Origin of the sequence: Bradyrhizobium sp. ERR14 (assembly GCF_014198235.1) — a bacterium.
GTDB lineage: Bacteria > Pseudomonadota > Alphaproteobacteria > Rhizobiales > Xanthobacteraceae > Bradyrhizobium.
The window spans coordinates 345,230-402,900 of record NZ_JACIHD010000002.1 but is presented as its reverse complement, the minus strand read 5'-3'; the positions used below and the strand labels follow the sequence as shown (position 1 = coordinate 402,900).

Genomic DNA, 57,671 nt, shown 5'->3' with positions numbered 1-57,671 from the left:
ATCAGGAATCGGTGAAGAACTCGCTGAAGAATTTGGAGACCTTCACCAACTCGCTCGCGCGCAATTCCGAGAAGATCGACGGCGTGATGGCCAAGGTCGACGGCGTCATGCTCAAGGCCGACAACCTCATGCTCGGACTCAACACGCTCGCCGGCGGCAAGGACGGCGGCGAGCTGTTCCAGGCGGTGAAGTCGATCCGCGAGCTCGCCGACGATTTCGACAAGCGCTCCGGCGCGTTGATGAGCGACGGCCGTCGTACCCTCGGTGACATCAGCCGCGCCGTGAACAATTTCGACCGCAACCCGACCCGCGTGCTGTTCGGCGCCAGCAACTCATCGCAGCCCGCTCCGCCGCCCGAGCCGCCGAGGCCGGCCCCCACCGCGAGCGGCAGGCGCTAGGCGAGCGCAAGTTCGCGCACTTCGTCATCGTAGGTCTCGTGTCCCGGACGCGCTGCAGCGTGCGCTTCGTTCCTCGCAATGACGGCTTGCGGAGACCATCGCCGCGTTCTTCACCCCGCGCGATACGAAAGTATGGGGGGCCAGCCGAGCCAAGGTAGGGGGAGGGGTAGGCCGGTATTGTCCGCTATATCGCGCTCAAGGCGTGCCCACGACAAGGCGCGTCGACTTCACTCACAGGGGAGGAGAGAGCGCGTGGTACGTCTGCTGCTGTTGTTGCCGTTCATCGGCCTGATGATCGTGCCGTTCTACAATATCGGGGAGCCGCATCTGTTCGGCTTCCCGTTCTTCTACTGGTATCAGCTCGCCTGGGTGCCGCTGACCTCGCTGCTCACCTACATCGTCTACAGGAGCGTGCGCCGTGCTGACTAATGTCGATAGCGCGGCGTTCGCCGTATTCCTCGCACTGTTCATTCTCGTCACCGGCATGGGCTTCGTCGCCTCGCGCTGGCGCAAGCCGGAGACGCTCGCCCATCTCGACGAGTGGGGCCTTGGCGGCCGCAAGTTCGGGACCTGGATCACCTGGTTCCTGGTCGGCGGCGACTTCTACACCGCCTACACCGTGATCGCCGTTCCTGCGCTGGTCTACGCGGTCGGCGCCTACGGCTTCTTCGCGCTGCCCTACACCATCATCGTCTATCCGTTCGTGTTCGCGGTGATGCCGGTCCTGTGGAAGGTCGCCAAGGAGCGGGGCTACGTCACCGCGGGCGACGTGGTGCGCGGCGCCTACGGATCGCGCGGGCTCGAGCTTGCGGTCGCGGCCACCGGCGTGCTGGCGACGATGCCTTACATCGCGCTCCAGCTGATCGGCATGGAGGTGGCGATCAAGGCGCTCGGCCTGCACGGCGAGGTGCCACTCGTTCTCGCCTTCCTGGTGCTGGCGCTCTACACATATTCGTCGGGCCTGCGCGCGCCGGCGCTGATCGCCTTCGTCAAGGACATCATGATCTACATCGTGGTGATCGCCGCGATTGCGATCGTGCCCTCGAAGCTTGGCGGCTACGGAGCGATCTTCACCGCGGCGGATGCGGCATTCGCAGCGAAAGGCGCAGGCGGCATCCTGCTGTCCCCGGCGCAGATCGTGCCCTATGCCTCGCTGGCGCTGGGCTCGGCGCTCGCCGCATTCATGTATCCGCACACGCTGACCGGCATCTTCGCGTCCTCGGGCGGCAACACCATCCGCAAGAATGCGATGATGCTGCCGGCCTACACGCTGCTGCTCGGCCTGCTTGCGCTGCTCGGTTACATGGGCCATGCGGCGGGCCTCAAGCTCGCCAGCAACAACGACGTCGTGCCCGAGCTGTTCAAGACGCTGTTCCCGAGCTGGTTCGCAGGCTTTGCCTTCGCCGCGATTGCGATCGGAGCGCTGGTGCCGGCCGCCGTCATGAGCATCGGCGCCGCCAATCTGTTCACCCGCAACTTCTGGAAGGTGTGGGTCGATCCGAAGGTGACGCCGGCAGGTGAGGCGAAGGTCGCCAAGATCACCTCCATGCTGGTGAAGGTCGGCGCGCTGCTCGCCATCCTCCTGATGCCGACGCAGTTCGCGCTCGACCTGCAACTGCTCGGGGGCCTCTGGATCCTGCAGACGCTGCCGGCGCTGGTGTTCGGTCTCTATCTGAACTGGTTCTCGAGCCCGGCGCTGCTGGCTGGCTGGGCCGTCGGCCTAGCCGGCGGATCGTGGCTCGCCTGGTCGGACGGATTGAAGCCGCTGCACAGCATCGACTTCGGCGCCGGGAAGGTCGCGATCTACACCGGTCTGTTGGCGCTCGCGCTCAACATCGTGGTGGCCGTCGTGGTCAACCTGGCGCTCAAGCGCATGCCGCAGCAACGGCTGTCCCGCGAGGCGGCCTGAGCGATTGCGGGCGGCGGCCGGAGAATCCCTTCGGCCGCCGCTTGTCTGCGGACTGAAACGGCCTTCCATGCGATTGAAAACGCTCTAGTATCCGCCCGCGCCCGGCCGCTCGTCGCGAGCGCATCAGACTGTTTCGGGTGAGGATGTCTTGCAGGCGTGGTTCGTTCTTGCGGTCGCTGCCGGCTATGTGACCACGCTGTTCCTGGTGGCCTGGTGGGGCGACCGGCGAAGTGCCGGCGGGCCGCTGGTGTCGCCAAGCTCCTGGGCGGCCGCGATCAGCTATTGCCTGACGCTTGCGGTCTACAACACCTCGTGGAGCTTCTACGGCTCGGTCGGACGGGCCGCCACCAGCGGGCTGGACTTCGCCACGATCTATATCGGCCCGACCCTGGTGCTGCTGTTCGGCCAGCGGCTCCTGTCCAAGGTGATTGCGATCGCCAAGGCACAGAACGTCACCTCCATCGCGGACTTCATCGCCGCGCGCTACGGCAAGAGCCAGGTGCTTGCGGCCTTCGTGACGCTCGCATCGCTGCTCGGCGTGCTTCCCTATATCGCGCTACAGCTCAAGGCCGTCGGCAAGAGTTTTGATTATCTGATCCTCCAGCCCGAGCGGGCCGGCGGCGAGGCGCTGCGGTTCTGGCAAGACTCGGCGTTTGGCGTCGCTGCATCGATGGCGCTGTTCGCGATCGTGTTCGGTGTCCGGCACGTCCATGCCAGCGAGCATCATCGCGGCCTGATGCTCGCGATCGCCTTCGAGAGCGTCGTCAAGCTGCTCGCATTCCTGATCGTCGCGCTGTTCGTGCTGTTCGGACCCTCCGGCGGGCCGGCCGCTCTGCTGTCGCAGTTTCAATCGGATCCGCAATTGGGCGGCATCCTGAGCTTCGACCCGGCGCAGCCGGTGTGGCCTGCAACGATCATCATCTCGGCAATTGCTTTCCTCTGCCTGCCGCAGGCCTTCCATGTCGCCGTCGTCGAGAATGAGAGCCCAAGCCATACGCGCACCGCGGCTTGGCTCTATCCGGCTTATCTTGCGCTGTTCAGCCTCTTGATCCTCCCGATCGCTGCGGCCGGGCTCACCCGCTTCGGCGGGATGATGGACCCCGACACCTACGTCATCTCGCTGCCGATCGCAGCCGATGCGGGCACCATCAGCCTGATCGCGTTTCTGGGCGGGCTGTCGGCCGCCACCGGCATGGTTATCATGACATCCGTTGCGCTCAGCACCATGCTCTGCAACGACGTCATCATGCCGCTGCTGCTGCGCTCGCGCGTCTTCGGCCTGCACGCACAGAGCCGGCCGATGACGTCGGTGCTGGTGACGGTGCGCCGGCTCTCGATCCTCAGCATCCTGCTGCTCGCCTATCTGATGCACCGCCTCGTCAACCAGTCCTATCCGCTCACCGTGATCGGCCTGTTGTCGTTCGTCGCGGTCGCACAATTCGGTCCGGCGTTCGTCGGCGGGCTGTTCTGGCCGCGGGCCAACAAGGCCGGCGCCTCGCTCGGGATCGCGGTCGGCTTCTTCGTCTGGGCCTACACGCTGCTGCTGCCCTCGGCCGCGCCGCTCTGGCCGGGGATCGAGGAAATCGTTCGTCAAGGTCCCTGGCAACTCGCCTGGCTCAAGCCGAATGCGCTGCTGGGCCTCGAAGGGATCGATCCGATCTCGCACGCCACGCTGTGGAGCCTTGGCGCCAATCTCGTCTGCTTCCTGATGGTCTCGGCGCTGGGCCGGCAATCGACAGTCGAGCGTAATCAGGCGGCCGCGTTCGCCGACGGCGTCGTCCGCGAATCTATCCCCAAGCTGTCGTCGCGCGTGGTGGTGCGGCTCGATGATCTCCGCGCGCTGGCGCTGCGTTTCGTCGGCGCCGAGCGCGGCGCGGCGGCCTTCGACGCTTATCTGGCGGCCCGCATCGCAGGGACGGGGCCGCGTCTCGATCCGTCGGGACTGGTCGATCTCGACTCGATTCGGTTTACCGAGAATTTGCTGGCCGGCGCGATCGGCGCGGCATCGGCGCGCGTCGTGATCGCGGCGTCGCTGGAAGGCCACTCGCTGTCGCGGCGGGAGGCGATGGCGATGCTCGACGAGGCCTCGGAAGCGCTGCGCTTCAACCGCAGCCTGTTGCAGTCTACGCTCGAAAGCGTACCGCAGGGCATTTGCGCCTTCGACGCCGATTTCAACATCACAGCCTGGAACGGTCGGTTCATCGCGCTGCTCGATCTGCCGCCGGACTTCGTGCGCGTGGGGCTTCCGCTGGCGGATCTCATCGCCTTCAATGTCGAGCGCGGCGAATATGCCGCATCCGAATTCGCCGCGCTCCTGGTCAACCGTGACGTCGCCACGCAGCGCTGGCCTTATCTCTACGAGCGCAAGCGGCCGGACGGCACGGTGCTGGAGATCGTCTACGACCGCGTCGCCGAGGGTGGCTACGTCTCGACCTATACCGACGTCACCGAGCGTCACCGTGCCGCCGAGGCCTTGCGACGCGCCAATGAAGGGCTCGAGCTGCGCGTCCGCGAGCGCACCGAGGCGCTCGAGCAGGCGAAGGCCGAAGCCGAGCAGGCCAATCTCGGCAAGACGCGCTTTTTGGCCGCGGCCAGCCACGATTTGCTGCAGCCGCTGAATGCGGCCCGTCTGTTTCTGTCCGCGCTCGACGAGAGCCTGAGCGCTCCGTCGCGCGCTGGCGACGCCGACAAGGAGCGCACCCTCGCGAGCAGCGCGGTTACGGCGCTACGATCGACCGAGCACGTGCTCGACCGGCTGCTCGACATCTCCTCCTATGATGCCGGCGCCGTGCGCGCCGAGATATCCGACTTTCCGATCGCCGATCTCTTCGTGCAGTTGAACGTCGAATTCTCGGCGATGGCGCGCGAGCGCGGGATCGCCTTCCGCGTCGTCGATTGCGGCCTTGCGGTGCGCAGCGATCCGCATCTGCTGCGCCGGATCCTGCAGAACCTGCTGTCGAATGCGCTTCGCTACACGCCCAAGGGACGCATCCTGCTCGGCTGCCGGCGGCGCGGAGAGGCGCTGCGCATCGAGGTCTGGGACACCGGCGTCGGAATCGCGGCGGCAGACCAGAAGCGCATCTTCGAGGAGTTCCAGCGCCTCGCGCCGGGGGCGGAGAAGGGATTGGGCCTCGGGCTCGCCATCGTCGAGCGCGTGTCCCGGCTGCTGGACCATGCCGTCGACCTGCGTTCGCGCCCCGGACAAGGTTCGTGCTTTGCCGTCACGGTGCCGCTCGCGCGCGGACCAGGCCGGCCGCTTCGGCGCACCCCTGCGGTGGCCGTGCCGGCACCGGCGGAGCGCGCGCTGACCATCCTGTGCCTGGACAATGACGCGACCATCCTCGATGGGCTCTCTGCGCTGCTCGGCGGCTGGGGGCATCACGTGCTGGTCGCAGCCGACGCCACCGCGGCGATGGACGCGGCCGCGACCGTCCTGCCAGACGTCGTGCTGCTCGATTACCATCTCGACGGCGGCTGCAACGGCTTGGACTTTCTCGACAATCTCAGGCAGAAGGCGGGACGCGAGGTCCGCGCGCTGGTCGTCACCGGCGATCGCAGCGAGGCGGTGCGCCAGGCGGCGAGGGCGCGCGGCTGCGAGATCCTGTCGAAGCCGGTCAAGCCGGCGGCCCTGCGGCGCTTTCTCGGCGGCGAAGCCCTGAGCCGGCAGTTCGGCACGAAACCGGAGACTCCCTGACGATGCGCATCCTGATCGGCGACGACCACCCGCTGGTGCAGGCCGCGCTCCGTAGCGCGTTGTCGACCGTGCTGCCCGATCTCGACATCGTCGCCTGCCAGTCGCTGGACGAGGCGCTCAGCGTGCTGGCGGTCCAGTCGGACGAGATCGACCTGATCCTCTGGGATCTGACGATGCCGGGCATTCAGGGCTTTGCCGCGCTGTTCATCCTGTCGGCGCAATTCCCGACGGTGCCGGTCGCGATCATCTCGGCCCGGCAGGACGCCGCCACCATCCGTCGCGCCATCGCCTATGGCGCATCCGGTTACATCCCGAAATCGCTCAGCCTGCCCGAGATGGCTGATGCGATCACAAGGATCCTCGCCGGCGAGATCTGGATGCCGCCAAATGTCGGTGGCCGCGGCTCGATCCAGAGCGCCGACATCGAGCTCGCCGCGCGCATGGCCACGCTCTCGGCGCAGCAGCTGCGAATTCTCGCGATGATCGTGGAAGGCAAGCTCAACAAGCAGATCGCGGGCGAGCTCGATATCGCCGAGCAGACGGTGAAGGGCCACGTCTCGACGATCTTGCGCAAGCTGGGCGTCGGCTCGCGCACGCAGGCGGCCGTCCTCGCTGAACGGCTGTCGTTCGGCCAGCCCGGCAGCAATTGAGCTTCAGAACATCCAAACAAAAACGGAGGCCGTGAGGCCTCCGTTTTCATTCGCTGTTCGTGTCGCTGCGAGCCGCTTACCCCAGCCGTCCCGCCGCATGTGCCAGCAGCGTGTACACCAGGCCCGTCTCCGAGGTCAGGTGGCTGCGCAGCTCCTGCGGGCCGCGGCCGTCGCGGGCGACCTCGTCGAGCAGGCGCTCGAACTCGGCGACATAACGGTCGACCGTGCCCTTGAAGTTGCGGTCGGCGCGGTACTTGCGGGCGACCTCGTCGAAGGCCTTCTGGCCGGCGGGCGTGTAGAGGCGCTTGGTGAAGGCCTTGTTCTCGCCGCGCTGGTAGCGGTCCCACATCTCGGCAGCGAGGTTGCGGTCCATCAGCCGGCCGATGTCGAGCGACAGCGATTCCAGCGGATTGCTGCTTGCCTGCGGCACCTGCGGCTGCGGCGCGGGTGCGGCGCGGCCACGCGGAGCCTCACGGCCGGTCGGGGCGCCCTGATTGGCGTCCGTGCGGTTGAGGAGGTCCGACAGCCAGCCGTCACGGCCCTGGTCGTTACCGGCGGGCGCGACCGGCGGTGCGTCGGTGCGGCGCGCGGCCGGCATGCCGAGGTCCGGCGGCGGCAGCGTGGAAGCGCTGCCGGTGTCGCGCATGCGGGTCTCGGCGCTACGTCCGCCCGCAGCCGCCATGATCGGCTCCTCCTGGCGCTGGACGGCGACGGAGGCGCGGCCCGTCGTGGTGACGTCGAGGCCGCGGCCATGCTGGGCCACGATGCGGTTGAGCTCGGCGAGGGCCTCGATCTGGTCGACGATCACCTTGCGCATCTGCGCTGTGCTCTCGGCGGCCTCCTGCGGCATCTCGAGCACGCCGCGGCGCAGCTCGTTGCGGGTGGCTTCGAGCTCGTTGTGCATCTCGAAGGCCATCTGCTTCATGCTGGAGACGAGGTTGGTGAACTTCTCGGTCGACTGCTTGAACATCGTATCCGCCTCGTCCGTGGTCTGGCGGTAGATGTCGTGCATGGCCTCGATGGTCTGGCGGTGCTCTTCTTCGGAGGCCGCACGCACCGCCTCGAACTGGCGGGTGATCGCGGCCGAGCCTGCGCCGGCGGTCTCGGCGACGACGCGGGCGATGTCGCGGGCACGCTCTTCGGCGGCTGCCAGCGATTCATCGAGCAGGCCGGTGAAGCGCGACAGGCGCTGGTCGAGATCGGCGGTGCGCAGGTCGATCGTGGTGACGAGCGATTCCAGCGCCTGCTTGCGCTCGGCGAGCGAGGCGGTGGTGTTCTTGTTGCTCTGCTCGACGACCTGCGCGGCGTCGACCAAAGCCTTGCCGTGCGCGTCGAACTGGGTCGACAGCTCGCCGAGATCCTGGAGCGCCTTCGTGGTCTTGCTGTTGAAGACGTTGAGCTGCTCTTCCAGGTTCTGCGTCGCCGCGCCGTTGCGCGAGGTGACGTCGTTCATCGCCGAGACGAAGTCGGCGACGCGCGTCACCAGCGCCCGCTCGAGCGAGTTGAGGTTGTCGTGCGCACCGGTCAGCACCTCCTGAAGCAGGATGTTGCCTTCGCGCAGGCGCTCGAACAGCGCCACCGTGTCGGTACGCAGGATCTTGCTGGTCTCCTGCATCTCGGTGACGGCCGCGATCGAGACCTGGCGCGACTGGTCGATCGCCGCGCGCGAGGCCTGCTCGAGGTCCTTCAGCGACTTGCCAACCGCGCCGGTGGCGATCTCGCTCGCCGCGTTGATGGTGCGGGCGACTTCCGAGCCGTTGCCCATCATGGTCTGCGAGAAGGCCTGGCCGCGCGTCTCGATCGACTTCAGGGCGTCCGAGGTGACGCGGTCGATGTCGAGCGTGAGCTGGCTGGTCTTGGAGCCGATCGCGTCGACCAGGGCGCCGCGCTTGGCGTCGATCATGTTCGACAGGCGGTCGGCCTGCTGCTGCACGTAGGTGACGATCTCGTCGGTCTTGCCGGTCATGGCCTGGCCGAAGCTCGAGCTGGCGGCGAGCACCGAACGCTCGACGTCGGACGAGCTCGACTTGACCCGCGAGCTCGCCTCGTTGGAGGCCGATATCAGCGCGTTCTGGGCGTTGAGCGCGCTGGTCTGGATGTCGTTGGTCGCGTTCGCGGTGGCCGCGCTCAGCGTCCGCTCGATCTCGGTCGAGATCGTGCGGATCTGGCTCGCGGCGTCCGCCGAGGTCGACGTCAGCGAGGTCTGGGCCTCACGCGCGCTGTTGAGGATGGTCGAGGCGGTGTCGGCGCCGACCGCGGTCAGCGTGCGCTCGATGTCCGTGGTCAGCGACTTGATCTGGCTGGCTGCGTCGGTCGAAGCGGAGATCAGCGAGCCCTGGGCCTCGCGCACGCCGCTGGTGAGCGCCTCGATGGTGGCGCCGCCGGCGGTCGCCAGCGCGCGCTGCATCTCGGCCGCGAGCGAACGGACCTGGCTGGTCTGCTCGGCCGAGACGGAGAGCAGGGTGCTCTGGGCGTCGCGGGCGCTGGTGGTGATCGTCTCGGCGGTCGACTGGCCGACCTGCGAGAGCGAACGATGCACTTCGGCCGCGAGCGACTTGACCTGGCTCGCCGCATCCGAGGAGGCCGTAACCAGCGTGCTCTGGGCTTCGCGGGCGCCGCTCATGATGGTCTCGGCGGTCGAGGTGCCGGCCATCGTCAGGGAGCGCTGCACGTCCGAGGACAGCGCCTTGATCTGGTTGGCGGTCTCGGCCGAGGCCGCGATCAGCGCGCTCTGCGCATCGCGGGCGCCGGCGGTGATCGATTCCGCCGTGGTGGAGCCTGCCAGCGACAGCGAACGCTGCACGTCGGCGGTGAGCGTCTTGACGTGGTTGGCTGCGTCCGAGGACGCCGTGACGAGGGTGGTCTGCACCTCGCGGGCGCCGGCCAGGATCGAGGCTGCGGTGGCGGAGCCTGCCGCCGACAGCGTACGCTCGACGTCGGCCGCGAGCCCCTTGATCTGGTTGGAGGCTTCGCCCGAGGCTGCGACCAGCGTCGACTGCGCCTCGCGGGCGCTGCTGAGGATCGAGTTCGCCGAACCGGTGCCGACCGCGGTCAGCGCGCGCTCGACCTCGGCAGAGGTCATCTTGAGCTGGGCGTTGACGTCGGAGGAGACCGTCATCAGCGATTGCTGGGCGGTGCGCGCACCGGTCTGGATCGTCTCGCTGGTGTTGACGACGAGGTTGGTGAGCGAGCGCTCGGCGTCCTCGACATGCGAGCGGATCGCGGTCGAGATCATCTCGGCGCGGGACATCATGTCCTCGCTGGCCTGGCGGCCGCTGCTTTCGATGCGGCCTGCGACGGCCTCGACACGCGAGCCGAGCAGGTCCTCGAACTGTGCCACGCGCACGTCGATGTCGCTGGCGACCGAGCCGACCCGGGTCTCGATGACCTGGTGGATTTCCTGGAAGCGCGCCGTGACCGTGTCGGTCAGGTGCGTGCTGCGGCCGTCGATGATCTCGGTGACGCCGGTGATGCGGCGGTCGACCGCCTCGATCGCCTGCGCGGTGCCGTCCGTGAGGGTGGAGGTCAAGAGGGTCAGGCGCGTGTCGATCGACTGCACGGCCTGCGAGGCGCCGTTCGTGACCGCGGTGGTCAGGTAGGTGAGGCGGGAGTCGATCGACTCGAGCGCCTGCGTCGCATTGCCGGTCAGCGTCGTCGTGAGGTGCGTCAGGCGGGTATCGATCGACTGGATGGTCTGCGAGGCGCCATCGGTCAGCGTGGCGGTGAGGTTGTTGAGGCGCGCATCGATGGTCTCGATGGCCTGCGAGGCGCCGCCGGTCAGCGAGCTCGTGAGATGGTTGAGGCGCGCATCGATGGTTTCGATGGCCTGCGAAGCACCGCCGGTCAGCGACGTCGTGAGGTGGGTGAGCCGGGAGTCGATCGACTGGATCGCCTGCGCGGCGCCGTCGGTCAGCGAGGTCGCCAGCGTGTTGATGCGCCCGTCGATGGTCTCGGTCATGGATTGCGCGCGGGTGTCGAACGACTGTTCGAGCGCGGCGACGCGGCCGACGAGCTGCTCGTCGAAGGTCTTGAGGTGACCATCGATCGTGCCGTCGAGGCTGGCGATCTTGCTGTTCAGCGAGGCGTCGAGGTGGTTGACGCGTTCGCCGACCGTGGTCTCGAACTGCACCAGGCGCTGGTCGAGCACGGCCGTGATCTCGCCGCCATTGGCGGTGAAGCGGGTGTCGAAATTCTCGACATAGGTCTTCAGCGACTCGTGGATGTCCTGCGTGCGCTGGCCCATGCGCTCGACGATCTCGCCGCCGAAGGTCTTCACGGTGCGGTCGAACTCGGAGATGTGGCGCGTGATCAGCGCGCCCAGCGTCCCGCTGTCGCGGGCGAATTTCTCGACCAGCTCGGTGCCCTGGTTCCTGACCAGCTCGTCGAACGCGCTCATCTGCAGCGACAGCGAGTCGTGCGCGGTCTCGGTCTGGCTGACGACCTTGGCGACGAGGGTGTTGACGGTGGCGTCGAGCGCCTCGCTCGCCTTGTCGCCGCTCGTCAGGATCTGGCCGGCGAGGCGGTTGCCGGCGTCGTCGATCTTGGCGGAGAGGTCGTTGGAGCGCAGCTCGAGCTCGAGCAGCAGCGAATCCGAGGAATTCTTCAGGCTGTCGTGCACCTGCTCGGTGCGCTCGGAGATGCCGTCGACGATCGCGGCGGAGCGTTGCTCGAACTCGCCGGTGATGCGGTCGATGCGCTCGTTGAGCATCTCGTGGACGCGGTCGGCGAGGTCGACGAACTCGTCGTGGACGTGGCCGGTCTTGAAGTTGAGGCTGGTGGTCAGCCGCTCGCTGGCATCGAGCACGGCGCGCGTGGTCTCGTTGCTGGCTTCCTCGAGGCGGTCGAGCAGGTCGCCGCCGCGCTCGCCGAGCGCCAGGATCATGTTGTCGCCGGCATTGCTCAGCGCGCTGGTGATGTGGGCGCCGCGCTCTTCCAGCGCGCCGGTGATGGACTTGGCGACCTCGTCGACGCGCGAGGCGATGGCATCAGAGATCAGCGCGATGTCGTGGCGCAAATCGATCTGCACGCCGGAGATGGCGCTGCGGACCTGCTCGGCCTGGCCGACCAGATTGTCGCGCTGATGCGCGATGTCCTGCAGCAGGGCGCGGATGCGGACTTCGTTGTCGGAATAGGCGCGTTCGAGCGCGGCGACCTCGTTGGCAACCAGCGTCTCGAGCTCGCCGGCGCGCGCGATGGCGCGCTCGATGCCGTCGCCCATCGCCGCGACCTCGCGGCGGATGGCCTGGCCGACGGTGACCATGGAATCGGAGGCCGAGCCCTCGGGCTCGGAGAAGCGGATCGCAACCTGCGCCATCGCCTGCGCGATCATGCGCATTTCCTGGCCGCGCCAGACCAGGCTCGCAAGGAAGTAGAACAGCATGATCGGCGCGAAGAACATCGCAACCAGGCCGGCGATCACGAGCACGCCGCCGCTCTGGCCCATGGCGGCCTGGATCGAGGGCAGGAAGCCGAAGGTCAGCGCGGCGCAGGCCGCGAGCCAGACGCCGGCGAAGATGGTGGCGAAGGTGTAGACGTTGCGGGCAGGGCGGCCCTTCTGCAGGGCCTGGAGCAGCTGGCCAATGGTCTCGCGGTCGTCATTGGCGGCGCGGCGCGAAGAGCGCGGCTCCTCGACCGGGTCGAACACGGTCGAACGTTCGTTGGCGGCGGGGCGCGGCTCGAAGCTCGGCTCGTCGAAGATCGGGGGCGGCGGCGCCACCGAAGGCGCGGTTTCGTTGCGCATCGCGGCGTTGCGGCTGGTGTCGGCAGCCGTGTCGCTGATGTTCAGGGCTTCCTGGATCGCAGAAAGCGCAACTTCTGTGGGGTCTTTGACCTTTTTCGGAGTGTTCGCCATGTTCAGTCCGAGCCCTCGTTACTTGTACGCGTCCCCCCGCGAGCCCTGCGCGCTGCGTGCGCAAGCCCACAGACCGGATCATGCCGCTTGCGCGGATCTCCGAGCCGTCCCCACCCGGACGGCTTGTCCGCCAATTTCCGCAACATCCTATTGGCAGAGCGTCGCGAATGAAATGCCCGCGATTAAGACATTCTTAATCATCGTTAACAGGATCGGGCCGTAACGCCTTAGCAATAAATGCAATTCTCCACTGGACTCGGCCGATTGCGGCAACTTTTCGTCAATAAACCGGCGGAACTGCGTCGCTGACCCCGAACATTTCGTTAACCATTTCCATGCTTGGGTGAGGTCAATTCACCGCCGGACCGGCGGAACCGTCGCGCGATGCCGGGGCCTGCGCCATGACGCCTGAACTGCAACGGATGGACTGGATGCCCTCGCCCCCGCTTGCACCCATCGACAGCCCGCTCGACCTCGATCACCTCTCCCGGATGACGCTCGGCGACGCCGAGCTGGAACGGGAAGTGTTGGCCATGTTCGCCGAGCAGGCGGTCCGCCTGATCGCGGCGATGGCGACGCTGCCGGCCGAGGCGGGCGCTCTGGCCCACAAGCTCAAGGGCTCGGCGCGCGGCATCGGCGCTTTTGCGGTGGCGGATGCGGCCGCAAGCCTGGAGATCGCGGTCCAGACCGGCCATGACCAGCGCCACGCTTTCGCCGCGCTGAAAGAGGCGGTGACCGAGGCCCGCGCCGCCATCGAGGCGATGCTGAAGCCTTGAGGCCACGCGGCCGAGCCGGACTCTAGTCTCTTGTTTTGACGCATTTTCTTCCCGCAAAGCGGGATTCACTTCGGCTGAAAACCCTATGGCGCCCGGCTGATCGACCCGTTATAGGACAGCCCGGACCCTCCTTCATTCCCAGCACCGCGGCAGCACGAGCACACATGGCCAAGATTCACTTTGTCGACCACAAGGGCGAAACCCGCACGGTGGAAATCGAGAACGGCGCAACCGTGATGGAAGCCGCGATCCGCAACAGCATTCCCGGCGTCGAGGCCGAATGCGGCGGCGCCTGCGCCTGCGCGACCTGCCATGTCTATGTCGACGAAGCCTGGCGCGAGAAGGTCGGCAGCCCGACGCCGATGGAAGAGGACATGCTTGACTTCGGCTTCGACGTGCGCCCGAATTCGCGCCTGTCCTGCCAGATCAAGGTCTCCGACGATCTCGACGGTCTCGTCGTGACGACGCCGGAACGCCAGGCCTGATCCTGACAAGCCTGATCCTTACAGGCCTGCCTCTTCTGAACTGAACTATATGTTCGGCGTCGCGACCTCGATGCCGCGCTTGTGCCAGGGTCTGAGCTTCTCGACGATCTCCGCGCTGAGCGGCGCTGGCCGCCGCGTCGCCTCGTCGAGCATGACCCCGACCGACATCGCCGAGGCGATGCACTTTCCTTGCGAGAACACGACCTGCTCGAAGGTCACTGACGTCCGTCCGAGCTTCACTACGCCTAGGCCGAGCTCGATCGTGTTTGGCCAGTGCAGCTCGGCGCGGAAATGGATGTCGAGCCGCACCATGATCCAGGCGAGCCCTGGCGGCGTCAGTCCGTACTCCGGCAGCTTCATCAGCGTGACGCGGCCGGTCTCGAAATAGGTGGCGTAGACCGCGTTGTTGACGTGCTGGTTGGGATCGAGATCGCCGAAGCGGACGTTGTCGCTGAGGCGGTAGGGATAGTCCTCCAGGCGCGGCGTCGTATCGAGGCGGCTTGGTGCGTTCACCGATTGATCTCCGTCATATCTTTCCTCGTTACAGCCCAGTTATTTTGCCCCGGCAAGTGGGCGCGGCTGCGGGGCGCTCCCGCTTTTATGCCTTCCCTGATCCATCCCCGTTGGCTAGACAGGCAGGGTCACCTCTGCCCGCCGGGCGCGTCCAACCGATAACGACCGATAAAGAGACGACATGAGCGATGTGATCAAAACCGATGTGCTGATTATTGGCGCCGGCCCCTGCGGTCTGTTCGCCGCTTTCGAGCTTGGCCTTCTCGACATGAAGGCGCATTTCGTCGACATCCTCGACAAGGTCGGCGGCCAGTGCGCCGAGCTCTATCCGGAAAAGCCGATCTACGACATTCCCGGCATTCCGCAGGTTTCGGGGCAGGGCCTCACCGACGCGTTGATGGAGCAGATCAAGCCGTTCCATCCGACCTTCCATCTCGGCGAGATGGTCGAGACGGTGGAGAAGATCGGCGATCCCGCCTTCCGCTGCACCACCGACGCCGGCAAGGTGTTCGAATGCAAGGTGCTGGTGATCGCGGCCGGCGGCGGCTCGTTCCAGCCCAAGCGTCCGCCGGTGCCGGGCATCGAGGCCTATGAAGGCACTTCAGTCCATTACGCCGTGCGCAAGATGGAGACGTTCCGCGACAAGAACGTGCTGGTCGTCGGCGGCGGCGATTCCGCGCTCGACTGGACCCTCAATCTGCATCCGATTGCCAAGCGCATCACGCTGTTGCACCGGCGCGACGAGTTTCGCGCCGCGCCCCACAGCGTCGAGCAGATGCGCGCGCTGGTCGCCGGCGGCAAGATGGATCTCCGGCTCGGCCAGGTCACGGCGCTCTCCGGCGCAGAGGGCCTGCTCACCGGCGCCACCATCAAGGGCAACGACAACAGCGTCACGGACATTGCCTGCGACACCATGCTGCCGTTCTTCGGGCTGACCATGAAGCTCGGCCCGGTCGCAAACTGGGGCATCGCGCTGGAGAACAATCTGGTGCCGGTCGAGACGTCCGCGTTCGAGACCAATGTTCCCGGCATCTTCGCGATCGGCGACATCAATACGTATCCCGGCAAGATCAAGCTGATCCTGTGCGGCTTCCACGAGGGCGCGCTGATGTCGCAAAAAGCCCATCGCTACGTCTATCCGGAGAAGCGGCTCGTGTTCCAGTACACGACCTCGTCCTCCAGCCTGCAAAAGAAGCTCGGTGTCAACTGACGGCGGCAGGGTGGGGAGGGGATGCCCCATGTTTCTGGCGCTGGAACCGTTCGCGAAATCGCCGTAGTCTGCGGCCATTCCGGTCGTGGAATAACAAGGTGATCTAATGCGGATTTTTACCAGCTCTCGGCTGCTCCCCTTCCTCGCGCTCGCATTGTCGCTCGCGACGGTGACGCCGTCTGCGGCACAAATCGCCGAGCCCACGGCGGCGGGCCTCTGGCAGAAGGTCGAGGACGGCAAGACGGTCGGATGGTTTCTCTTCATCGACCACAACGGCATCTTCGAAGGCGTGATCGCAAAGACCTTCCCGCGGCCCGGCGACGATCCGAACGAGATCTGCAGCAAGTGCACCGACGATCGCAAGAATGCGCCGGTGCTCGGCATCTCCTTCGTCCGCAACATGAAGCGCGACGGATTGAAGTACGAAGGCGGCAACGTGCTCAATCCGCGCGACGGCCAGATCTGGAAGGCCAACATGAAGGTCAGTCCCGACGGTCAGACCCTGACCCTGCGCGGCTATCTCGGCATCGCGCTGCTCGGCAAGGACGAGGCCTGGACGCGCCTGCCTGACACCAACATCGCCCAGGTCGATCCTGCCATCGTCGCGAAGTATCTGCCTGCGCAAGCCGCGGCCACCAAGCCGCCGGCACCGACGAAGAAGAGCGGCGGCACGATGATGGCGCCGGCGCCCAAGCAGTAGGCTCGAGCTCCGAGCTGGCTGATCGGCGGTAGCTTCCGGTCACGGTCATTCCCCGCACCAGCAGACGGTCTTCGCGGCGACGTTCGCCGAAAGGCGAATGCGTGCCCCGCCTGCTCCAGTAGTTCCCCGGAATGCGCGCTGGCGCCGGATTTGCATAGCTGTCCGCAAAGCTGCTGGGGAGCGAGTCGCCGTCTCCATGCCTGCCGTGCGCGGTGCTGCGGGCAGACGGCAGCGTTTGCCTCGCGGCGATCACTTCGACCGCGGAGACGACATGAGACCTGCAAGACAGTGTGCCGCCGTGCTGCTGGGGCTGACGGTTCTGCTCACCAATTCGGCGCTGGCGCGCGACGACGGGCGCTACGCCAACTCGCCGCTAAAACCCTGGTTCGAAAGCCTGCACAGCGAGTTCGGCCAGTGCTGCACCGACGCCGACGGCTACATCATTGCCGACGTCGATTGGGAGTCCGATCGCGGCCGCTTCCGCGTCCGCATCGACGACGAATGGGTCGTGGTGCCTGACGGTGCCATGATCACCGTGCCGAACAAGATCGGCCGCACCATGGTGTGGAAGCACTATATCGACGGCCATCCGCGCGTGCGCTGCTTCATGCCGGGCAGCATGACCTGAAAACGCTGACGGCGCCCGCATCGGATGCAGGCGCCGCAAGCGATGCGAAAGGCTCAGCGCGCTTCGCTGCCCGAACCTGCGCTCGCGAGCTGCTTGACGCGCGGCGACAGCACCGAAACCTGCGCCGGCGAGGCGGGCATGCCGGCGACGATCATGGTAGGCGCGGCCGACTGCTCCTCGACGCCGGCGCCGCCGAGCACCTGCACCTGCGTCGCCGAGATCGGCAACGATTTCACTTCGTAAGTCGGAAGTTCGCTGGCGAAAGCAACGGTCGAGCTCGCAATCACGGCGCTGGCGACGGCAATCATTGTGAGAACACGCATTGGAAAATCTCCGTTGAAGATGTCAATCGGAGGTTTGGTCGTCTCGATGCCGGAACAGGTTCGCTTGTGCGAGAACATTCCCGTGGCCGTCGGCGAACATATTGATTGCTTGATGCGCAACGACGAAACGAGAAAGAAGTTTTTCGCGCCAGTGTTTCCGGACGGTTTCGCGGATTGACCGGCGCAGCTCGCAGTCAGCCCGCTTGCAGATCCAAATGCGGAGATCTGGTCGGTGCGGCGGCGACGGGAAAGCGCAGGCTCATGCTCGTGCCGCGGCCAGGCGTGGAGGAGATGACCAGCTCGCCACCGTGCGCGGCCATGATCTCGCGGACGATCGACAGGCCGAGGCCCGCGCCATCGCCGGCAGTGTTGCCGGTCTGAAACGGCTCGGTCAGCCCGTGCTCCACGCCGTCGGGCAGGCCTGCGCCGTCGTCGTCAATCGAGATGCCGTCGCGGCCGAGCGTGGCGACGATGCGTCGCGCGCCATGGGCGTGGATGAGCGCGTTGCCGACGAGATTGGCGAGCGCGCTGCGAATCGCGGCGTCCACACCCTGCACCAGGAGCGGACCTTTCTCTGCCTGTTCCAGCGCGAGCTCGATGCCGGCGTCCAGTGCCGAGGGGCCGAAATCGGCGAGCACGTCCAGCGTGATCTGGGCGAGATCGATCGGCCGTTTTTCGATCGCATGGTTTTGCAGCCGTGCCAGATCGAGCATCGCGGAGACCAGCGACGTCAGGCGCCTGATATCGCGCACCAGTTCGGCCTTCAGGGCCGGCTCGGGTACGTCTTCGACCTTCGCGCGCAGCAGCGTCAGCGGCGTGCGGAGCTGATGGGCGGCATTGCCGAGGAAGCGGCGTTGCATCCTGATATAGGCATCGATCTCGCCGAAGGCGCGGTTTAGCGCCTCGACCAGCGGCTTCAGCTCGCGCGGGACCTCGGACAACGAGATCAGGCCCTGCGGGGCCGATGGATCGATCGCGAGGGCGCGACGCGCGACCCGCTCGATGCCGCGTGAGACGAAACGCGCAGCAAGCGCCGACCCGATCGCGACGGTGGCCGCAAAGGCCAGCGCTACCACGAGGATCGAAAAGAAGCTGCGGGCGAGGAAGCTTCTTGCGAGCCGGCCGAAGCGGACCTGAGGCTCGCCGACCATCGTCGTGAGCCGCAAGGCGCCCCGTTGCGCAACGGCAAGACAGAACGTGCTGTTCTGGTCGGGTGTGCTGAAGACGGACAAGCCGACAGGCCCGCGATAGGGAAAGGCGAAGGGTAGCTGTGGCCGGTGCTCGCTGCCGTACTCGCTGACAAGATCGCCCACGGAGACGACGAACCAGAGGTTTGGACTGTCCGCCTTCAGCTCCTCGAGCGCGGGAGTGGGGCGCACCACCAGGTTCTGCCCATCGACAACAGTGGCGCGATCGAGAACGGCGGCCACGACCCGGCACGCCCTGAACTCGCGCTCCTCCATCGGGTACCTCGAGACGAAGATCGCGACCATGATCAGGAAGATGGTCGTCGCGGCGATGCCGAGCGAAAACGCAAACGTCTGGGCGATCGACCTCATCGCGGCGTTGCCAGCCGCAGGATGTAGCCGATGCCCCGCATGCTGCGGATCTCGACGTCGCCGCCGAGCTCGAGCAATTTCTTCCTCAGGCGCGAGACCTGCGCTTCGAGCGTGTTGGATTCGATCTCGTCGTCGAAGCCGTAGATCTCCTCGATCAGGGCGGCGCGGGTGATGACGCGGTCGCGCCGCATCAACAGCGCTCCCAGGATCAGTGCCTCGCGCCGCCGCAACAGGATCCTGGTGTCGGCGACCACCGCCTGGTTGCTTCCGAGATGCAGCTCCACATTGCCGAGCGACAGCACCGAAGGGGCGAGCAGCCGGGGCCGCCGCAGCACCGCGCGTACGCGCGCAATCAATTCCTGCGGCTCGAACGGTTTTCCGAGATAGTCGTCGGCGCCGCCGTTGAGACCCTCGACGACGTCTTCCTTGGCGTCCTTGGACGTCAGCATGATGATCGCGGGCCGGTCGGGGGATTGGCTCAGGGCCGTGACCACCTGGAGCGCATCACCGTCGGGCAGCATGCGGTCGATGATGGCGAGATCATATTTGAAATTGTCGAGCGCCTGGCGGGCATCGGCAATCGAGCCAACGAGGTCGACGATTCCGTGCAATTGCCCGAGCAGGCGGCTGACATAGGCGCCGATCTGCGGTTCGTCTTCGATTACGAGGGAACGCACGCGGGTCGTCCTTGACTCTGCTGGGCAACAAATCCCCGAGCGTGACGCTCCCTGGCCGAAGTCTGGCGTTTCGGCTCCTGCGCAGGGTTCCCATAAAGGCAGCGAGCTTGGCGAATAAAAGGCAGATGCGAGTGGGGTGACCGGCAGTGCCGGCCAAAGTTTGGGCGCGTGAGTGCCTTCCGGCAATGTTCGGGCAATGTTGGTTCGATGGCGCACGCCTTGTGCGCGCCGGGAGCATCTTGGGGCGGTGGTTGTCGCCTTGCAATCTTGGGGCAATTTTGCCGGACCACATGCTGGAGCTCCAACCACACGAGTCGACCAGGCCAGGAAGGCCGGTCCGGGGCCCCCGTAATGAAGCATTTTGACGACGCCGCTCTTCGCCTCACGGTGAATGTGCGGCTCACGACCACCTTGCTCGCCGCACTCGGCGCGATCATGGCGATCCCTCAATCCGCATCGGCGCAGACCGCGTTCACGCTGCCGGCGCCTCCGTTCGAGCTGCCGATGCTGCCTTCGCCCTCCGGCAATTGGACGGTCATGGTCGGCATCGGTGGTGAGTACACACCGGATTTCGTCGGATCGAAGAACGGCAAGCTCATGCCGATCCCGATCTTCTCCATCCGCCGCGCCGGATCGATCGACCAGTTTCGGGGCCCGCGCGACAGCGCCAGCATCGCGCTGCTCGACGTCGGCAATTTTCGCGCAGGGCCTGCGTTCAAATACGTCACCTCGCGCAAGTCCGACAAATATGCCGAGCTGACCGGCCTTGGCGACGTCAAGGCCGCCTATGAGCTCGGCGGCTTCGTCGAATATTATCCGGTCGACTGGCTGCGCCTGCGCAGCGAATTGCGCCAGGGCATGGGTGGCCATACCGGCACCGTCGCCGACATCTCCGCGGACGTCATCGTGCCGCTGATTCAAAGGCTGACGATCTCGGCCGGCCCGCGCTTCACCTGGAAGAGCACCAACGCGACCGCGCCGTATTTCGGCGTCGATGGCGCGCAGGCTCTGGCGTCGGGATTGCCGACCTACAACGCCAAAGGCGGCGCTCACTCGGTCGGCTTCGGCAGCCAGGTCTCCTATCGCATCAATCCGCAATGGGAGGTCCACGCCTATGTCGAATACGAGAAGCTGCTCGGGGACGCCGCGGACAGTCCGCTGGTGAAGCTGCGGGGGTCGTCGAACCAAACCACCGTCGGCATCGGAGCGTCCTATTCGTTCGATTTCAGGATTCGATGAGCCGCCATGCGCCGCATTGCATTTCTATGGCTCGGCCTTGCAGCCGCTTGCGTCGCCCTCGGCGCCGCCGCTGCGTTCGAGACCCGCGCGAGCCGGCTCCAGGCGATCAAGACGGTCGGCATCGTCTCCGCCATCGGCGAGGAGATGAGCCTTTCACAGGCAGGCCTTACCAAGCTCGGCTCCACCGGGCAAAGCGCCTCGATCAGTGCATGGGGACTGGACGAGCTGATCGTCCAGCAGGCGACCAGGCTGCTGGGCGCACGCTATCGCGTTCAGGCCGTCAACTACACCCGCGCGGCGTTCGCCGCGATCCGGGATTCGGCGGTTACGCCCGTCAATCTGCTGCGGAGCGATCCGTTCAAGGAGCTGGTTCGCACCGATGTCACGCCCCAGGGACTCGATGCGTACATCGTCATTACCCGCGCGAGATCGAAACTCGGCAACGGCCGCAACGTCGAGGGTGTCGGGCTCGCCGAATACCGGACGCTGCTTGCGGACTACGGCCTGATCCACGCGCTGTACGAGGTCCGCGTCATCGACGGCAAGACGTTCGACGTGATCGAAAAGCGGGCGGCCGCGCCGCTCGACAACACCGGGACCCTGAGGATCGCAGGCCCCAGCGGGCCGATCGACGGGACAATTGACGGTCCGGCTTCGAGCGAACGGCTGCGCGCGGCGATTGCGGATCTCATCACGCGCAGCCTGCCTGTCACGCTCGATGACATGCACCTGATCGGTGGTCAGTGAAGCCGGCTGGCGGCCTCAGGTCACCGGCGCGGGGTTGAACAGCGTCAGATCGTTGTGGATGCCCCAGCGGTCCGACCATGGCTTGGTGCGGCCGGAGGCGACGTCGAGGATGAGACGGAACAGGTCCCAGCCGGTCTCCTCGATGGTCTTCTCGCCGGTGGCGATGCGGCCTGCGTCGAAGTCGATCAGGTCTTTCCAGCGGCGGGCAAGCTCGCTGCGGGTCGCGACCTTGATCACGGGTGCGGCCGCAAGGCCGTAGGGCGTGCCGCGGCCGGTGGTGAACACCTGCAGCGTCATTCCGGAGGCGAGCTGGAGCGTGCCGCAGATGAAATCGGAGGCGGGGGTTGCCGCGAACAGCATGCCCTTCTGCGTCGCCTTCTCGCCGGGCGAGAGCACGCCGGTGATGGCGCTTGATCCGGACTTGACGATCGAGCCGAGTGACTTCTCGACGATGTTGGCGAGGCCGCCCTTCTTGTTGCCGGGCGTGGTGTTGGCGCTGCGATCGGCGCCGCCGCGCGCGAGATAGGAATCGTACCAGGCCATCTCGCGCACCAGCGCGCGGCCGACGTCCGCGTTGATGGCACGGCGGGTGAGCAGCTGGATGGCATCGCGCACCTCGGTCACTTCCGAGAACATCACGGTGGCGCCGGCGCGCACCAGGAGGTCCGCGGCGAAGCCGACGGCAGGATTGGCGGTGACGCCGGAGAACGCGTCGCTGCCGCCGCATTGCAGGCCGATCACCAGATCGGACGCCGGGCAGGTCTCGCGGGTGCGCGTGTTGAGGATTTTCAGCCGCGCCTCCGCCTGGGTCATGATCGCGTCGACGATCGCACCGAAACCGTCGAAGGCTTCGTCCTGCATGCGCACGATGGCATCGCTGACGCCCTCCGGCACCAGCCGCTCCGGTGCGAGCTTCTCGCAGCCAAGGCCGACGACCAGGATCTCGCCGCCGAAATTCGGGTTCAGCGCGATGTTCTGCAGCGTGCGGATCGGCACTACCGCGTCGGGTGCGGTGATCGCGACGCCGCAGCCATAGGCGTGCGTCAGCGGCACGACGTCGTCGACGTTGGGGTATTTCGGCAGCAGCTCGGCGCGGATGCGCTTCACCGCGTATTCCATCGTGCCCTTGACGCATTGCACGGAGGAGGAGATGCCGAGGATGTTCTTGGTGCCGACCGATCCGTCCGGATTGCGATAACCTTCGAACGTAAAGCCTTCGAGCGGCGGCAGCGGCGCGGGGACGGCGGTCGAGATTTCGAGCTTGTCGAGGTCGGGGGCATCCGGCATGCGAATGCGCGCCTCGTCGACCCATTCGCCGGCCAGGATCGGCGAGAGCGCGTAGCCGATCACCTCGCCATACCGGACGATCGGCTGATCTTGCGCGATGTCGACCAGCGCCGTCTTGTGCCCCTGCGGCACGAAGGCGCGCAGCGTCAGGCCGCTGGCAAAGCGGGAGCCGGCGGGAAGCCCGAAATCATTGACCACAATCGCGACATTGTCGCGCTCGTTGAGCTTGATGTAGCGGGGCTGCTCTTTCGCTGCGACGTCCTGGTCCATGGGAGGACTCCGTCTTGTAGGGCGGGTTAGCCGAAGGCGTAACCCGCCACTTCTTTCGATGCTGAAGATAGGAGGCGGGTTACGCTTTGCTAACCCGCCCTACGATCGTGCATCAGCCCGGGAACGTATAAGCCGTCTTCACCGTGGTGTAGAACTCGCGCGCGTAGGAGCCTTGCTCGCGGGCGCCGTAGCTCGAGCCCTTCCGGCCGCCGAACGGCACGTGATAGTCGACGCCGGCGGTCGGCAGGTTGACCATCACCATGCCGGACTCGCTGTTGCGCTTGTAGTGCGAGGCGTATTTCAGGCTGGTGGTGCAGATGCCGGAAGCGAGGCCGAACTCGGTGTCGTTGGAGATCGCCAGCGCTTCCTCGTAGTTCTTGGCGCGGATGACGGCGGCGACCGGGCCAAAAATCTCCTCACGCGCGATGCGCATGTTGTTGTTGGCCTCGGTGAACAGCGCCGGCTGCAGGTAGTGGCCGGGCGTCTCGCGCTTGAGCAGCTCGCCGCCGAAGGACAGCTTGGCACCCTCGTCCTGGCCGATCTTGATGTAGCGCAGGTCCTGGTCGAGCTGGCTCTGGTCCACGACAGGGCCGATATGCACGCCGGCCTTGAGCGCGTCGTCGACCGACAGCCCGTTCAGGCGCTCGGCCACCGCCGCGACGAAGCGGTCATGGATGCCTTCGGTGACGATCAGGCGGGAAGAGGCGGTGCAGCGCTGGCCGGTCGAGAAATAGGCGCCGTTGACGGCGACTTCGACGGCGGTCTTGAGGTCGGCGTCGTCGAGAACGACCAGCGGATTCTTGCCGCCCATCTCGAGCTGGAACTTCTTCATCGGGTTCGAGAGCACGCAGGCCTGCGCGATCTTGCGTCCGGTTTGCACCGAGCCGGTGAAGGAGATCGCGGCCACATCGGGGTGGTCGAGCAGGGTCTGGCCGACGACGGAGCCGGAGCCGACCACGAGGTTGAACACGCCGGCGGGAATACCGGAGCGTGTGATGATCTCGGCCAGCGCGTGGCCCGAGCCGGGCACCAGCTCGGCCGGCTTGAACACCACGGTGTTGCCGTAGCAGAGCGCGGGCGCGATCTTCCAGGCGGGGATCGCGATCGGGAAATTCCAGGGCGTGATCATGCCGATTACGCCGACCGGCTCGCGGGTCAGCTCGACGTCGAGGCCGGGACGCACCGAGGCGCCCTTCTCGCCGATCAGGCGCAGCGCCTCGCCGGCGAAGAACGCAAAGATCTGGCCGGCACGCGCGACCTCGCCGATGCCCTCAGGCAGCGTCTTGCCTTCCTCGCGCGCGAGCAGGCGGCCGAGCTCTTCCTTGCGGGCGAGGATCTCGAGGGAAATCTTGTTCAGCGCGTCGAAGCGTGCCTGCGGCGTTGACTGCGCCCAGGCGGGGAAGGCGGCCTTGGCGGCGGCGATCGCCTTCTCGGTCTGGGCCTTGTCGGCCTTGGCGTATTCGCCGACGACGTCGTTGGTGTTGGAGGGGTTGATGTTCTTGGTGACGCCGGAGCCATCGACCCATTCGCCGCCGATGAAGTTCTTCAGGATCGCAGTCATCTTTTCCTCCGAGGAAGTATTTTAACGCACGAGGCACGGACGCTTGTCGTCAAAGGTCCAGCCGGGGATCAGGTCCTGCATGGCAATAGCGTCATCGCGGGCACCGAGTCCATGCTGCTTGTAGAGGTCATGCGCCGCGTCGATAGCGGCCCTGTCGATTTCGATACCCAGGCCCGGCCGGTCCGGGACGGCAATCTTGCCGCCCTTGATCCGGAGCGGCTCCCTGGTGAGCGCCTGGCCGTCCTGCCAGATCCAATGGGTATCGATCGCGGTGACCTTGCCGGGGGCGGCGGCGCCGACATGGGTGAACATGGCCAGCGAAATGTCAAAATGGTTGTTGGAATGCGAGCCCCAGGTCAGGCCGTTGTCACGGCAGGTTTGGGCCACCCGCACCGAGCCCTGCATGGTCCAGAAATGGGGATCGGCCAGCGGAATGTCCACCGCGCCCAGGCGCAGCGCATGGGAGAGCTGCCGCCAGTCGGTGGCGATCATGTTGGTCGCGGTCGGCAAGCCCGTGGCGCGGCGGAACTCGGCCATGATCTCGCGGCCGGAAAAGCCGCCTTCCGCGCCGCAGGGGTCCTCGGCATAGGCGAGGATGCCGTGCATGTCCTTGCAGAGGCTGATTGCCTCGTCGAGCGACCAGGCGCCGTTGGGGTCGAGCGTCACGCGCGCGCTCGGAAAACGCTTTGCGATCGCGGTGACGGCCTCGATCTCCTGCTCGCCGCGCAGCACGCCACCTTTCAGCTTGAAGTCGGCGAAGCCGTAATGGTCGTGGGTGGCTTCCGCGAGCCGCACCACGGTCTCCGGCGTCATCGCTTCCTGATGGCGAAGGTCGAACCATTCCGCCTTGCCGGTTTCGCCGCTGACGTAGTCGAGCCTGGACTTGCGGCGATCGCCGACGAAGAAGAGATAGCCGAGCGTCTCGACGCTCTTGCGTTGCTGGCCTTCGCCGAGCAGCGCGGCGACGGGCAAGTTGAGATGCTGGCCAAGCAGATCGAGCAGCGCGGATTCGATCGCGGTGACGGCGTGGATCATGACGCGAAGATCGAAAGTCTGCTTGCCGCGGCCGCCGGCGTCGCGGTCGGCGAAGGCGGTGCGGACGTCGGCGAGGATGTTGTTGAGCGCGCCGACGGTCTTGCCGATCACGAGATCGCGGGCATCCTGGAGCGTCTGCCAGATCTTCTGCCCGCCCGGCACCTCGCCGACGCCGGTGTGGCCGGCATTGTCGGTGAGGATGACGATGTTGCGGGTGAAGAACGGCGCATGCGCGCCGCTCAGATTGAGGAGCATGCTGTCGCGGCCCGCGACCGGGATCACCTGCATCGCCGTGACGACAGGTGCGCCAGAGATATCGGTCAGGGCCATCGCTCGCTCCTCGCTGTTGTCGTCCTATTCTGCCGCTTGTTGTGTCGATCGGATGGCGGGCAGATTCTTCACCAGCGCGGTCACTTCCGCGATCTCCTGCTCGGTGAGGTCGGTGAGCGGCGGGCGGACCGGGCCGGAGTCGCGGCCGATCACCTTCATGCCGGCCTTGATGATCGAGACGGCATAGCCCTTCTTGCGGTTGCGGATCGCGATCAGCGGCAGGATGAAGTCCTTCAGCCCGGCCTGGATTGTGGCGTGGTCACGCTTGCGCACCGCGGCGTAGAAGTTGGTGGCGAATTCCGGCACGAAGTTGAACACCGCCGAGGAATAGGTCGTCACGCCCATGTCGAGATAGGGCAGCGCGAAGGTCTCGGCGGTCGGCAGGCCGCCGACATAGGTGAGACGATCGCCGAGCTTGGTGTAGACGCGGGTCATCAGCTCGATGTCGCCGATGCCGTCCTTGTAGCCGACGAGGTTCGGGCAGCGCTCGGCCAGCCGCGCCAGCGTGTCGGGCTGCAGGATCGCGTTGTCGCGGTTGTAGACGATGACGCCGATCTTCACGGCGGCGCAGACCGCCTCGACATGGGCGGCAAGGCCCTCCTGCTCGGAGTGGGTGAGGTAGGGCGGCAGCAGCAGCAGGCCGTCCGCGCCGGCCTTCTCCGCGCCGATTGCGATCTCGCGGGCGATCGCGGTGCCATAGCCGGTGCCGGCGAGCACGGGCACGCGGCCCTTGGTCTCGTCGACGGCGACCTTGACGACTTCAGGGACCTCGGTCGGCGTCAGCGAGAAGAATTCGCCGGTGCCGCCGGCGGCGAACAGGCCTGCGACATCATAGCCGCACAGCCAGTCCATGTTGGCGCGATAGGTCGCCTCGTCGAAGGAGTAGTCAGCCTTGAAGGGCGTGACGGGGAAAGACAGGAGGCCAGATCCGATCTTCTGGGCCATTTCCTGCGGGGTCATCTTGCTCATGGGCGCGGCTCCCTCATTGCGTGTTGTGGAGGACGCAAGCAGAAGGCTGCGCGTCCATGCGCCGTGGTTTAGGAGACCGTTCGATGCGGGTCCAAGCCAAAGCCTATATCGACCGATGCGAAATCAGCATCAATCTTCCGCGGGCTCCGCAGAGGCCAGTTCGCCGGCGATTTTGACCAGCGCCGACAGCAGCGGATTCTCGTCGTCGCGGCGCCAGACCATGAACAGCTCGACGGGGACGCGCGTGCGCAGCTTCAGCGGGCGCAGGCGCACGTCGGAAATCTTCAGGCTGGCCGCCGCCGCCGGCACGATGGCAAGGCCGAGGCCGGCGCGCACCATGGCGAGGATCGAGTGGATCTGGCTGAGATGCTGGACGTAGCGCGGCAGCACGTCGGCACGGGTGAAAAGCGCCACCAGGAGATCGTGGAAGTAGCGGCTCTCATAGGGCGAATACATCACGAAGGGCTGGTCGTCGAAATCCTTGATGGTGATGCTGTCGGCATTCGCCAGCGGATGCTTTTTCGGGATCGCGGCGAGCAGCGGCTCGGCGACGACGCGGCGGCTGGTGAGCTCGGGCCGCGCGATCGGCGGCCTGAGCAGGCCGGCGTCGATCTGGCCCGACGTCAGCGCCTCGAACTGGTCGCCCGACACCATCTCCTTCAGCGAGAAATCCACCTCGGGCAGTTTGGCGCGGCAGGCCGCGACCAGTTCGGGCAGGAAGCCATAGGCCGCTGCCGCGGTGAAGCCGATCTTCAGCGAGCCGGTCTTGCCGAGCGCGATGCGGCGGGCGACTTGCGAGGCGCTTTCGGCGAGCTTGAGGATGCGCCGCGCCTCCGGCAGGAAGCTACGCCCGGCCGGCGTCAGGCGCACCGAGCGGCTGGTGCGCTCGAGCAGCGGCGCATCGATGATGTGCTCGAGCACCTGGATCTGCCGGGACAGTGGCGGCTGGGTCATGTTCAGCCGCGTCGCGGCGCGGCCGAAATGCAGTTCCTCCGCCACCGTGACGAAACAGCGGAGCTGGTTGAGGTCGAACATCGATACATGCCTTAGATGGATAAGGCGTTTCCCCGGTACTTCTAGCATCGATCATCCCCAAAACAAAGACGGCGGCTTTTTGGGCCGCCGTTGAGTTGCCTGGTCAAGCTCCCATCGGGAGCCCTCAGGAGGAACGTTTGAGCGTCACCCGCTCGATCTTGCCGACGATGACGAGATAGGCGAACGCCGCCACCAGCGCGTTGAGGCCCACGAACACCAGCGCGCCGTTGAACGAGCCGGTCGCGGCGAGGATGTAGCCGATCACGATCGGCGTGGTGATCGAGGAGAGATTGCCGAAGGTGTTGAACAGGCCACCGGAGACGCCGCCGGCTTCCTTTGGCGAGGTGTCGGAGACGACCGCCCAGCCGAGCGCACCGATGCCCTTGCCGAAGAAGGCGAGCGCCATGAAGCCGACCACCAGCGCCTGTCCGTCGACATAGTTGCAGGCGATGATCGACATCGACAGCAGCATGCCGCCGACGATCGGGATCTTGCGCGCCATGGTCAGCGAGCCGGTCCGGCGCAGGATCGCATCGGAAATGATGCCGCCGAGCACGCCGCCGATGAAGCCGCACAGCGCCGGCAGCGTCGCGACGAAGCCGGCTTGCAGGATCGACAGGCCGCGCTCCTTGACCAGGTAGACCGGGAACCAAGTCAGGAAGAAATAGGTCAGCGTGTTGATGCAATACTGGCCGAGATAGACGCCGAGCATCATGCGGTTGGAGAGCAACTGGCGGATGTGGTCCCAGCCGGAGCCGGCCTCTTGCGCACGCTCGCGCAACTGATCATTCTTGGGCGCGTCGAGATCGACCAGCGCGCCGCCTTCCTTGATGTAGTCGAACTCGGCTTCGTTGATCGAAGGATGCTCCTTCGGGCCGTAAATGGTCTTGAGCCAGACGAAGCCCATGACGATGCCGAGCGCGCCCATCACGAAGAACACGAAGCGCCAGCCATAGGCATGTGCGATCCAGCCCATCAGCGGCGCGAAGATCACGGTGGCGAAATACTGTCCCGAATTGAAGAAGGCCGACGCGGTGCCGCGCTCGTTGCCCGGAAACCACGCCGCGACGATGCGGGCGTTGGCGGGGAAGGAGGGCGCTTCCGCGACGCCGACAAGGAGGCGGAGCGCGAACAGCACGACAACAGCCGTGCCGGCGCTGAGGAAGCCGACCCAGCCCTGCATCAGCGTGAACAGCGACCAGATGATGATGCTGAAGGCATAGACGAGGCGCGAGCCATAGCGGTCGAGCAGCCAGCCGCCCGGGACCTGCGCCGCGACATAGGACCAGCCGAACGCCGAGAAGATCCAGCCCATGGCGACGGGATCGAGATGCAGCTCCTTGGACAGCGCGGGGCCTGCGATCGACAGCGTGGCGCGGTCGGCATAATTGACGGTGGTGACCAGGAACAACATGGTCACGATGAACAGCCTGACGCGAGACCTTCTCACGTCCGCTGCGGACACCACTGCGCTCATCAGGCGCCTCCTCAAGTCGAAATGTTTCCTCGATCCGACTCCTAGAGGCGCGCGCGGCAAAGTGTCCAAGCTCAAGGGGGTATCGATCGATACCGTTTTTGGATTGATGAAACGGCAGGTAGCGGGGAACGATGCTGGCGCGGAGTGAATGTGCGAGCACCAAGCACTCCGCTGTCGTTCCGCGCGAAGGCGGGGAATCCAGTACGCCGCAGCCTCGATTCAAGACTGCCGTCGCGTCGTACTGGATCGCCCGGTCAAGCCGGGCTGCGACACCGAGGTGCGTGGACGTTGCGCGTAGCCCGCATGAGCGAAGCGATATGCGGGGAGATGGCTCCGGATGTCGCTGCGCTCATCCGGGCTACGACTCGCAAAAAGGAGTCTTCGCGCGCGCTACTGCTTTGCGCTCGGCAACAGCTGCGGCAGAAATCCGCGCGTGACGCCCGGCGGCACGGCATCGAGCCCGAGCACGGCGCTCGCGGCCGGCAGCGCCGCATCCGCCATCGCCGCATGCCCTTCCGCGCTCGGATGCACCGCGCCGCCATAAACGGCGGAGAGCACGCCCCAGGTGGCGTCGTGAATGTCGGTCGGCTGGCTCGCCGCCGGCAATCCCTGCGGATAGGTCATCGCGGCAAAATAGCTGTCATTGGCGTCACGGATCCAGCGCGCGCGGGGCAAATAGGCGCGGTATTCCGAGGCGCCGCGGCCGCACAGCATCGGCTGGCTCGCCGCGCTCACGATGTCTGGATTGAAGCTCTGGCCGTTCTCGGCAAAGCAGCTGCGGTCGAATTCGGGGTCGTTGCCGGAATGGGCGCAGAAGCCGTGATCGGCGAACGCCGCCTGATGCGCATCGACGAAGGTCATGCGGTCGGCTTCTGGATCGCGGCACAGCGCGCCGCGGGTGCAGGTGGCGAGCCCCTTCAGCTGCGGCAAGAACTCGGTGTCGACGAAGGTCGAGACGCGGGCAAGACGCTGCGGATCGGCGTTGAAGGCCGGATGGATGTCGAAGCCGGCCCGGCCGCCGCGGCAGGGCACGCCGCCGTCGGCGAGCGCGGGGTTGGCGTAGGAGACATAGACGACATGCGAGAGGTCGCCGCCGACCAGCGGCTTGAGCGCCTCGCGCAGCTTGACGAAGTTCTGCGGCAGTTCGCGCGCCAGCGCATCGCGGGAATCGTCGACGCTCGCCATCACGCCGGAGCGGCGGAACAGCGCGCGCTCGGTCGCGGTCTCGACGATCACGTCGGCAACGAGACCGGAGAAATAGACGTCGTTGGCGCCGACAGAGAGCAGCACGAGGTCGAGCGTGCGGTCGGGCTGGCGCTTCTTCGCGGCGGTGAGCGCCTCGCGCAATTCGGCGACTTGCGCGTTCACGCTGGTGTTGCAGACACCGGTCTTGCCGGGCGGGCATTCGCGGGCGCGCTGCGAGCCGAGCAGGCCGTCGCCGATGCTGGCACCGGTGCAGGCGAGCGGCAGGTAGGTCACTGCGATGTGGGTGTAGCGCACCGCGAGTGCGAGGGCGGTGCGCGTCTGGTAGCTGTAGAGCGAGCGGTGGCAGGGCGAGTTGAACCAGAGCGCGCTGTAGCGCTGCCAGTTGGCCAGCGTGTCCGGCGCCTCGCAGGCGCGGCCGCCTTTGAAGCCGTGGCGGCTCGGCCGGTAGTACTGCGCGCCGGCGGTGCCCAGATAGGAGCGGAAGCAAAACCCTTCGTCCGACAGCGCCAGCGGCCGGTCCGGATTGCCTTCGCCGGAGGCGATGCTGTCCCCGAGGCCGGCGACGAAGATGTCGCGGACCTGGATCTCGGTCTGGACGCGCTGGGTCGGATCGGAGCCGGAGGAGACGTCGACGGTCGCGACCGTCTGCTTGCCGTAGCGGACGCGCAAATTGATCGGCTCGGCGCAGTCGAAGGTCGATTGTTGTGGCCCGTCGCCGTCGTCGAACGACCAGGCGCAGGTGGCGCCGACCGGCACCGCGCCAACGAGGCGGACGGTGACGGGGTGATCGATCGGGGTGAGGTAGTTTTCCTTGGTGTTGTCGCGGGTGCAGGGCTGGTTGACCCGGCCCTGGAGGTCGATGCAGAGCCGGTTGACCATGTTGCGGGCCCAGCCGCGGCCTTCGCTCTGGAGCTCCAGCGATTGCTCGGCGGCCAGGATGCTGCGGTTGCGGGCGTTCTCGACATGGAGCAGGAAGTCGCGCTCCTCGCGGAACAGCCGGAAGCGGTTACGCACCTCCCAATTGATCTGCAGGGCGCCGGTGTCCTGAGCGCTAGCGCGCTCGGGCGGCATGGCCGTCAGAATCCCGGCAAGCAACAGGGCGCCTGCGGAAAGGGTACGAAGGAATACAGGGATCATGGCCCGCGTCTTCAACGGCAAAGTTGAGGCGGAAATAAGAGAGCATTGCTCCGCCGCCCGCAACCCCGCCGGGTCCAGATCGTGGCCTACCGCTTGTTGGCCTGGCGCAGTATCCGCTCGCGCTCCATCGGCGTCACCTGCTTGGGCAGATTGGCCTGCGCGCAGGCCTCCGCCAGCCGCCGCCGCTCCTGCCAGGGCTCGACCACGTTCATCCAGAGCTCGCGCGTGCCCATGATCGAGATGGCGAGGCCGAACGGGATCACGAAATAGAGAAGGCGGAACACCAGCAGCGTCGCCAGAAGTTGCTCGCGGCCGAATTCGGGCAGCGCCAGCAGCATGGCGGCATCGAACACGCCGATCGAGCCGGGGGCATGGCTGGCGAAGCCGAGCAGCGTCGCCAGGATGAACACCACCGCCAGCGACATGAAGTCGATCGGCGGATTGGCCGGCATCAGCAGGTACATCGCCGTGGCGCAGAAGCCGAGATCGACCACCCCGATCAGGATCTGGACCAGCGTCAGCGGCGCCGACGGCAGCACCACCTTCCAGCCCTTCTGGCCGAGCTCGCGCCGCTTCTCGCCCATGCAGAGCCAGACCAGATAGGCACCGATCGAGGCGAGGCCGCCGAGCGCGATCAGCCGATTGATCGAGGAGGGGAGCTGATCCATCGAGGACGCCGCATCCGGATGGATCGCCATGCCGATCGAGAGCACGAAGATGTTACCGAGCCAGAAGGTCAGGCCCGACAGGAAGCAGATCTTGGCGACGTCGATCGCGTTCAGCCCGTAGTCCGAATAGATCCGGAAGCGGATCGCGCCGCCGGTGAAGACCGTGGCGCCGATGTTGTGGCCGATCGAATAGGACGTGAAGCTGGAGAGCGCCGCAATGCGGTACGGCACGTGCTTCTTGCCGATCGTTCGCAGTGCAAAAAAATCGTAGAAGGTCAGCGTACAGAACGCAAAGAACACGCAGATCGCCGCCAGCCCGATGCTCCCGCGGGGAATCTCGGTTAACGCGGTCAGGATGACCCCGGTATCGATGCCCTTGAGGGTTTGCACCAGCGAGGTGATCGCGAAGGCGATGATGAAGACGCTCGCGGCTACTCCAAGCCGTCGCCAGCCGATCCATCTCTTGAAGCCGCGTTGCAGCGCGGGCAGCAGTCCGTGCATTCATCCTCCCGGCGGGGGGCAAGACCGACCAGGCCAGACATTGGCCAGTCGGGTACGATCACGGCCAAAAGCAGGCATCGATCGCGGGGCATGATCCAGCTCATTTAAGGCAAAAACACCGGCTTGTGCAGCCCTTGACAACAATTGGTTCTGCGTCGGACCGGTCACTTTTGTCATACGCGGTTCACATCTGCGGCGCGTTAAGCATATGAGTCGTGAAACCGGCTCGGCCCGCGCGTTTCGTATGCCGACACCATTTCAGATGCCGCTGCCGTTCGCATTGTTCCAGCGCAAGCCATCCGGGTCTTTTTGGAACGTCGATGCCGCGTGTCCGTTGGGCCCCATCAGCAACCGAACATGGCGGAATAAGCGGCTTTTCGTGCAAGCCGCTGCCTTCGTGTTCCACAAAACCGAAGAGGACGGAACGATGGGACTGTTCACAAAAGACATCAAGACCATGAACGACCTGTTCGTGCACCAGCTCCAGGACATCTATTACGCCGAGCAGCAGCTGACCAAGGCGCTGCCGAAGATGGCCAGTAAGGCCACCGATCCGCAGCTGAAGCAGGGCTTTTTGACGCACCTTGAAGAAACCAAGCAGCACGTCGCGCGGCTCGAAGAAGTGTTCAAGATGCACGGCGTCCCCGTGAAGGCGGTCGATTGTCCGGCGATCGACGGCCTCATTGAGGAGGCCGACGAGACCGCCGGCGAGGTCGCCGACAAGGCGGTGCTCGATGCCGCCCTGATCAACGCGGCGCAGGCCGCCGAACATTACGAGATCGTACGCTACGGCAGCTTGATCGCCTGGGCCAAGCAGCTCGGCCGCAATGACTGCGCGACCGTGCTCGCCAAGACGCTTGAGGAGGAGAAGGCGACCGACAAAAAGCTGACCACGCTCGCCGAGAGCAAGGTCAATCTGCGCGCGGCGAGCTGATGAAGGTAAAGCGACGGGCGCGCCGCGCGGCTATCCGTGCGGCGCTCTCGCCACATATGCTCTGTCATCGCCCGCCTAGTGCGCGATTGCGCACAGGGGCGGGCGATCCAGTATTCCAGAGTCAATAATGGGATACGGAGAAGCCGCGGCGTACTGGAATCCCCGCATGCGTCGGTCACGACACCGCTTGTAAGGCGAGTGCTCGCAGCATCCATCCTTCGTCCATTATCGAAACATGACTGCGCAATGAGAGCGTATATTTCGCATGGGGCTGCAATCGAGGTGCAGCATGCGAGCCACCACCATCAAACATGAAATCTTTCAGGACAGGACCGGCGCGTCGCGCGCCGCTTCGCCTCTTGCGACCTCGCTCACGCTGGCCGCGATGAGCCTCGGCTACGGCGTGGTGCAGCTCGACGTCACCATCGTCAACACCGCGCTCCATGCGATGGGCCGGACGCTCGGCGGCGGTGTCGCCGAACTGCAATGGGTGGTCAGCGCCTACACCATCGCGTTTGCCGCCTTCATCCTGACGGCAGGCGCGCTCGGCGACCGCATCGGCGCCAAGCGCGTCTTTATGGCGGGGTTCGCCATCTTCACCGCGGCCTCGTTCGCCTGCGCGCTGTCGCCCAATGCCGCCGTGCTGATCGCGGCGCGGCTGGTGCAGGGGCTGGCGGCGGCGATCCTGGTGCCGAATTCCCTCGCGCTGCTCAATCATGCCTATCCGGACGAGCGAGCGCGCGGCCGTGCCGTCGCGGTCTGGGCTGCCGGCGCGAGCCTTGCGCTCACCGCGGGCCCCTTTGTCGGCGGTGCGCTGATCACGCTGGTCGGCTGGCGCGCGATTTTCCTGGTCAATCTGCCGATCGGGCTCGCCGGCCTGTGGCTGAGCTGGCGCTACGCCAGCGAAACCACGCGGGCCCGCTCGCGGGAGATCGATCTGCCCGGCCAGCTTGCCGCGATCGGCGCATTGGGGGCGCTGGCGGGCGCCATCATCGAAGGCGGTGCGCTCGGGTGGGATCATCCGGCCGTGATCGCAGCCTTTGTCGGTGGCGCAGGTCTCGCCGCGCTCTTCATCTGGCGCGAGAGCCGCGCGGCGCAGCCGATGCTGCCGCTGTCGCTGTTCCGCCAGAGGCTGTTCGCGCTGACCTCGCTGGTCGGCCTGCTCGTCAATATCGCGATCTACGGCCTCATCTTCGTGCTCAGCCTGTATTTCCAGCGGATCAACGGGTTGTCGGCGTGGTGGACCGGGCTTGCCTTCGTGCCGATGATGGCGGCGGTGCTGCCGGTCAATCTGCTGGCGCCGCACCTCGCCGAGCGCATCGGCCCGTGCCCGACCATCGTGGTCGGTGCCAGCGCGTCGGCGCTCGGCTGTCTCGGTCTGCTGTGGATCGCGGCTGATACGAGCTATTGGATGATCTGCGCGCAGATGATCGCGATCAGCGGCGGACTTGGGCTGCTGGTTCCGCCGCTGACCTCGACCTTGCTGGGCAGCGTCGACAAGGCGCGCTCCGGCATCGCGGCCGGCGTCCTGAACGCGACGCGGCAAACCGGCAGCGTCCTCGGCGTCGCGCTGTTCGGCTCGCTGGTGGCCGCGGAGGGGGCGTTCATGGCGGGGCTGCATCTGTCGCTGGTCGTGTCCGCATCCGTCCTGCTGCTCGCTGCCGTCGCGATCGGCCTCGGTGCGCCGGCGCGAGGATGAACAATCCGAGTGAATGGGCACATCTTCCGTTCACCATTGCCGCAACAGGCGCGTAGCCAGTTACCACCTGTCCACCTCTGTTGGTTCAACTGCGGGTCAATAGGGGCCCGCGATGTATCAAGTTCTCTACTGTCTCACCGAAGAGCACGATTGGCGGCTCGTCGCGCTAGGCGGCGCGGTGTGTCTGCTCGCCAGCGCGGCGGCGATCAGCCTGTTCCACCGGGCGCGCGCGACCAACGGTGTCGGACGCCTGGCCTGGCTCGGCCTCGACGCCGCCGTCAGCGGCTGCGGCATCTGGGCGACGCATTTCATCGCAATGCTCGCCTACGGGCCGGGCGGCGCCGGCGCCTACAATATCCCGGTGACGATCCTGTCCTTGATCTTTGCGATCTCCGTGACCTTCGTGGGGCTGAGCATCGCCGTATCGTCCTCGCGGGCGGTGTGGATCGCCCTCGGCGGTGCCATCGTCGGCACCGGGGTCGCGGCGATGCATTACACCGGCATGGCGGCGCTGGAGCTACCGGCGCGCGTGGACTGGATCGGAAGCACGGTCGCCGTTTCGGTGCTATCAGGAATCGTCTTTGCGGCACTTGCACTGTTCGTGGCCGCGCGGCGCGACGACCTGTTCCATGCGCTGACCGCGACGGTCCTGCTGACCGTCGCCATCGTCGCGCATCATTTCACCGCCATGGGCGCGGTGCTGCTGACGCCTGATCCGACGCTCGCGATCGGCGGCCTGTCGATCCCGCCGGCCTCGCTGTCCTTCCTCACGGCCAGCGCCGCGGTCGCGATCATCGCGATCGCGCTGGTGGCTGCGCTGCTCGACCGCCGCGCCAAGGGCGAACTGGGCGCCCAGCAAATGGTGCTGGATACGGCGCTCGAGAACATGTCGCAGGGTCTGTGCATGTTCGATGCAGACGGCAAGATCATGCTGTTCAACGAGCGCTATGCCGCCATGCTCCGTCGCACCGACATTGCGCTGACCGGCCGCCTGCTGGTCGACGTGCTCAGGGAGGAGCAGGCCAAGGGCCAGTGGCAGGGCGATGCGGATCAATTCTTCGCCCGCCTCGTCGCCGACGCGCGCGAGGGGCGCACCACGACCGACATCGTCAGCCGGTTCGGCCGCTCCATCCGGGTGGTCAACCAGCCGATGCAGGGCGGCGGCTGGGTCGCGACCTTCGAGGACATCACCGAATGGCTCGAGGCGCAGGCCAAGATCTCGCACATGGCGCGCCATGACGCGCTGACCAGCCTGCCGAACCGCGTGCTGTTCCACGAGCAGCTCGAGCAGGGACTGCGGCGCACCAGGTCGGGCGATCAGCTCGCGGTGCTTTGTCTCGATCTCGATCACTTCAAGGACATCAACGACTCGCTCGGTCATCCCATCGGCGATGCGTTGCTGAAGGAGGTCGGCCGCAGGCTGACGGCCGCCGTCGGCGAGGGCGACACCGTGGCGCGACTGGGCGGCGACGAGTTCGCCGTGGTCCAGATCGGTCGGTCCGAGGAAACCGCTGCGAGATCGCTTGCGGGCCGCCTCGTCGAGGTCATCTCGGCGCCCTACGAGATCGACGACCATCAGATCGTGATCGGCGTCTCGATCGGCATCTCGCTGTCGCCGCAGGACGGCAGCGATCCGAGCGAATTGTTGAAGAACGCCGACCTCGCGCTCTACCGCGCCAAGGCGGACGGCCGCGGCACCTACCGCTTCTTCGAGACCGGCATGGACGCGCGCGCGCAGGCGCGGCGCCTCCTGGAAATGGACCTGCGCGCGGCGGTGCAGCGCGACGAGTTCGAGGTGTATTACCAGCCGATCCGCGACGTCGCCAGCGGCCGCGTCGTCGCCTTCGAGGCGCTGCTGCGCTGGAACCATCCGCAGCGTGGCCTGATCGCACCCATCGACTTCATCCCGCTGGCCGAGGAGACCGGACTGATCGTCCAGCTCGGTGAATTCGTGCTGCGCTCGGCCTGCATTGATGCGGCGAGCTGGCCTGATGATGTCGACCTCGCCGTCAACCTGTCGCCGGTGCAGTTCAAGAATCCGAACCTGATCGCATCCGTTATCGCGGCGCTCGCCGCCTCGGGACTCGACGCGCGCCGTCTCGAGCTCGAGATCACCGAATCCGTGCTGCTGCAGAACAGCGAGGCGACGCTGACCACGTTGCACGAACTGCGCGCCATGGGCGTGCGCATCTCGCTGGACGATTTCGGCACCGGCTATTCGTCGCTGAGCTATCTGCGCAGCTTTCCGTTCGACAAGATCAAGATCGACCGCTCCTTCGTGTCGGAGCTGGCGACGCGCGAGGATTCCATGGCGATCATCCGCGCCGTGACCGGGCTCGGCCGCAGCCTCGGCATCGTCACCACCGCGGAAGGCGTTGAGAACGACACGCAGCTCGAGCTGCTCAGGCGCGAAGGCTGCACCCAGGCGCAGGGCTATCTGTTCAGCAAGCCGCGGCCCGCCTCCGACGTGGCGGTGATGCTCAACCGCCCGCGGCTGCTGGCCTCGGCTTGAGGGAGACTATTGTTTGAGCATGATCTATTCGGAAAACCGCTTCGCACTTTTCCGGATCATGCTCTAGCCTCGGCGCAATGCGAAATGCGCGCCGCAAAATGCCATGACGGCGCCGAGGCACAGCGCGGCGAGCCCGGCCAGCACGCCCGCGACGGTCGGGATCGGGCTCGGCGCCGAGGCCACCTGGCCGGCACCCGCGAGCAGCAGCACGCCGACCGCGATCAGGAACTGCCGCATCCGTTGCGGGATCTGGCCGGAGACGGCGCTCTGCATCAACGTCGCGGTGAAATAGCCGCCGGAGAAGCCGACGGTCGCGATCAGCCACCACGCGATCGCCGCGCCCGCCGGGATGAACTCATGCGTGTCGGAGCGCCAGAGACCGCCGAGGTCGAGCCCATAGCGCGCGCCCAGCATGTGCACCGCGAGCGCGAGCAGCACGCCGGATATCACGGCGGCGCCGAGAATCAGGCGGCGCGGAAAAAAGGTCGTCTCAGCCATGCCTCGCTTGTAGGATGGGCGAGGGCGATCGCGCAAGCGGATCGCGGGCTGGATGGCGCGGACGAGGTTGATTGTCGGGATGCAGGGGTCGGAAGCTGAGGCCACGCCGGTCACGAGCTATGCTTACAAGGCGTCGCTGATCGGCTCGGCGCATCGCTTCGAGCTGACGGAGCAGGGGCTGTCCTGGCACATCGGCGGCCGCACCTCGCTCTGGCCTTACGACGAGATCAGCGCGATCCGGCTGTCATTCCGCCCGGTGTCGATGCAGCAGCACCGCTTTCGCGCCGACGTCACTCACAGCAGCGGCCGCCGCATCGCGATCCTGTCGACGAGCTGGCAGACCGCGGCGCTGATGGCGCCGCAGGACAACGGCTTTCGCGCGTTCATCCTCGCGCTGCACGCGCGGATGGCGAAGGCGGGCAGCCGCGCGGTGCTGACGGCAGGGCTCGGCCGCACCGCCTATGCCGCGGTGCTGGCATTCCTGGCGGTGCTGACGGTGGCGATGGCGGGCCTGTTGATCCGCGCCCTCGTGAGCGGCGAGTTCGCCGGCGCGCTTTTCATCCTCGGCTTTGCCGCGCTGTTCGCCTGGCAGGTCGGCGGCTTCGTGCGGCGCAACCAGCCGCAGCGATACAGCTTCGATCAGGTGCCGAAGGCCTTGCTGCCTTAGACTGATCGCTACTCCGTCGAGTCGAAATCCTCCTCCTTGGTGCCGAGCAGCGAGACGATCGTGCGCAGGCCGGAATCGAGCTGCTCGAAGGTGGGCGGGGCGAGGGCGAGGCGCACCGCGTTCGGTGCATGGCCGTGGGCGATCGCGAAGGTGGAGGAGGGCGTCAGCGCGATGCCGCGCCGGGCCGCGGCCGCGACGAAGGTCTGCGAGCGCCAGTGTGGCGGCAGCGTCAGCCAGAGATGATAGGAGCGCGGATCGGCGGCATGCTGGTAGCCGGCCAGCAGCCTTGCCGCGGTCTGCTGCCGGCGCGCCGCGTCGATGCGTTTCAGCCGCGTCAATTCCGCGACGGTGCCGTCGGCCATCAGCCGCTGCCCGGCCGCCAGCGCATGGCCCGATGCGATCCAGCCGCCGGTGCGCACCGCGCTCATCACGCTTTCGCGCAAATGCGGCGGCGCCACCAGGATGCCGAGCGCAAGGCCCGGCGCGACCTTCTTGGACAGGCTGTCGAGCACGATGCAACGCTCCGGGCCGAGCGCAGCCAGCGGCGTGTCGTCGGCGAGGAAGCCGTAGACGGCGTCCTCGATGATGGTGAGGTCGAGCTTTTCGGCGACGCGCATGATGTCGGCGCGGCGCGTCGCGTTCATGGTGACGCCGAGCGGGTTCTGGATGATGGGCTGGAGATACAGCGCCGACAGGTGCGCTTCGCGATGCGCTTTCTGGATCGCATCGGGACGTACGCCGAATTCGTCCATGGGAATCGGGACCAGCGTGATGCCGAGCCGCGCCGCGATGCTCTTGACGTAAGGGTAGGTCAGCGCCTCGACACCGCAGCGGCCGCCGGTGGGCACCAGCGCCGCGAGCGCGGCTGCGAGCGATTGCTTGCCGTTGGCGGTGAAGACGATCTGCTCGGCCTGCGGCGCGAAATCCTTGCGCGCGAGATAGGCGGCGGCTGCATTGCGCGCGCTCTTGGTGCCGGTGCTGGTCGAGACGCGCAGCGCGGATTCGAGCGCGTCGACGCGCTCCAGCCCCGCAAGGCTCTTGGCGATCATCGCCCATTGCTGCGGCAGCAGGGGATAATTGACCTCGAAATCGATCCGGGCATCGCGCGGCTCGCTCAATGCCTCGACCTCGCGCCTGATGTCGCCGGAGATGAAGGTGCCGCGGCCGACCTCGCCGACGACGAGCCCGCGGCGGAGCAACTCCGTATAAACCCGGCTCGCGGTCGAGACCGCGATGCCGCGGTCATAGGCAAAATTGCGCTGCGGCGGCAGCCGATCGCCGGGCCTTAACGTGCCGTTAGAGATATCCGAGGCAATGGCATCGGCAAGCTTCACGTACTCGAACTTGGACATTATTGCACCGAGAGCAATGTTTTACTTGCTCCGAGCAGTGTACTGGAGCATTTAAGTTCCATCAAGTTCCACGATTGAGCCGAGGAGAGCGAGAGCAATCCGACGGCAAATGAGGTGCAGGCGCTGACAGCGTCGGCGCCAACGGCACCTGCTTCGCCGCGCGGGACACCAGGCCGGAGAAGAAACATGACCACGATCTCGCAAACTGCAGGGCGGAGTTTACGCCCATCCTCGACGGGCGGATTTTTTGCAACGCTCGCCCAAGGCGCCTATGCGCTGTTCAACCGCCTCGAGCGCCGCTCCGCGGTCAAGACCTTGAACGAGCTCGACGACCGCGCCCTGCGCGACATCGGGATCACGCGCAGCCAGATCGAGGACGCCGTCTACGGGCAGGTCAAGGCCGAGCTGACGCGGTATCTGTGAGCCTCCCGTGTCCCGGACGCGCCGCAACGCGCAAGCGTTGCTGCGCAGAGCCGGGACCCAGGAAGCCGCGCAGTCGCTGATACATGGGCCCCGGCTCTGCAGCGCACCGCCGAAGAGGCGCTGCGCCGCGTCCGGGGCACGAGAGCGGTGTTTGGCGAACAGTTCTAACTCAAGCCATCCCGACTCTTTCCGCATCGACACTATCTGTCCCGTCATCCTGAGGTGCGAGGCATGCGATGCGAACGCATCGCATGCTGAGCCTCGAAGGATGAGTGGCCGAGATGCAGCCGGGCCGTCGCCCTTCGAGGCTTGCACTGCGACGCTGTCGCGCCGCAGTGCGCGCACCTCCAGCGACAACGGCTTCGCCGTTGCGCGGGGGTGACGGGGATGGCTTGGTGGTCGCGGCATGTATCGATTCATTTTCGAACAACAGACACAGCTTCGCATCCTCGCGGCTCATCTCGCCCGAGCTGTGCTTCATCGCTTCGCCCTCAATTGAAAGAGGGCGCAGGGAAGACCGGGCGCCGGCTGGCACCCGCGGTCCACTGTGCGAAATCTGCGTAACAAGAAGCTGCACAGCGGCATACAGGTGTAGCCAGGACATCCCGGCCTTCCCTGCGCAGTGGTTTTACGGCTTATGTCGTGCTCTCCCCGGGGAGCGTTGCACTATTGCCCCCGTCGCCTTGCGGATGGCTGACGGATGCGTCCGGTTGGACGACACCCATCACCGCAACACTTGACGCACAGGCCCCGGGCGTCAGGACCACACGATTTTGCCGTACGCTAGAATCACACCGGTCGTGTGCGCGAGGTCTTTGCTCACAGTTACCTGCCCTGCAAAACCCTTCGCGCCGATGTCACCTGCGTCCACCGCCGCCCGGCCCGCGTTCGTGACGATCGCGATACGCCCCTCTTCCTTGGGCCGGGTCGCTCGACACATACGTCATTTCCGAATTTCGGTAAAGTGGAATATTTTCGACGGCGCGGATTGACCGACCAATTGGGTGTTTTGCCCGTCGGGCCACACAAGGGATTGTAGAAACGCAAGGGATTGTAGACGAGTAGGGTGGGTTGGCCCCGGGCTGCGCGAAGCGCGGTCCCCAAGCGTAACCCACCTTTCTGCCGCCGCGGATATTAAAGTGGTGGGTTACGCCGAGCGGTCAGCGCTTCGCGCAGTCCGCACGGCTAACCCACCCTACGAGACCGGGCTATGACGATCCTTAATGCCTCACCACCAGCACCAAGCACTTCGCGTAGCGCACCACATGCCCCGCGTTGGAGCCGAGGAAATAGGTGCGCATCGCCGGCCGGTGCGAGGTCATCACGATCAAATCGGCCTTCATGTGCGCGGCTTCCTTCGGCTATCGTCGTATCCCGCTGCCGTGGCTTGCAATGCGGCAAGACAAAGTTGCTGCATAGCAATCGGATTACGGGTCGAGAACTAAGCCCATTGGCATGTTGATCCCCGCTATCTTCGGAGGCTCCGGCACAACGTGAGACCTTTCAAGGATGACGCGCACCTTCGCCCCAAGTTCGATCGTCTCGGCGATCTCGGCCTCTGAAAAAGTCCGCTCGACGTCTTCGTAGAGACCGTATTCCCTTAGGTGCTTGAGGAAATTGGTTCGTGTGAGATGTAACAGCAGGTGAGCAGTGGCGAGATCGGGACAGCGTCCTTGCGCCTCCTGTTGCTTTTCCGTGAGACTGTAATTCTTCAACTGTAACAACCAAGGAATGAAATTGGCAGCGTTCATGCTGCCGTGCTCAGCAATATAGCCTTCTGATAAACAACGCGCTGCGAACTGTGCCATGGCGAAGTTAAATACGTGCCCCGCTAAGACGTCTTGCCGTCTTGCGTGGCTGTTGGACTTGGAGCCAAATAATCCCATTTGAACATCAGCATTCGGATAGGTGCGACGTGTAAGGATCTCGACGAATGCCCCCATTTGTTCGAGTGCGACGACTATCAGCGTCGCAGCAGAGCGTGTTCGACCGTGCTCGCACAGATGCGTCGCGTCTGAAATTAGCCGCTCCGCATTTGCTAGAAGTTCTTTGGGGCCCGCCATAGCTTCCAACCGCGTTTGCTTGAAAATATCACAGCCCCGCAGGATTGACCTGACGGATCCGGACACCTTATCCACGGAAAGTCGCCTAGCGCGACCGATCTCGGGCCCCCAATGCTTAGAGGTTTGGTTTGCTTCTTGTTCTTTTTTCGTTCGCGAGCGCGCAACGCGCATGAATAATGGATGGCGAGATATCCTGAATTTGGCACAGGCTGCGTCTACTAGAGAAGCCGCGCTAGCTGCTTCGGTAAATCGAAAGGGGGTGGCGGAGTGAGACATCTGCAGCTTGATCACGCGACGCAAGACCGAGCACACCCAAGCCCAGCGGCAGCGCGGCAAAATTCGACGGCTTCGGCGTGGAATTCCGACTTTGTTCGGCGGAAGCTCTGTTGGATCGTATGCTCAACAAATCGATGGATCTCTGCAGCGAGTGGAAACGGCTCAACGGACGATCATTCCCCGTGGATAACGGCCCTAACACCATTTGCGCGGCAGAAAACGCTGTAGGCCTTGATCTACTGTGCCTTACTCGGACACGCTAATATGGATCGGGCACATGGAATTGAACGAGCTCTTGTTGAGAAGAGGTATTGACCCGAGTCGCGTTGTTGTGTTTCGGCACCGTCCCACCGAGCCTGAACTGAATAAGATCTTTCCTCTTTTGGCAGCCGACCGGCCTGACCTATTCAACGCCTACCAAAGGGCGCACAGTGAGAGGATCGAGAAGGTCTTGCTGTCAGCTAGTCATGTGGCCTCATTCATCCGCTACGGCTCCGGCAAAGCATTATTCATCGCCGCATATGGTATCGGAAAACCAAGACCTCTCACTCAGCAGCAGTTTTGGCGCATCCCGGCGAATGCTGAGCTAAAGAAGCTGGGAATGCGTGGGTTTGTGAGTGGCCGCCGATCTTGCCTTTGGTTCGACCTTAAGCCCTTGGACTTCTATTCTGAATGGAAGGGCAAATTGATTGTGGACTGGCCGCCCCCCGAGCGATCTTGGTGGCGGCGCGCCCATCGCAATCGGATGTCCATTCACGCTGTTCTCGAAGACAGCGCGCTCGATACAGCGATGCAGAAATGGAACGAGCTAGACCTTACTTGGAGCCAATTAAGTATTTTGCCGAAGCGTTGGCAGGCGAAGCTCGCCGAGTGGCGGGGTATCTACTACATTTTTGATAGCTCGGATGCGAAGGGCTACGTGGGGTCCGCGTATGGATCGGAAAACCTCTTAGGCAGGTGGCGAAACTATGGAGCATCCGGGCACGGCGGGAATAGATTGCTGCGGCAGCGTGACCCAACAAACTTTCGTTTCACCATCCTGGAACTCGTTTCGCCCACGATGCCGCCGGAAGAAGTTCAATGGCTCGAAAGCAATTGGAAGGAGCGGCTGCACACGCGCCAACCCTACGGCCTCAATGACAACTAGACAGACATGTGCCATCTGTCCAACGTCACAATGAACTAAGAAGGCAGTCCCGCGCTCTATTTCGCGTGGGCGATCGCTGCGTTGGCAATCTGGCCCGGGTTGAGCGTGATTCCGGACTATTCGGCTCCGGTAATCTGCAATAGTTATGCAGGGCTGACATGGTGTTAGATGCGGTGGGAAGTCTATGCCCGTCACATTGGCAAACGACGAGGAGCGACGTTCGGATGCGCACGCCGTGGGGTGAGGGCTAAGACGTTGCAAAGAGGATCGTGCAGCGGCGTTTTGATCAGAGTGCCGAAACAACCAGGCGGTCACAATGTCTCCGGATGAACTTGAAAACGTAACTCCGCCTGAGCATTTAACATCTGTTTTTTTCGGCTTTATTTCGGGCCTGCTATAGGCGCGGAGCTCCTGCCGAGCTTATCGATCCCGCAATCAGAACGGCGAAATCAGAAGAGCGCGGCATATACGACTTCACCGATCGTATTGGCCTCGTCGCTTGGTGTCTAAAACGATTGTCGATTTTCGACAAACTCAGGGATTTGAAACGCGAGAGTTCGTCTGGCATGTCTGAGGGCTTCGCCGCAGGAGGTTCGAACAGTACGGTCACAGATCCATCATAGGGCTTTAGCTGATCTTGTTTTGCGGGCCCTGATGCCATCTGCCCAAATCCGCACCGCTTAGACGTCCGTTAGCAGTTCGTCGCACTCTGCCGCGAGACCACGTCCGAGGATTCGTGCGCGAGCGGTCCCCGGGTGTCGCTTCGCTCACCCGGGCTACAAGGGAATCGATCCAGTCCTTAATGCCTCACCACCAGCACCGAGCACTTCGCGTAGCGCACCACATGCCCCGCGTTGGAGCCGAGGAAATAGGTGCGCATTGCCGGCCGGTGCGAGGTCATCACGATCAGATCGGCCTTCATGTGCACGGCTTCTTCCAGGATCTCGTGATAGATGCCGCCCTGGCGTACCACGCTGGAGATGCGGGAAGCTTCGATGCCGGATTCGCGCGCGACGATGGCGAGGGCTTCTTCCGAGGTCTGGCGCTGCTGCTCGTCGAAGTCGGCCGGCACGTATTCGGCCAGCATCACCGGCGTCATCGGCAGCACGTTGAGCAGGCGCACCTGGCCGCTCCAGGTCTGCGACAGCGTTGCGGCGGTCGCGATCGCCGGCTTGGCGAGGTCGGTGTCGGCGAGGTCGATGGGCACGAGGATGGACTTGAACATCTGCGCCTCCAAATCTTCCAGTCAGCACGTTTTCCCGGCCGTCGCGATCATCCCGATCGAAGCAGCTTGGGGCTGGTGAACAGCACCAGCTTGCCGCGGCGGTAGGCCACGTCACCCCAATCCTTGACGTCAAAGTCAAAGATCGCAAGCCCCGCGGTGGGCAGATTGTGGCTGAGCGCCCTGGCGCCATCATGATCGCCGCCGCCCATCAGCATCAAGGCGGCCTCGTGCATGCCGGGATTGTGGGCGACCAGCAGCAATCGCTTCGGGTTGGCCGGGGCGGTTGCGGTGCGAATGGAGTCCAGGATCTGCGCGGGATCGGCGCCGTAGAGTTCCGGCAGGATCTCGACCTGCGGCGTCGGGACGCGGTCCTTCATCGCCTCCCAGGCGATGTCCCAGGTCTGCCGGGCCCGGACGGCGTGCGACACCAGCACGGTCTCGGGGAAGGGCGGATGGGCAGCGATCCAGTCGCCCATCCGGGCGGCATCCTTGTGGCCGCGATCATCGAGCCGTCGGTCCTGGTCACGGCCGCTCGGCGCGTCGGTCTCGGTCTTGGCGTGACGCAGCAGCATCAAACGGCGCATGGCATTCTCGAATCGTTACGGTCGCGGATAATGTACAGACGCGGGCGGGGACAAGGTGACAAGCGCCTGGCAGGTGTAAAGCGCGATGAGACTAGAACGAATCGTCATCGTGCTTAAGGTTGTTATTTCGAGCATGATCTGTTCGGAAAACCGCTGCACAGTTTTCCGGATCATGCTCTAAGAAAACGACATGAGCGAGACTTTCACAAGCGTGTCCCAGGAAGAAGCCGGCTTTCGCGACCGTGTGCGGCTGTCGTTCGATCTCGACGCCGACATCTGCGTCATCGGTGCCGGGCTTGCCGGGCTCTCCATCGCGCTGGAGGCAGCCCGGCTCGGGGCCAGTGTCGCGGTGCTCGAGGGCCGTCATATCGGCTGGAACGCCTCCGGCAACCAGCTCGGCACCGTGATGCCGGGCTTTGCGCTGCCGCTCACCGACCTGATCGAGCGCATCGGCTTTGAGGACGCGCGTGAATTGTGGACGCTGTCGAAGGAGGGGGCCGAGTTCGTCCGGGCCAACGCCACGGAAGAGAACATGCCGGGGATTGCCCCGAGCAACGGCGTGCTCGAGGTCTCCAACGTCGATGCCGGCGACCGTCTGATTAGCCGGTTGCAGATGCTGAACGAGGATTTCGACACCGAGGCCGAGGGCTGGCAGGTCGATCGCGTCCGCGAGGTGCTCAAGACCGATCGCTATTTCCACGGCGTGTATTATCCCAAAGCATTCCAGGTCGACGGCCGCAAATATGTGCACGGCCTTGCGGCGCTGGCGCGGCGGGCCGGCGCCCGCATCTTCGAGGACACGCCGGTCGTCAGCATCGATCATTCCGGCATCCGCAAACGCATCGTCACGCCGTCGGCGCGGCTGCGCGCCACCCACATCGTGCTCGCGGGCAACATCCATCTCGGCGCGCCCTTGCGGCGGCTGTCGGAGACGCTGCTGCCGGTCTGGCGCTATGCCGGGACCACCGCGCCGCTCGGCGAACGCGTGCACGAGATCATCGCCTTCAAGGGAGCGGTGATGGATTCCGACGGGGTCGACCATTTCCGCATCGTCGATGGCGACCGGCTGATGTGGGAGAGCCCGGAGACCACCTGGGCCGCGCGTCCGCAGCGCTTTGCAGGCAGCGTCAGGCGGCGGATCCGCACGATCTTTCCGGAGCTCGGCAATGTCGAGATCAGCGAAATGTTCGGCGGCGCCACCGGCCAGACCGTGCACGGCATGCCGCAGATCGGCCAGTTGCGCAAAGGCCTCTGGGTGGCGAGCGGGTTCGGCCGCCAGGGCATGAACATTTCGGCCATGGCCGGGCAGATGATCGCGCGCAGCATCCTGTGGGGCGACGAGCGCTGGAAGCTGTTCTCGCCGTTCGAGCTGGTCTGGGCGGGCGGCGCCACGGGGCGGGTCGCGGGCCAGCTGGTCGGGATCTGGGGCAGGGCGAGTTCTGCCGCCGCGGGCTCGCTCGCCCGCTACCGCGAACGCGCCAGGGTCAAGGACAGGGAGCGCGAGGCGCGCCTTGCCGAAGCCAATCGGGCCGCCGGCACCGGTCCGCGCCGCCCACCGCCCGGCGTCAGGCCGCGACCGGCCCCGCCGCCGAAACGCGCGGTCCGGGAGGCAGAGCATGCCGTGGAACCGGCCTCGCATGATGGCGCCGCCTCCCAATAATTTGAGAGAAATTCCGCCCGGACGTGTAACTTTGGCCGACAGAAGCCCGTATCTCAGGGCGTGGATTGCCCGCGCACGGAGAATGAGATGTTTGATCGACGCATCCTGTTGACGACTGCCGCCGGCCTGTTCGGCCTCGGGGCCTTCCGCTGGCTGAGAGGAACGCCCGCCGAGGCTGGCGAGAAAGCCGCGGAAAAGTTCGAGATCACGAAGACGGAGGCTGAATGGCGCGCCCAGCTCACGCCGCAGCAATATGAGATCCTGCGCAACCACGGCACCGAGCGGCCCGGCTCCAGCCCGTTGCTGAAGGAGCACCGCAAAGGCATCTTCGCCTGCGCCGGCTGCGACCTGCCGCTGTTCGCCTCCGAGACCAAGTTCGAGAGCGGCACCGGCTGGCCGAGCTTCTACCAGCCGATCGAGGGCAATGTCGGCAAGACCGAGGACCGCGCCTACGGCATGGTGCGCACCGAGGTGCATTGCCGGCGCTGCGGCGGCCATCTCGGCCACGTCTTCGACGACGGTCCGAAGCCGACCGGATTGCGCTATTGCATCGACGGTTTCGGGCTGGTGTTCCATCCGGCGGCGGCCTCGGCGACTTAGGTCTTTCCCTTCGTCATTCCGGAGCGATGCGTGAGCATCGAATCCGGAATCTCGAACTTCCGGATTCGGTCCTGCGAACCGCTCCGGAATGACATCACGTCCCGGCAATTGTTGCCGGTCCCGGCAAATGTGCCCCGGTCGTCAGGCCGGGGCTTTTTCATTAAGTCATTGATTTCCTGAGAATACCCGCATTGGCATAGCCCTTGCGACTGTCTCCTCCGACTGCGGCCATGTCGACCCGCCGCCGAGATCGGATTTGGAGACAAAGTTATGGGTATCTTCGATGCAATGAACACCTCGGTGGGTGGCCTGCAGGCGCAGTCCTACGCGCTGCAGAACATCTCCGGCAACATCGCGAACTCATCCACCACCGGTTACAAGGGCATCGGCACCAGCTTCGTCGATCTCATCCCCGACTCCTCGGTCCCGAGCAAGCAGGTCGCGGGCGGCGTGACGGCCAACGCCAAGGCCACCATCACCACGCAGGGCACGATCTCGGGCTCCACCGTCGCCACCAACATGGCGATCACCGGCGACGGCTTCTTCTCGATCCAGAAGGCGAGCGGCGTCGTCGACAACGTGCCTGTCTTCACCGGGGTCACCTACTACACGCGGCGCGGCGACTTCCAGCTCAATGCCAACGGCAATCTGGTCAACGGCGCCGGTTATTACCTGATGGGCGTCACGGTCGATCCGAAGACCGGTAACCCGACCGGCAGCGTGGCCAACGTGCTGCAATTCCAGAACAACTTCATTCCGGCGCAGGCGACCACCTCGATCCAGTACGCTGCGAACCTGCCGACGCAGCCGAACACAGTGGCGAAAACGACCGCGTCGAGCGGCACGCTGCTGGCGGCCGGCGGGCTGAACCCGTCCGATTTCGCCGCCAACCCGCTGCCGGTCGGCACACCTCCCGCACCCTATGCCAACGCAATGGTGTCCGGCGCGGCTGCAACCGGCAACATCCGTTCGGCCTATTCGTCGACGACGGGCACGGGCACGGTCGCACTCCAGAACAATTCGGCGGCGGTGGCCTCGACCACCACATCGCTCGACAACACGGTCGGCACGCATCTCGCCTCCAGCATCCTCACCGCCTTGAGCGGCCAGACGCTGACGATCAATGGCAACACCATCACGTTCAACGGCGGCACGACGGTCTCGACCGTCGGCAACAACACCACCATCGGTCTCGGCGCGGGCACGACGGCGACGGTCGCGGACATCCTGAACGGAATCCAGACCGCGGGCGGCGCCGGCGTCACGGCCTCGCTCTCCGCGAGCGGCAACATCGTGATCTCCACCGGCACCGGCACCGATGTGGCGGTCGGCAGCGGCACCGCCGCCACCGCGCTCGGCATCAGCAGCGTGACCCGCGGCGGCAACGTACTGTCCTCACCCGCGATCTCGGGGGCAACGGTGCTGAGCGGCAGCGCAACCGCCGGTGGCGCCCAGGTGCTCTCGTCCGGCTTCGCCGCCGGCGATACCATCACCGTCAACGGCCAGACACTGACCTTCGTCTCGCCGCCTACGGTTCCCAGCGCCAGTCAGATCCTCACCACCGACAACGTCACGACTCTGCTCGGCAAGATTGACGCGCTCTCCGGCGCCTCGGGATCGACGGTCAGCAGCGGCGGCGTCATCACGCTGAACACCGGCACCGTCTCCAACCTCTCGGTGTCCAGCTCCAACAGCGCTGCCTTCTCGGCGCTCGGCTTCACATCGACCATCACCAAGAACCGCGACGGCGGTGGCACCGCTGGCACCGGCGGCGTGATCGGCAATGACATCGCGACCTTCACCAAGGAATCGATCAGCGGCGGCGCGGTGACCGCCTACAACGCCGCCGGCACGCCGGTGAACCTGCAATTGCGTTGGGCCAAGACCGACAGCGCCTCGCTGGGTGCGGGTCATTCGGATAGCTGGAACCTGTTCTACCAGACCGATCCGAACGCGACCGGCACGACCGTCGGCTGGGTCAATACCGGCCAGACTTTCACCTTTGCCAGCGACGGCTCGCTGACCTCGCCGAGCGGCTCGGGCATCACCATCAACAACGTCAGCGTCAGCGGTCAGTCGCTCGGCTCGGTCGCCTTCAACATCTCCTCGGGCGGACTGACGCAATATGCCAGCACCAGCGGCGCGGTGACCATCAACACCATCACGCAGAACGGCTATGCCGCCGGTCAGCTTCGCTCGGTTGCCGTCAACAACAACGGCATCGTGGTCGGCACCTTCTCCAACGGCCAGAACCTCAACCTCGCTCAGGTTCAGCTGTCGCACTTCAACGGCACCAACTATCTGAAGGCGATGGACGGCGGCGCCTATGCCGCGACCGAGCAGTCGGGTGATGCCATCGACGGCGCTTCAGGCACCATCAGCGGCTCCTCGCTGGAGGGATCCAACACCGACATCGCCGACGAATTCACCAAGCTGATCGTGACCCAGCAGGCCTATTCGGCCAACACCAAGGTGATCACGACCGCGAATTCGATGGTGCAGGACCTCTTGAACGTGTTGCGCTGATCGGCGCGTAACGTAACCAAAGGCGGCAAGTAACATGGGTTTGAGTTCAGCCCTCGCCAGTGCGATGAGCGGTCTGCGTGCCAACCAGGCCGCGCTCTCGATCGTCTCCTCGAACGTCGCCAATGCGCAGACGCCGGGTTACGTCGTCCAGACCCCGAACCAGATCGAGGTCACCACCGGCGATTTCGGCTCGACGGCGATGACCACCGGCGTCAGCCGGGAGCTCGACACCTATGTGCTGAATCAGCTGCGCACCGAGACCGGCGGCAGCGGCTACGCCAATCAGATGGCCAACATCCTGAAGCAGCTTCAGAATGTCTATGGCACGCCGGGCAACAGCGGCACGCTCGAAACCGCGCTGAACAAGTTCACCACGGCGCTGCAAGCGCTGTCGACCAGCTCGGGCGCCTCATCGGCGCAAACCGTTGCGCTCGGCGCGGCGCAGGCGCTGGCCACGCAGCTCAACGTCACCACCAAGGGCATCCAGTCGCTGCGCTCCAACGTCGAGCAGGATCTCGGCAATTCGGCGCAAGCGGCCAACGTCGCTATGCAGCAGATCGCCGACATCAACACCAAGCTGCAGGGCCTGTCGGCCAACGACCCCTCGGCCGCGACGCTGATGGACCAGCGCGACCAGGCCATCAACACGCTGTCGAAATATGTCGACGTGCGCGTCACCACCGACGGTTCGAACCAGGCCAACATCTACACCACGACGGGCATCCAGCTCGTCGGCGCCGGGCTCGCCTCGCAATTCACCTTTGCTTCCGCCGGCGCGCTGTCGGCGACCTCGCTCTACAACATCGATCCGGCCAAGTCCGGCGTCGGCGCGCTCAACATCGTGCTGCCGAACGGCTCGAAGGTCGACGTCGTCGCCAACAACGTGGTCTCCTCGGGCCAGATCGCGGCCGATCTGAAGCTGCGCGACGAGACGCTGGTGCAGGCGCAGAACCAGATCGACCAGCTCGCCGCCACGATGTCGAGCGCGCTGTCGGACAAGACCACCGCCGGCACCACGGTGTCGGGCCCGCCGGCCGGCTTCGACATCGACCTTGCCGGTGCGCTGCCGGGCAACACCGCCACCTTCACCTACACCGACACGGCGACCAACACGAAGCGCCAGGTCACCCTTGTCAACGTCACCGACCCGGCGGCGCTGCCGCTGCAGAACGCGGCCAACGCCAACCCGATGCGGATCGGCGTGAACTTCTCCGGCGGCATGGGCGCGATCGCTTCGGCACTCAACACGGCGCTTTCCACCTCGCATTTGACGTTCTCCGCCGCGCCGTCGCCGGCGACCGCCACGACGCTGCGGATCACGGACGACAACAGCGGCCTCGCCAAGGTCAATTCATCCTCGATCACCAAGACGATCTCGTCGCTGACCTCGGGCAATCCGCAACTGCCGCTGTTCACCGACGGCGGACAGGCGCTCTACACCGGCGCGATCACCGCCTCGGGCTCGCAGATGACCGGCCTTGCCGGACGCATCGCCGTGAACACGCAGCTGGTCTCCGATCCGACCCGGATGTCGGTGTACAACACCTCGCCGGTGACGCCTTCGGGTGACACCGCGCGTTCGGACTATCTCTACTCGCAGCTCACCTCGGCGGTGTTCTCCTATTCGCCAGCGAGCGGTCTCGGCTCGGCGAGCCAGCCCTTCACCGGCAGCGTTTCGAATTATCTGCAGCAGTTCCTGAGCGTCCAGGCCAATTCCGCGACCCAGGCCACCCAGCTGCAGCAGGGCCAGAGCGTCGTGGTCTCGACGCTCCAGGCCAAGTTCGACTCGACCTCCAAGGTCAATCTGGACTCGGAGATGTCGAACCTGATCCAGCTCCAGAATGCCTATGCCGCCAACGCCCACGTCATGTCGGTGGTGCAGAGCATGATGAATACGTTGCTCCAGGCTCAAGTGTAACAAGTAACAGGGCTCTGAAACATGTCGATCAGCAGCATCAACTACTCTTCGTCGATTCTCGGCTCGCAGATCCGCAACATCAATCAGCAGCTCACCGACCTGTCGACGCAGCTCTCGACCGGCAAGCTGTCGCAGAACTATTCCGGGATGGGCACCAACGAGGGCTTTGCGATCGCCGGGCGCGCGCAGCTCTCCAACATCGCCGCCTATACCGACACGATCACCAACGTCAATGTCAGCATCAACCTCGCCAACACCGCGTTGCAGTCGCTGACCAAGATCCGCAGCACGGTGCAGACCGGCGCGGCCAACACCGCGCAGGATCTCAACGTCAACGGCCAGACCATCGCGCAGAACACCGCCGCCGCCCAGTTCGGCTCGATGGTCGGCGTGCTCAACACGCAGACGGGCAACCGCTATCTGTTCTCCGGAACCGCAGTCAATACGCAGTCGGTTGCGGATGCCGGCGACATCATCAACGGCACCACGACGCAGGCGGGGTTCAAGACCGTGATGGCGGAGCGCCAGGCCGCCGACCTCGGCGCCAACGGCATGGGCCGCCTGGTGCAGACGCAGCCGACGCCGAGCTCGATCCAGGTGTCGGAAGACGCCGCCGGATCGCCGTTCGGGCTGAAGCTCAAGGCGGTATCCTCGACCCTGACGGGCGCGACCATCACCGGCCCGAGTGGCTCGCCGGTGTCGTTCTCGGTCGATCTCAACGGCGTCAACCCGAACAATGGCGACAAGCTGAGCGTGCAGTTCACGCTGCCGGACGGCTCGACCGAGCAGATCGATCTGACCGCGTCGACGGCGACGCCGACGCCGCTCGGCAGCTTCGCGATCGACGCCAGCACCCCCGTCAACCCGACCAACACCGCGAACAACCTCAACGCCGCGCTGAACACCGCGATCACGAAGCTCGCCAACACCTCGCTGGTGGCGGCATCCGCGATCGTCGCCGGCGACAATTTCTTCAACACCGCAAGCTCGGCGATCGGCACGCCCGTCAGCAACCAGGCGGCGCCGCCGGCGCCCGTGACCGGCGCGACCGCGCTGTCCGGGGCGAGCCCCTCGGATTCGATCTCGCCGGGCTTCGTCGCCGGCGACACCATCACCGTCAACGGCACCACGCTGACCTTCGTCAGTTCGGGCGCGACCGGCAACCAGCTCAACGTCACCGACAGCATCCAGAACCTGCTCGGCAAGATCGACCAGATCACGGGGACGTCGAAGCCCTCGACGGTCCATGGCGGTTCGATCACGATCAACACCGACGATGCGGCGAGCCTGAACATCACGAGCTCGAATACCGGCGCGCTGGGCTCGCTCGGTTTCAGCGCGACGCCGGTGACCGCCACCCAGCCGCCGCTGCGGGTCGGATCCTCGCCCGCGAGCTCGGCGACGACGCTGGTCAACGGCTCGGCCACCACCGTGGAATGGTATCTTGGCAATGACGGGCCCGGCTCGGCGCGCTCGACCGCGATGGCGCGCGTTGACGATTCCGTCACGGTGCAGTACGGCGCCCAGGCGAACGAGGACGCGATCCGCCGGCAGCTGCAGGCGATCGCGGTGTTCGGGACCTTCTCGACCTCGCCGACCGGGCAGTATTCGGGCGGGCAGGTCGCTGCGCTGAGCCTGCGCACGACCCAGGCGCTGACCCAGCAGCCCGGCCAGCAGCGCATCGAGGACATCCAGACCGACATCGCGATGGCCCAGAACACGATGAAGGACGCGAGCACGCGCCAGACCCAGGCCAAGGCGCAGCTCCAGACCATCATCGACCAGGCGGAATCGGCCTCGCCGGACGAGGTCGCGAGCCAGCTGCTGGCGCTGCAGAACGCGCTCCAGGCGTCCTATCAGGTGACCTCGAACTTGGCGCAGCTCTCGCTCGTCAAGTTCCTGTAAGGATGCGTTAAGGCGCCGTTAACCATGCCTCTTTACCTCTTGGTGAGGATTGGAGCGGGGCGGAGCTGCCGATGTCGGACAGGATGCAACTGGTGGTGGCAACGCCGTGCTTCGGCGGGCAGGTGTCGAGCATCTATGCGAGCTCGATCTTCGCGCTGCAGCGCGCCGTGCACGGCATGTCCAATCTCGAGCTCAAGGTGCTGCTGCGCGACGGCGATGCGCTGATCACCCGCGCGCGGGCCAATCTGGTCGCGATGTTCCTGGACGATCCAAGGGCGACGCATTTCCTGTTCATCGACGCCGATATCGGCTTCAGGCCGGAGCAGGTGTTTCGGCTGATCGAATGCGGCGCGGATGTCGTCGCCGGCTGCTATCCGATCAAGCGGGTCAATTGGGACAAGGCCGCGCGGGCGATCCAGTCGGGCCGCACCGACGTGCCGGCCGCCTCGCTCGACTACGTGCTCGAGATCGAGGATCCAGACCGCATCGTCGTGGTCAACGGTTTCACCCGGGTGCGCTATGCCGGCACCGGCTTCCTGATGATCCGGCGCCAGGCGCTGGAGGCGATGTGCCGTCATCCGGACTATGCGGCGTTGCAGTTCTTCCGTGAGCATTCGCACGACACGCTGGCGGCGAGCCAGAACCGGTTTGCGCTGTTCGAATGCATGATCGATCCGGCGACCGGCACGTATCTGTCCGAGGACTTCGCTTTCTGCAAGCGCTGGACCGATATCGGCGGCGAGATCTGGGCCGACATCCAGAGCTCGCTCGATCACGTCGGGCCGTCGGTGTTCCACGGCGATATCGCCTCGCAATTCGCGCCGGCGGCTGCGGCCGATGCCGCGTGAGCGTTCCGGGATGAGCGCCGGCGCATCCCGTCTGTCAGGTCAGGAGCGCGCCCCCGACGGCGGCTCGCGTTATCGCCTGCGCGATCTCTTCACGCCACTGGACACGCTGCTGGTCTCCGGCGGCGATCCGCGGCTGGCGCTCGACGCCAGGGATCGCGTCAATGGCTATGGCTGCGCGGCTTCGCCGGAGCCGGAGATCTGGAATTTCGCCTCCTCGACCGCATCGACGATCTCGCAAGTGGCTTACGACCGTGCCGCGCTGGCGCGCGAAGAGCTGATGCACAAGTGCCTGTTCGACGAGGTCGAGATCGCCTTCGATGCGCGCTGCGAGGACATGCGGGACGAGCTGCGCGGCCATCTCCAGCTCTCGCCGCGCGTCGACGTCGTGTTCTCGCCCTCCGGCACCGACTCCCAGCTCCATGCCCTGTTCCTGGCGCGCGCGGTGCTCGGGGCGCCGCCGGTGACGATCGTGGTAGGCGCCGACCAGACCGGAAGCGGGACGATCCATACCGCCCGCGGGCACCATTTCAGCTCCATGACGGCGAGCGGCCTTGCGGTTCGCAAGGACGGTGCGGTTGCCGGGCTCGCCGGCGCCAGTCTCGCATTGCCGCTGCTCGCGACTGAGCCCGGGATTGCGATGCGCGCGGACACGGATGCCGCGGTGCTGCGTGCGGTCGAGGCCACGATCGCGCAAGGCGCGCCCGTGCTGCTCCAGATCATGGATGCATCCAAGCTCGGCTGGCGCGCACCGAGCGCGGCCTGTCTCGACGAGATCGCGCGGCGCTGGCCGCGCAAGGTCCAGATCGTCGTCGACGCCTGCCAGGCCCGGCTCGGTCGCCGCCGGCTGCGCTTTTATCTCGACCGCGGCTATATGGTGCTGATGACGGGCTCCAAATTCTTCGGCGGGCCGGCCTTCAGCGGCGCGGTGCTGGTGCCGAAGGGCCTTTCGCGGTCGCTCGACCGGGTCGAGGGGATCGCGCCTGGTATCTTCGACTATGCCGGCCGTTGCGATTGGCCGGTGGCCTGGACGGCGCTGCGTTCGCGCTTCGAGCGCCGTCCGAATTTCGGTCAATGGTTGCGCTGGGAAGCGGCGCTGGCCGAGATCGGCCGCTACTACACGGTGCCCGGGGCTTTCCGCGCGGAGATACTCGCCGAGCTCGCCGTCGGCATCGACAGCATGATCGCGCTGTCGCCGTCGCTTCGCCCCGTTCCATCCGCGATCGGGACTGCCGGCGCGGATGATGAGGAATTTGCACAAACCACGATCTTTCCATTCATCCTGCTGCGCGACGGCAAGCCGGTCTCGATCGCCGAGACCGCCGCCGTTCATCGGGCATTGGCGCGCGACATGAACGAGGCGATCGGCGGCAGTGCGGCGGACCGGCAGGTCGCCGTGCAGCGCTGCCTGATCGGCCAGCCGGTCCGTCTGGAGCGGCAGGACGAGGCACCGCAGGCGGTGCTGCGCCTCTGCGTCGGCGCACGGCTCGTGACCGAGGCCTGGTCGCCCGACATCGCGCAGGCGCAACGCAACGTGCAGCAAATTCTCGATCGCATCGCCCACGTCCTGGTAAAGATCGAGCTGCTGCTTGACCGTGGCGCGGTCGCGGCCGCGCCGGTAAACTCCGCGTTCGAGGTGTGAGATGCAGCATCCGGTTTCCGCGCCGCTTCGCATGACCGCGGCGAACTACGCCGATCGCATCGGCTTTTCGCAGCTGACGCGCCAGGCCTTCGAAGGTGTCGACCTGCATCCGTTGCGCGACCAGCTGCTGGCGCGGATCGCGGCGGGGACCGCACTGGCGGGCGAAGGGCTGGATCTGTCGTTGATCACCCAGCTTCTCGGCGACAAGGATCAGGGGCTTGCGATCCAGTCGGAAGTGCTGAGCTTCCACCAATTGTTTCGCACGCCGAGCGCTGCTCCGAAGCCGGGCTTGCGCGTGCTCGCGCTTGCAGCCGACATCGACATGGGCGGCAACACGCCGATCGATTTCCTGCTCGAAGG

Annotated in this window: 45 protein-coding genes and 1 pseudogene (2 of these 46 running past the window's edge); 27 read left to right on the top strand and 19 right to left on the bottom strand. The window is 65.5% G+C overall.

Annotation, left to right across the window (positions count from 1 at the left end; all coding sequences use genetic code 11):
• The 5 genes from GGD62_RS08130 to GGD62_RS08110 all read left to right on the top strand — a co-directional run.
• Positions 1–398, top strand: partial view of an MlaD family protein gene (locus GGD62_RS08130; RefSeq protein ID WP_018317354.1) — the end only. Its footprint begins 475 nt before the window's first position; the window shows 398 of its 873 coding nt (coding positions 476–873); its start codon lies beyond the left edge, outside the window; its stop codon occupies positions 396–398.
• A gap of 252 nt (positions 399–650) precedes the next feature.
• Positions 651–827, top strand: a complete 177-nt coding sequence (locus tag GGD62_RS08125; RefSeq protein ID WP_183235461.1) for a DUF3311 domain-containing protein — start codon at positions 651–653, stop codon at positions 825–827.
• Positions 817–2,307, top strand: a complete 1,491-nt coding sequence (gene mctP, locus GGD62_RS08120) for a monocarboxylate uptake permease MctP (RefSeq protein ID WP_018317352.1) — start codon at positions 817–819, stop codon at positions 2,305–2,307. The genes GGD62_RS08125 and mctP overlap by 11 nt, the downstream gene beginning before the upstream one ends.
• Positions 2,308–2,455: 148 nt before the next feature.
• The gene (locus tag GGD62_RS08115; RefSeq protein ID WP_183707917.1) at positions 2,456–6,001 is read left to right on the top strand and encodes a NahK/ErcS family hybrid sensor histidine kinase/response regulator; all 3,546 of its coding nucleotides are present in this window, start codon (positions 2,456–2,458) and stop codon (positions 5,999–6,001) included.
• Complete coding sequence (locus GGD62_RS08110; RefSeq protein ID WP_183708233.1) at positions 5,998–6,651, top strand: response regulator transcription factor; 654 nt, start codon at positions 5,998–6,000, stop codon at positions 6,649–6,651. The genes GGD62_RS08115 and GGD62_RS08110 overlap by 4 nt, the downstream gene beginning before the upstream one ends.
• Before the next feature lie 76 nt (positions 6,652–6,727).
• On the opposite strand, the gene GGD62_RS08105 is transcribed toward GGD62_RS08110, so the two are convergent.
• Positions 6,728–12,502 carry a negative regulator of septation ring formation gene (locus GGD62_RS08105; protein WP_183707915.1) on the bottom strand — a complete coding sequence of 1,925 codons (5,775 nt, stop codon included), beginning with the start codon at positions 12,500–12,502 and terminating at the stop codon, positions 6,728–6,730.
• Positions 12,503–12,903: 401 nt separating this feature from the next.
• On the opposite strand from GGD62_RS08105, the gene GGD62_RS08100 reads away from it, so the two are divergent.
• A complete protein-coding gene (locus GGD62_RS08100) occupies positions 12,904–13,278 on the top strand; it encodes an Hpt domain-containing protein (RefSeq protein ID WP_183707913.1) in 375 nt (124 codons plus the stop codon).
• A 164-nt stretch (positions 13,279–13,442) separates the two neighbouring features.
• On the top strand, positions 13,443–13,763 hold the full coding sequence (locus GGD62_RS08095; RefSeq protein WP_018317347.1) for a 2Fe-2S iron-sulfur cluster-binding protein: 321 nt from the start codon (positions 13,443–13,445) through the stop codon (positions 13,761–13,763).
• Between the two features lie 45 nt (positions 13,764–13,808).
• Here GGD62_RS08095 and GGD62_RS08090 read toward each other — a convergent pair whose 3' ends face one another.
• Positions 13,809–14,276, bottom strand: a complete 468-nt coding sequence (locus GGD62_RS08090; protein WP_018317346.1) for a thioesterase family protein — start codon at positions 14,274–14,276, stop codon at positions 13,809–13,811.
• 181 nt (positions 14,277–14,457) lie between these two features.
• Between GGD62_RS08090 and GGD62_RS08085 the strand changes: the two genes are divergently transcribed.
• The 3 genes from GGD62_RS08085 to GGD62_RS08075 all read left to right on the top strand — a co-directional run bounded on the left by GGD62_RS08085 (position 14,458) and on the right by GGD62_RS08075 (position 16,814).
• Positions 14,458–15,486, top strand: coding sequence for an NAD(P)/FAD-dependent oxidoreductase (locus GGD62_RS08085; protein ID WP_179737757.1), 1,029 nt, complete (start codon positions 14,458–14,460; stop codon positions 15,484–15,486).
• Between the two features lie 106 nt (positions 15,487–15,592).
• Positions 15,593–16,186 carry a DUF2147 domain-containing protein gene (locus GGD62_RS08080; protein WP_179737758.1) on the top strand — a complete coding sequence of 198 codons (594 nt, stop codon included), beginning with the start codon at positions 15,593–15,595 and terminating at the stop codon, positions 16,184–16,186.
• Between the two features lie 271 nt (positions 16,187–16,457).
• A complete protein-coding gene (locus GGD62_RS08075) occupies positions 16,458–16,814 on the top strand; it encodes a hypothetical protein (RefSeq protein WP_183707911.1) in 357 nt (118 codons plus the stop codon).
• A 53-nt stretch (positions 16,815–16,867) separates the two neighbouring features.
• Here GGD62_RS08075 and GGD62_RS08070 read toward each other — a convergent pair whose 3' ends face one another.
• Positions 16,868–17,137 (bottom strand): hypothetical protein, encoded by a 270-nt coding sequence (locus GGD62_RS08070; protein WP_183707909.1) that lies wholly within the window; start codon positions 17,135–17,137, stop codon positions 16,868–16,870.
• 13 nt (positions 17,138–17,150) lie between these two features.
• Between GGD62_RS08070 and GGD62_RS08065 the strand changes: the two genes are divergently transcribed.
• Entirely contained in the window at positions 17,151–17,315 is a 165-nt protein-coding gene (locus GGD62_RS08065; protein WP_177237353.1) for a hypothetical protein, read from the top strand.
• A gap of 16 nt (positions 17,316–17,331) precedes the next feature.
• Here GGD62_RS08065 and GGD62_RS08060 read toward each other — a convergent pair whose 3' ends face one another.
• Together GGD62_RS08060 and GGD62_RS41505 are read right to left on the bottom strand one after the other, a co-directional pair.
• Entirely contained in the window at positions 17,332–18,696 is a 1,365-nt protein-coding gene (locus GGD62_RS08060; protein WP_183707907.1) for a cell wall metabolism sensor histidine kinase WalK, read from the bottom strand.
• On the bottom strand, positions 18,693–19,373 hold the full coding sequence (locus tag GGD62_RS41505; protein WP_183707905.1) for a response regulator transcription factor: 681 nt from the start codon (positions 19,371–19,373) through the stop codon (positions 18,693–18,695). The genes GGD62_RS08060 and GGD62_RS41505 overlap by 4 nt, the downstream gene beginning before the upstream one ends.
• Positions 19,374–19,724: 351 nt before the next feature.
• Between GGD62_RS41505 and GGD62_RS08050 the strand changes: the two genes are divergently transcribed.
• Together GGD62_RS08050 and GGD62_RS08045 are read left to right on the top strand one after the other, a co-directional pair.
• Positions 19,725–20,612 carry a MipA/OmpV family protein gene (locus GGD62_RS08050; protein WP_183707903.1) on the top strand — a complete coding sequence of 296 codons (888 nt, stop codon included), beginning with the start codon at positions 19,725–19,727 and terminating at the stop codon, positions 20,610–20,612.
• A 6-nt stretch (positions 20,613–20,618) separates the two neighbouring features.
• The gene (locus tag GGD62_RS08045) at positions 20,619–21,359 is read left to right on the top strand and encodes a hypothetical protein (RefSeq protein WP_183707901.1); all 741 of its coding nucleotides are present in this window, start codon (positions 20,619–20,621) and stop codon (positions 21,357–21,359) included.
• Between the two features lie 15 nt (positions 21,360–21,374).
• Here GGD62_RS08045 and garD read toward each other — a convergent pair whose 3' ends face one another.
• The 8 genes from garD to GGD62_RS08005 all read right to left on the bottom strand — a co-directional run bounded on the left by garD (position 21,375) and on the right by GGD62_RS08005 (position 32,835).
• The gene (gene garD, locus GGD62_RS08040; RefSeq protein ID WP_018317338.1) at positions 21,375–22,916 is read right to left on the bottom strand and encodes a galactarate dehydratase; all 1,542 of its coding nucleotides are present in this window, start codon (positions 22,914–22,916) and stop codon (positions 21,375–21,377) included.
• A gap of 112 nt (positions 22,917–23,028) precedes the next feature.
• Positions 23,029–24,477, bottom strand: coding sequence for an aldehyde dehydrogenase family protein (locus tag GGD62_RS08035; RefSeq protein ID WP_183707899.1), 1,449 nt, complete (start codon positions 24,475–24,477; stop codon positions 23,029–23,031).
• Positions 24,478–24,498: 21 nt separating this feature from the next.
• A complete protein-coding gene (gudD, locus tag GGD62_RS08030) occupies positions 24,499–25,842 on the bottom strand; it encodes a glucarate dehydratase (protein WP_183707898.1) in 1,344 nt (447 codons plus the stop codon).
• A 24-nt stretch (positions 25,843–25,866) separates the two neighbouring features.
• Positions 25,867–26,811, bottom strand: coding sequence for a 5-dehydro-4-deoxyglucarate dehydratase (gene kdgD, locus GGD62_RS08025; protein WP_018317335.1), 945 nt, complete (start codon positions 26,809–26,811; stop codon positions 25,867–25,869).
• A 129-nt stretch (positions 26,812–26,940) separates the two neighbouring features.
• Complete coding sequence (locus GGD62_RS08020; protein ID WP_018317334.1) at positions 26,941–27,846, bottom strand: LysR substrate-binding domain-containing protein; 906 nt, start codon at positions 27,844–27,846, stop codon at positions 26,941–26,943.
• 124 nt (positions 27,847–27,970) lie between these two features.
• On the bottom strand, positions 27,971–29,323 hold the full coding sequence (locus tag GGD62_RS08015) for an MFS transporter (RefSeq protein WP_183707896.1): 1,353 nt from the start codon (positions 29,321–29,323) through the stop codon (positions 27,971–27,973).
• 390 nt (positions 29,324–29,713) lie between these two features.
• The gene (locus GGD62_RS08010; protein ID WP_018317332.1) at positions 29,714–31,666 is read right to left on the bottom strand and encodes a hypothetical protein; all 1,953 of its coding nucleotides are present in this window, start codon (positions 31,664–31,666) and stop codon (positions 29,714–29,716) included.
• Between the two features lie 86 nt (positions 31,667–31,752).
• Entirely contained in the window at positions 31,753–32,835 is a 1,083-nt protein-coding gene (locus GGD62_RS08005) for a YbhN family protein (RefSeq protein WP_183707894.1), read from the bottom strand.
• 427 nt (positions 32,836–33,262) lie between these two features.
• On the opposite strand from GGD62_RS08005, the gene GGD62_RS08000 reads away from it, so the two are divergent.
• The 3 genes from GGD62_RS08000 (at position 33,263) to GGD62_RS07990 (ending at position 37,980) form a co-directional block, all read left to right on the top strand.
• On the top strand, positions 33,263–33,769 hold the full coding sequence (locus tag GGD62_RS08000; RefSeq protein WP_183707892.1) for a ferritin-like domain-containing protein: 507 nt from the start codon (positions 33,263–33,265) through the stop codon (positions 33,767–33,769).
• A 289-nt stretch (positions 33,770–34,058) separates the two neighbouring features.
• Positions 34,059–35,468 carry an MFS transporter gene (locus GGD62_RS07995; RefSeq protein WP_183707890.1) on the top strand — a complete coding sequence of 470 codons (1,410 nt, stop codon included), beginning with the start codon at positions 34,059–34,061 and terminating at the stop codon, positions 35,466–35,468.
• A gap of 112 nt (positions 35,469–35,580) precedes the next feature.
• On the top strand, positions 35,581–37,980 hold the full coding sequence (locus GGD62_RS07990) for an EAL domain-containing protein (protein WP_183707888.1): 2,400 nt from the start codon (positions 35,581–35,583) through the stop codon (positions 37,978–37,980).
• Between the two features lie 63 nt (positions 37,981–38,043).
• Here the strand turns inward: GGD62_RS07990 and GGD62_RS07985 are convergent, their stop codons facing one another.
• Positions 38,044–38,478: a hypothetical protein gene (locus GGD62_RS07985; protein ID WP_018317328.1), complete on the bottom strand. Its 435-nt coding sequence runs from the start codon at positions 38,476–38,478 to the stop codon at positions 38,044–38,046.
• Between the two features lie 79 nt (positions 38,479–38,557).
• On the opposite strand from GGD62_RS07985, the gene GGD62_RS07980 reads away from it, so the two are divergent.
• Positions 38,558–39,145, top strand: coding sequence for a hypothetical protein (locus GGD62_RS07980; protein ID WP_183707886.1), 588 nt, complete (start codon positions 38,558–38,560; stop codon positions 39,143–39,145).
• Between the two features lie 8 nt (positions 39,146–39,153).
• On the opposite strand, the gene GGD62_RS07975 is transcribed toward GGD62_RS07980, so the two are convergent.
• On the bottom strand, positions 39,154–40,497 hold the full coding sequence (locus GGD62_RS07975; protein ID WP_183707884.1) for a PLP-dependent aminotransferase family protein: 1,344 nt from the start codon (positions 40,495–40,497) through the stop codon (positions 39,154–39,156).
• Between the two features lie 186 nt (positions 40,498–40,683).
• On the opposite strand from GGD62_RS07975, the gene GGD62_RS07970 reads away from it, so the two are divergent.
• Positions 40,684–40,920 carry a DUF1127 domain-containing protein gene (locus GGD62_RS07970; RefSeq protein ID WP_026201826.1) on the top strand — a complete coding sequence of 79 codons (237 nt, stop codon included), beginning with the start codon at positions 40,684–40,686 and terminating at the stop codon, positions 40,918–40,920.
• A gap of 1,220 nt (positions 40,921–42,140) precedes the next feature.
• Here the strand turns inward: GGD62_RS07970 and GGD62_RS07965 are convergent.
• A pseudogene (locus tag GGD62_RS07965) lies at positions 42,141–42,278 on the bottom strand (universal stress protein); the annotation flags it as partial.
• A gap of 69 nt (positions 42,279–42,347) precedes the next feature.
• Positions 42,348–43,058 (bottom strand): AbiV family abortive infection protein, encoded by a 711-nt coding sequence (locus GGD62_RS07960; protein ID WP_183707882.1) that lies wholly within the window; start codon positions 43,056–43,058, stop codon positions 42,348–42,350.
• A 478-nt stretch (positions 43,059–43,536) separates the two neighbouring features.
• On the opposite strand from GGD62_RS07960, the gene GGD62_RS07955 reads away from it, so the two are divergent.
• On the top strand, positions 43,537–44,406 hold the full coding sequence (locus tag GGD62_RS07955; protein ID WP_183707880.1) for a GIY-YIG nuclease family protein: 870 nt from the start codon (positions 43,537–43,539) through the stop codon (positions 44,404–44,406).
• A gap of 799 nt (positions 44,407–45,205) precedes the next feature.
• On the opposite strand, the gene GGD62_RS07950 is transcribed toward GGD62_RS07955, so the two are convergent.
• Both GGD62_RS07950 and GGD62_RS07945 read right to left on the bottom strand, forming a co-directional pair.
• The gene (locus GGD62_RS07950) at positions 45,206–45,631 is read right to left on the bottom strand and encodes a universal stress protein (RefSeq protein WP_026201824.1); all 426 of its coding nucleotides are present in this window, start codon (positions 45,629–45,631) and stop codon (positions 45,206–45,208) included.
• Between the two features lie 47 nt (positions 45,632–45,678).
• Positions 45,679–46,215 (bottom strand): histidine phosphatase family protein, encoded by a 537-nt coding sequence (locus GGD62_RS07945; protein ID WP_179737787.1) that lies wholly within the window; start codon positions 46,213–46,215, stop codon positions 45,679–45,681.
• A 190-nt stretch (positions 46,216–46,405) separates the two neighbouring features.
• Between GGD62_RS07945 and GGD62_RS07940 the strand changes: the two genes are divergently transcribed.
• The 8 genes from GGD62_RS07940 to GGD62_RS07905 form a co-directional block, all read left to right on the top strand.
• Positions 46,406–47,875, top strand: a complete 1,470-nt coding sequence (locus GGD62_RS07940; RefSeq protein WP_183707878.1) for an FAD-binding oxidoreductase — start codon at positions 46,406–46,408, stop codon at positions 47,873–47,875.
• 87 nt (positions 47,876–47,962) lie between these two features.
• The gene (gene msrB, locus GGD62_RS07935) at positions 47,963–48,475 is read left to right on the top strand and encodes a peptide-methionine (R)-S-oxide reductase MsrB (RefSeq protein WP_179737791.1); all 513 of its coding nucleotides are present in this window, start codon (positions 47,963–47,965) and stop codon (positions 48,473–48,475) included.
• Between the two features lie 270 nt (positions 48,476–48,745).
• Positions 48,746–51,001 (top strand): flagellar hook-basal body complex protein, encoded by a 2,256-nt coding sequence (locus tag GGD62_RS07930; RefSeq protein ID WP_018317300.1) that lies wholly within the window; start codon positions 48,746–48,748, stop codon positions 50,999–51,001.
• A 34-nt stretch (positions 51,002–51,035) separates the two neighbouring features.
• Positions 51,036–52,919: a flagellar hook-associated protein FlgK gene (gene flgK / locus GGD62_RS07925; protein ID WP_183707876.1), complete on the top strand. Its 1,884-nt coding sequence runs from the start codon at positions 51,036–51,038 to the stop codon at positions 52,917–52,919.
• Between the two features lie 21 nt (positions 52,920–52,940).
• Positions 52,941–54,824 carry a flagellar protein gene (locus GGD62_RS07920; RefSeq protein ID WP_183707875.1) on the top strand — a complete coding sequence of 628 codons (1,884 nt, stop codon included), beginning with the start codon at positions 52,941–52,943 and terminating at the stop codon, positions 54,822–54,824.
• A gap of 71 nt (positions 54,825–54,895) precedes the next feature.
• Positions 54,896–55,672, top strand: a complete 777-nt coding sequence (locus GGD62_RS07915; protein WP_183707872.1) for a hypothetical protein — start codon at positions 54,896–54,898, stop codon at positions 55,670–55,672.
• Positions 55,662–57,311 carry a hypothetical protein gene (locus GGD62_RS07910; RefSeq protein WP_183707871.1) on the top strand — a complete coding sequence of 550 codons (1,650 nt, stop codon included), beginning with the start codon at positions 55,662–55,664 and terminating at the stop codon, positions 57,309–57,311. The genes GGD62_RS07915 and GGD62_RS07910 overlap by 11 nt, the downstream gene beginning before the upstream one ends.
• A gap of 1 nt (position 57,312) precedes the next feature.
• A protein-coding gene (locus GGD62_RS07905) for a hypothetical protein (protein WP_183707869.1) crosses the window boundary here: on the top strand, positions 57,313–57,671 show its 5' portion. Its footprint extends 895 nt past the window's final position; only the first 359 of its 1,254 coding nucleotides appear in the window; it begins with the start codon at positions 57,313–57,315; its stop codon lies beyond the right edge, outside the window.

Coding starts and splice junctions, on each gene's coding strand:
- GGD62_RS08105 (WP_183707915.1), bottom strand. CDS start 12,502: ATGGCGAACACTCCGAAAAAGGTCAAAGACCCCACAGAAGTTGCGCTT.
- GGD62_RS08100 (WP_183707913.1), top strand. CDS start 12,904: ATGACGCCTGAACTGCAACGGATGGACTGGATGCCCTCGCCCCCGCTT.
- GGD62_RS08095 (WP_018317347.1), top strand. CDS start 13,443: ATGGCCAAGATTCACTTTGTCGACCACAAGGGCGAAACCCGCACGGTG.
- GGD62_RS08085 (WP_179737757.1), top strand. CDS start 14,458: ATGAGCGATGTGATCAAAACCGATGTGCTGATTATTGGCGCCGGCCCC.
- GGD62_RS08080 (WP_179737758.1), top strand. CDS start 15,593: ATGCGGATTTTTACCAGCTCTCGGCTGCTCCCCTTCCTCGCGCTCGCA.
- GGD62_RS08075 (WP_183707911.1), top strand. CDS start 16,458: ATGAGACCTGCAAGACAGTGTGCCGCCGTGCTGCTGGGGCTGACGGTT.
- GGD62_RS08070 (WP_183707909.1), bottom strand. CDS start 17,137: ATGCGTGTTCTCACAATGATTGCCGTCGCCAGCGCCGTGATTGCGAGC.
- GGD62_RS08060 (WP_183707907.1), bottom strand. CDS start 18,696: ATGAGGTCGATCGCCCAGACGTTTGCGTTTTCGCTCGGCATCGCCGCG.
- GGD62_RS08050 (WP_183707903.1), top strand. CDS start 19,725: ATGAAGCATTTTGACGACGCCGCTCTTCGCCTCACGGTGAATGTGCGG.
- GGD62_RS08045 (WP_183707901.1), top strand. CDS start 20,619: ATGCGCCGCATTGCATTTCTATGGCTCGGCCTTGCAGCCGCTTGCGTC.
- garD (WP_018317338.1), bottom strand. CDS start 22,916: ATGGACCAGGACGTCGCAGCGAAAGAGCAGCCCCGCTACATCAAGCTC.
- GGD62_RS08035 (WP_183707899.1), bottom strand. CDS start 24,477: ATGACTGCGATCCTGAAGAACTTCATCGGCGGCGAATGGGTCGATGGC.
- gudD (WP_183707898.1), bottom strand. CDS start 25,842: ATGGCCCTGACCGATATCTCTGGCGCACCTGTCGTCACGGCGATGCAG.
- kdgD (WP_018317335.1), bottom strand. CDS start 26,811: ATGAGCAAGATGACCCCGCAGGAAATGGCCCAGAAGATCGGATCTGGC.
- GGD62_RS08020 (WP_018317334.1), bottom strand. CDS start 27,846: ATGTTCGACCTCAACCAGCTCCGCTGTTTCGTCACGGTGGCGGAGGAA.
- GGD62_RS08015 (WP_183707896.1), bottom strand. CDS start 29,323: ATGAGCGCAGTGGTGTCCGCAGCGGACGTGAGAAGGTCTCGCGTCAGG.
- GGD62_RS08010 (WP_018317332.1), bottom strand. CDS start 31,666: ATGATCCCTGTATTCCTTCGTACCCTTTCCGCAGGCGCCCTGTTGCTT.
- GGD62_RS08005 (WP_183707894.1), bottom strand. CDS start 32,835: ATGCACGGACTGCTGCCCGCGCTGCAACGCGGCTTCAAGAGATGGATC.
- GGD62_RS08000 (WP_183707892.1), top strand. CDS start 33,263: ATGGGACTGTTCACAAAAGACATCAAGACCATGAACGACCTGTTCGTG.
- GGD62_RS07995 (WP_183707890.1), top strand. CDS start 34,059: ATGCGAGCCACCACCATCAAACATGAAATCTTTCAGGACAGGACCGGC.
- GGD62_RS07990 (WP_183707888.1), top strand. CDS start 35,581: ATGTATCAAGTTCTCTACTGTCTCACCGAAGAGCACGATTGGCGGCTC.
- GGD62_RS07985 (WP_018317328.1), bottom strand. CDS start 38,478: ATGGCTGAGACGACCTTTTTTCCGCGCCGCCTGATTCTCGGCGCCGCC.
- GGD62_RS07980 (WP_183707886.1), top strand. CDS start 38,558: ATGCAGGGGTCGGAAGCTGAGGCCACGCCGGTCACGAGCTATGCTTAC.
- GGD62_RS07975 (WP_183707884.1), bottom strand. CDS start 40,497: ATGTCCAAGTTCGAGTACGTGAAGCTTGCCGATGCCATTGCCTCGGAT.
- GGD62_RS07970 (WP_026201826.1), top strand. CDS start 40,684: ATGACCACGATCTCGCAAACTGCAGGGCGGAGTTTACGCCCATCCTCG.
- GGD62_RS07955 (WP_183707880.1), top strand. CDS start 43,537: ATGGAATTGAACGAGCTCTTGTTGAGAAGAGGTATTGACCCGAGTCGC.
- GGD62_RS07950 (WP_026201824.1), bottom strand. CDS start 45,631: ATGTTCAAGTCCATCCTCGTGCCCATCGACCTCGCCGACACCGACCTC.
- GGD62_RS07945 (WP_179737787.1), bottom strand. CDS start 46,215: ATGCGCCGTTTGATGCTGCTGCGTCACGCCAAGACCGAGACCGACGCG.
- GGD62_RS07940 (WP_183707878.1), top strand. CDS start 46,406: ATGAGCGAGACTTTCACAAGCGTGTCCCAGGAAGAAGCCGGCTTTCGC.
- msrB (WP_179737791.1), top strand. CDS start 47,963: ATGTTTGATCGACGCATCCTGTTGACGACTGCCGCCGGCCTGTTCGGC.
- GGD62_RS07930 (WP_018317300.1), top strand. CDS start 48,746: ATGGGTATCTTCGATGCAATGAACACCTCGGTGGGTGGCCTGCAGGCG.
- flgK (WP_183707876.1), top strand. CDS start 51,036: ATGGGTTTGAGTTCAGCCCTCGCCAGTGCGATGAGCGGTCTGCGTGCC.
- GGD62_RS07920 (WP_183707875.1), top strand. CDS start 52,941: ATGTCGATCAGCAGCATCAACTACTCTTCGTCGATTCTCGGCTCGCAG.
- GGD62_RS07915 (WP_183707872.1), top strand. CDS start 54,896: ATGTCGGACAGGATGCAACTGGTGGTGGCAACGCCGTGCTTCGGCGGG.
- GGD62_RS07910 (WP_183707871.1), top strand. CDS start 55,662: ATGCCGCGTGAGCGTTCCGGGATGAGCGCCGGCGCATCCCGTCTGTCA.